Here is a 57,671-nt window from a genome sequence, read left to right as displayed (position 1 = left end):
GTGGAATATTTGAGTAATCACCCAAAAATTAAAACGGTTTATTACCCAGGTTTAGAAAATCATCCATTTCACGAAATTGCTAAGAAACAAATGAAAGCGTTTGGCGGAATGGTTTCTTTTGATTTTAAATCAGGTAAAAAAGAAGATTCAATTGCCTTTTTAGAAAAACTAAAAGTATTTACTTTGGCCGAGTCTTTAGGAGGAGTAGAATCTTTAGCGAATCATCCTGCTTTAATGACGCACGCTTCTATTCCTGCTGATAAAAGAGCTGAAGTTGGAATTACTGATGATTTAGTTCGATTGAGTGTTGGTATTGAAGATGCAGAAGATTTAATTGCAGATTTAGAACAGGCTTTAGCTTAAGAGAAATTCCAATAAAAAAATCCCAAATTCCAATTTTAAATCTTGGAATTTGGGATTTTTTATATTTTGTTTTTTAATTTTTAAAATTCTAAGTAATAGATATATCCGAAGTTAAACCAAACTTGCCAGTCATTATATTTGTTTTCTTTATAAAGATCTTTGTTTGGGTTTAAACCGTCAATCCAATCTGAGTTGTACATCTGAAAACGAGTTTCAAACATTAAATCACTCATTTTTGTTAGTTTATATTGAACACCAATACCAGCAGTTGCAGATAAAACAACGCCAGTTTCGGTAGAAAATCCGTGCGCACGACCATCAGAAGGTGTTAAGTATTTTCCTGGAGTAACATTCGGAAGCGTAATGTCTCCTAAATGCGACCCAACTTTTGCTGAATAATAGCTTACTTGAAAACCTAAACTCGCGTACGGACTAAAAGAGCCAACTGTATTTTCGAAATCGTGAATTTTAATCGGATGAAATATTAACTGTGAACCTATACCTACTAATGTAGAACTAGCATGCATTTTTTTTAACTGCTGTGCGAATAATCCATCTGGTTTTCTTTCGACCCATTCTCCAAAATGCTTTAAAGTTGTTCTGCTAAAAGTTAAGTCCGATCTAACTTTAAAGTGTTCTGAAAAGAAAGTTTCTCTATTGTTTGCAGAAGAAAAGTTGATGAAATGCATTACTCCTATACCGAAACCCGTGTTTCCAGCATTTGTATCGAAGTTATTTCTCTGGCCAAAATCCGACTGTAAAGTCACAGGTCCTGCATATATTCCTATCTCTTGAGCTAGGTCTGATTGAGCAGATACCACAGTTGATATACTTAAGATGGCAAATAATGTGATAAAGAGGTGTTTACGCATTTTATAGGGCTTACAAATCTTGGCAAATATATAAAAAACATATTCGATTCAAAATATTAAATGGCTCTATTAAAAAATAAGTAACAAAATACTTAATTTGCTAACATTTACGGAGTTATTTGCGTGTAAACCCCTACATGTAAAATGGATTTTTTTGTATTGTTTGAAAAATGTATAAATCGATTCAAAAAAGTGAAAAATATAACAATGAATCAGAATTTGATATATCTTTGCTTGTTGAAACGAAAACGTTTTCTTAAACGTTTATTTCTTAAAATTAAAAGCAAAATAAATCAACTTATCTGAATAATTTATTTCAAATATGGAACAAAAAATAAATGAATTTATGGCTCTTATTGAGTCAAAAAATCCAAACGAGCCAGAATTTCTTCAAGCTGTTAGAGAATTTGCAGAAACAGTTATTCCGTTTATTTCTGAGAAAAAAAAATACGACGGTAAAAATATACTTCTAAGAATCGCTGAACCAGAAAGATCAATCATTTTTAGAGTTCCGTGGGTAGATGATAAAGGAGAAATTATCGTAAACAGAGGTTTTAGAATTCAAATGAACTCTGCTATTGGACCTTATAAAGGAGGAATTAGATTTCACCATACAGTAAATTTATCTGTTTTGAAATTTTTGGCTTTCGAGCAAGTTTTCAAAAACAGTTTGACAACACTTCCAATGGGTGGTGGAAAAGGAGGTTCTGATTTTGATCCTGAAGGAAAATCTGATGGAGAAATTATGCGTTTCTGCCAATCATTTATGACAGAATTATGCCGTCATATTGGTCCAGATCTTGACGTTCCTGCTGGAGATATTGGTGTTGGAGCAAGAGAAATTGGTTATTTATTCGGACAATACAAGAGAATTAGAAATGAATTTACTGGAGTTTTGACTGGAAAAGGTTTGGCTTACGGAGGTTCATTAATTAGACCAGAAGCTACTGGATATGGAGTTGTATATTTCACAGACCAAATGCTTCGTACTATTGGTCAAGAAATTAAAGGTAAAAGAGTTGCTATTTCTGGATTTGGAAATGTGGCTTGGGGAGTTGCTTTAAAAGTAAATGAATTAGGCGGAAAAGTAGTTACCATTTCTGGTCCTGACGGTTACATTTATGATGAAGAAGGAATTTCTGGAGAAAAAATCGATCACATGTTAGAAATGAGAGCTACAGGTGATAATAGAGCGGAAAGATATTTAGAGAAATATCCAAATGCTGTTTTCCACAAAGGAAAAAGTCCATGGGAAGTAAAAGTCGATATTGCAATTCCATGTGCTACTCAAAATGAATTGAATGGAGAAGATGCTCAAAAACTTATTGATAACGGAGTTTTATGTGTAACTGAAGCGGCAAACATGCCTTCAACTTTAGATGCAATTAAACTTTTCTTAGACAATAAAGTTTTATTTGCTCCAGGAAAAGCGGCTAACGCTGGTGGAGTTGCTGCTTCTGGATTAGAAATGACTCAAAACTCTATTCGTTTAAATTGGACTAGTGAAGAGGTAGATTTGAGATTGAAAGAAATCATGATCGGAATTCACAATCAATGTAAAAAGTATGGTGTCGAAGAAGACGGATATGTAAACTACGTAAAAGGAGCAAACATTGCCGGATTTGTTAAAGTAGCAGATGCTATGTTGGCGCAAGGTGTGGTTTAAAACTCATCTTATTTAATATAGAAAGCCTCTATTTATCTTTTGAAGATAATTTAGAGGCTTTTTTATTTGTATCAAAAAGTAAATAATTCCGTTTGTAGTATATTTGTCTATCCGAATACTTTAAATGATGAAAAACAGCTTTTTCTACGTTTTATTTTTAATACTATTTCAATTTACTCAGGCGCAGAATAAATTGTCATGGCAGGGATATTTTTCGTTTAACGAAATAAAAGATATTTCAGAATCATCAACAACCGTTTTTGCTGCTTCGGAAAATGCTTTGTTTTCCAAAAGTATTGCAACCAATGTACTTAAAACAACTACAACCGTTGATGGTTTATCAGGACAGACCATTTCGGCGGTTTATTACAGTGAAACGTTTAAGAAAACAATAATTGGTTACGAAAACGGATTAATGATTTTGGTGAATGAAACAGACGGAAGTATTTTAAAAGTTGTTGATATTATCAATAAACAGCTTCCTTCAAACCTCAAAAAAATCAATCATTTTATGGAATATAACGGTTTGGTTTATGTTTCGTGCGATTTCGGAATTGTGCAGTTTAATTTGAATACTTCAAAATTTGGTGATACTTACTTTATTGGAGACAATGGAGCTGAAATTAGTGTAAAACAAACTGCAATTTTCAACGGATTTATATATGCAGCGACTTCAAGCGGAATAAGAAGAGCAGATATTAATAATGCTAATTTGATAGATTATAACCAATGGATAGTTGTAAATTCTGGAAATTGGTCTAGTGTCGAAACTTTAGACACAGAACTTCTGGCAATTAATGATTCAGGCTATCTTCATAGATTTAGTTCAAATACATTTGTGGGTTTTTCTCAATTACCGCAGGCTGCTGTAGATATGAGAGCAAAAAATCATAACCTATTTATAACAACTGCAAATACGGTATATGTTTATAACAATCAGTTGGTTTTAAATAGGCAAATATCAAATACTCAAGTTCTAGATAATACTTTAAATTTTACTTGTTCGACTGCTGTTGGAGATCAGCTTTTTATCGGAACAAAAGAAAAAGGATTATTTGTTTCGTCACTTAGTAATGCGTCAACTTTCGAAAATAGTACACCAGCGGGACCGTTGCGAAATAATATTTTTTCTTTAGATGCAACTCCAAATGTTTTGTGGGCTGTTTACGGGGATTATGATACTTCTTATGATCCGTACAATTTGGATAGTTACGGAATTAGTAAATACAATACTTCTGGCTGGTTAAATATTCCTTATTCTGAGGTTCTTGAGGCGAAATCCATTACCAGAATTATTGTTAATCCAACCAATGAAAAATTGGTTTATGCTAGTTCGTTTTTCTCAGGATTATTGAAAATAGAAAACGATGTTCCGACTTTATTATATAATGAAAAAAACAGCGGATTAGAATCGATTACCACAGAGGGGCCAAATTATATTGATGTTCGTATCAATGCAACTGCTTTTGATAAAACAGGAAATCTTTGGGTAACCAATAGTCGAATTAAAAATGGTTTGAAAGTTTTAAAAACAAACGGACAATGGGGAAGTTACGCTATGACCTCGATTCTGGATAATGCAGAAGCAGATAGTTACTCTAGTATAGTTGTTGACCGTAATAATGTAAAATGGATCGGAACCAATAGAGATGGTGTTGTTGCATTTAATGAAACTACCAACACTTTCAAAAAAATGACTTTTGGTACAGATGCTGGAAATTTGCCAGTTGCAGATGTGAGAAGTATTGCATTAGATACAAAAAACCAACTTTGGATTGGAACTATAAAAGGTTTAAGAGTTTTGTCTAATGTTGCAAATTTTCAAGGTGATAGCCAATTAAAGGCAAATCCGATAATTATAATGGAAGATAATCTGGCTCAAGAATTAATGTACGAACAATTTATTACTTCTATCGTAGTTGACGGTGCCAATAATAAATGGATCGGAACAGCAGATTCTGGTGTTTTTATGGTTTCTCCAAACGGTCAGGAAACGAAATATCATTTTACCATAAACAATTCGCCATTACCAAGTAACGTAATCAATGACATTAAGATAAATGGCAAAACAGGCGAAGTTTTTATCGCAACCAATAAAGGAATGATTTCGTTTAATGGAGTAGCAACTTCGGCAAATGACGATTTGAGTAACGCTTATGTGTATCCAAATCCGGTTCGTCCAAATTATTCGGGAACGGTAAAAGTTGCTGGTCTAATTGATAAAGCCAATGTTAAAATAACAGATATTGAAGGCAATCTCGTTTACGAAATAACTTCTTCGGGAGGAACTGTAGAATGGGATACGACTGCTTTTGGTAAATACAAAGTCGCTTCTGGAGTTTACATGGTTTTTATTTCCGCGCAAGACGGTGGCGAAACCAAAGTTAAAAAAGTAATGATAATCCGTTAGAAAAAAACAATCAAATCACGATATCTAAATCTATTTAATGCTTTTTAATTCGCTAAATTTTGCAATTTTTTTACCACTAGTTTTTATTTTTTATTGGTTTGTAGTAAATAAATCACTGAGATCTCAAAACATATTGCTGCTTTTAGCAAGTTATTTTTTTTATGCTTGTTGGGATTGGAGGTTTTTATTTCTATTAATATTTTCTACTGCTTTAGATTATTTTTCTGGAATTAAGATATTTGAATCTACTAATCAAAATATGCGAAAATTTTGGTTTTGGCTTAGTATATCTATAAATCTTGGCTTTCTTGGCATTTTTAAGTATTATAATTTTTTTGTTGAGTCTTTCGTAGCAGGTGTTGCCAATTTTGGTTTACAGATAAATCCTTTGACATTAGACGTTTTATTGCCTGTCGGTATTTCATTTTATACTTTTCACGGTTTGTCTTATGTAATTGATATTTATAAAGGAAGAATATCTGCCGAGAAGAATATCGTTGATTATTCTTTATTCGTTAGTTTTTTTCCTTTGCTTGTTGCAGGGCCTATAGAACGTGCTACGCATTTATTACCTCAAATTAAACAAAAGAGAGTTTTTGATTATGAAAAAGCAGTAGACGGTTTAAGGCAAATTTTGTGGGGATTGTTTAAAAAAATTGTAATTGCTGATCAATGTGCTCAATACGTTAATACAATTTTTAATGATTCTGCAGAACAATCTGGGAGTACACTCTTATTAGGAGCAATATTTTTTTCATTTCAAATTTATGGCGATTTTTCAGGATATTCAGATATTGCAATAGGAGCTGCACGTCTTTTGGGTATTGATTTGTTGAAAAATTTCGCTTTCCCTTACTTTTCAAGAGATATTGCAGAATTCTGGAGAAGATGGCATATTTCTCTTTCAACATGGTTTAGAGATTATCTATACATTCCATTAGGAGGAAGTAAAGGAAATGTATGGATGAAAATTAGAAATACCTTTATTATTTTTTTAGTAAGCGGATTTTGGCATGGAGCAAATTGGACTTTTATTGTTTGGGGCTTCTTGAATGCGCTTTATATTATGCCTTCTATTATTTTTAATACAAATCGAAAAAATTTAGATGTTGTCGCTCAAGGTAAATATTTGCCAAGTATTAAGGAAGTTTTTCAAATAGTTTTGACATTTAGTTTAACAGTTTTTGCATGGATATTTTTTAGAGCAAATAATTTAGAACATGCAATAGACTATATTTCACACATGTTTTCGAGTTCATTGTTTTCAATGCCAACAATTGCACCTGTAGTTCTGTTGGTTTTAATTTTATTATTTATTTTGATTGAATGGCAAGGAAGAGAGGAAGAGTTTGCCTTAGCTAAGCTGAGAGTAAGATGGAAATCACCACTTAGATATCTATTTTATTATATTATTATAGTTGCAATTTTTGTATTTAGTGGAGAGAAACAGCAATTTATTTACTTTCAGTTTTAATTTATGAAAAAAATTATTTTTAAAGCATCCTTTTTCATAGCTCCATTCGCATTTCTTTATGTAATTACGTTTCTCTTTTACAGTAGCGCCGAATCGCCAGATTTAATTCGTTTAGGATGTTTTCCGAATGTTTTTAAAGAATATAGAAATGTATTTCGTGATGAATTTAACCGTAAAATTTACTTTAATAAATATTCAGAAGGAAAAAACAGAAAGGAAAAAATTCTGATTATTGGAGATTCATTTTCTGAGCAGGATAATTATGGGTATAAAAATTATCTTGCAGAGCAAAATAGTGTTTTATACATTGATAGATTCCTTTCTGGAAATCAAATTCAAACCTTATACGAATTATCAAATGGAGATTTTTTTGAAAAGTATAATATTGAATATGTGATATTGGAAAATGTAGAAAGAAGTTTCACTTTAAGTGCAAAAAATATTGATACTTCGAAAATAAGAATGACATCTCAATTAGACAGTTTGGTTCGTAATCATAAACCTTCTGAAATAGATAATACAGATCCTTTTTTTTCAAAAAAAACAGTTCAATTTCCTTTTTCAATGGCTCGTTATTATTTTGATCAAAACTATTTGTCCAATAGATATGCTTATAATGTCGTTCTCAACAAAAATAATTTATTTAGTGTTAATGAAAATAATTTATTGTTTCTATTTAAAGATTTGTATTTTCTAAAAGAAAACAATGATTTGGTGGTAGTTCAAAAGCTAAATGATGTTTTAAATGATTTGTCGAATAAGTTGAAAAGTAAAAAAGTGAAGCTTATTGTTTTGCCAGCTCCCGATAAATACGATCTTTACTATGATTATATTGCTGATAAAACAAAGTTTCCGAGGCCATTATTTTTTAATCATCTAAGTGCTCTTAAAAAAGACTACATATATATTGATTCAAAAAAAGTTCTTTCTGCACATTTAGAAGTTGAAAAAGATATTTATTTTTATGATGACAGCCATTGGTCTCCAGTCGCTTCTAAAATTATTTCTAATGAAATAAAAAAAGCAATAAAGTAATAACTATTCTTTAGTTTTCAGTCACAGTCACAGTTTTCAGTCAGATTGGAAACTTGAAACCTGAAACCTGAAACAAAAAAACAAAAATTTGTGCTCGTAAAAACCAAAGCCATAGTAATTTCATCTTTAAAATTTCAAGAAAAAAGCTTGATTGTGAAATGCTTTACGCTTTCTAATGGGCTGAAATCTTATTTTGTGCGAGATGCTTTTTCGAGTAGGAAAGCAAGTCAGAAAATAGCCTATTTCCAGCCATTTTCTATTTTAGAAATAGAAGCTGTTCATAAAAATAAAGGTACTTTAGAAAATTTTAAAGAAATAAAAAGCGCAGTTCCTTTTCAGAGTATTCATACCGATATTGTGAAAAGTACAATGGTGATGTTTTTATCTGAAATGCTTCATTATTCGATTCAGGAAGAAGAAAAAAACGAACATCTTTTCTTGTTTTTAGAAACAGCGTTGACCTGGTTGGATCATCACGACGAAATTTCGAATTTTCATTTAATTTTACTTTTAGAAATTACAAAATACCTCGGTTTCTACCCAGATCTTTCTGATATTGATCTTCCTTTTTTTGAAATCAACGAAGGAATTTTTACGGCTTTCCACAATTCGAATGCACTTTCTGAACACGAAACCAATTTGTTAAAAAAACTTATTGATTTAAAGTTTGACAATAGTCAAAAAGTCTTTCATGTGATTGAAAGACAAATATTGTTAAAAGTTTTGATTGATTATTATTCTGCTCATTTAGAGGGTTTTAAGAAGCCAAAATCTTTAGATATTTTGAAAGAAATTTTTTCATAATCACATTTCTATTTTTATATATTTGCTCAGTATTTTTTTACTAAAAAGTCCCCCGTATTTTTGGTTTTGGAATGCAAATTCTCATTAATATCTAATACCAATAATTAAAAAAAATCTACCATGAAGAAAATTACGTTTTCGATTATTTTGCTTCTGTCGGTAACGGTTTCATCAATTGCCCAAAGAAAATATGATGAAATAGTGACAACAGAAAATGCTGTTCAAGATTTGGTTCAAAACGAAATCACAGGAGTTATTGTCTTTAAAGAAGGCGGAACAGTAAAGGGGTTAGATCCCGAAACAAAAAAAGTTATTTGGACTTTAACAAAAGAAGATTTTGGAACTCTTACTTCAAAAGATGTCTTAAGTGATCCTGATTTTGGAAATCTTTTTAAAGAAAAAAGAGATTTGTCTACAGTTCCAGGAAGCCCGTATGTTGAGGCATACATCAATTCAAAATATTTGATTATTAATACCGATTCAGGTAAAATTGTTTACAACTCTTCAAAAGAATCTTTTTGGGTTTTTCAATCAGATTTTATTCCTGAAACCAACGAATATCTTCTTACTCTTAAAAAAGACGGAGAAATGGCAGTTGCATTGCTAGATTTGACAACTGGTGAAATTAAATGGAATACAACGGTTGATAAAGCAAAATCGTTAATAAGCTTTTCAACTAAAGCTTCAAGTTTAACAAACAAAGCAAAGATTAATGGTAACACAGTTTATTATTTGCTTTATGGAAAACTGTACTCTTTTAATAAAGAAAACGGAAAATTAAACTGGAAAGCAGACGAAGATTACACAAGATTTTACGAAACACAAAATGATAAAAATATTGTCGTAGTTAATTCTGCTGGACTTCTTTCAACTAAAGAATATATTAATGTTTTGAGTACAGAAGACGGAAAAAGTATCTGGAAAGAATCTATTAAAACTAAATATGTTGTTTATTTAGAAGATTGGGGAACAAAATTATTAATTGCTCATGATAGCGGTTTCAACTTTTTTGACTTAAAAACAGGAGAAAAAATCTGGAAAAAAGATGCTCGTGGAGGCGGTTTGAAAAGAGTAATTCCAATTGGTCAAGATTTCTTATATGTTGCAGAAAATGAAATGATGTTGATCAACAAAGATGGAGAAAAGCTTTGGAAAAAATTCATCGAAATCTCTGATGATAAAGAAGATCCAATTTACTACTTAGGAAAAGTTGGTGAAAAGGTAATGTACCTTACAGGAACTTACGGAAATATGGTTGATTATAAGACTGGAGTTAAACTTTGGAAACGTAATATTAAGTTTGAAAAAAGCCGTCCAGTTTTACCAACTTATGACGAAGCTACAAATTCTTACTTAGTGTATAATGATGAGAAATTATACAAATTCGATCCAAGCATCGACGATAAACCAGAGCCGTTTGCTAAAGTAAATATCAAAAGAGAAAAAGAATTAAACAGTATCGAGCAGTTTCCTTGGGGAGTTGTGCTTTCAGGACCGCTTGAAGTAATGGGAGTTAATATGGATGGAACTGTAAAATACCATTTAACTTACAACCAACCAGGTGAAACAGGAAGACGTTTAATTAAAAGTGCTGCAATTGTTGGAAGTATTGGTTTAGGTGTTGGTTCTGCAGTAAGTTCTGTTAAAGGTGCTGATCTAACTATGACATATCGTGATTCTGAAGGTAACTTGAGAACTGCAGTTGCAAAAGGAGATCAAACAAATAAGGATCAAGCACAAGCTTATGCAGCAGGATCTGCAGCTTTAGGAATTGTAGCGGCTAAATTTAATTCTCGTTTTAATGCAATGAAACAAAACAGAGATTTCTCATATATTTTTGCAAAAGCAGATACAGGAGAAAAAGTTTTAGTGAAAGTTAGTAAAGCTGACGGAAAAGAGATTGATAAAATCATCTTCACTAACAATAAACCTCTTTATGAGATTGACCCGGCTACTCAGAATATTTTTTATGTTTCTGATAAGTCAATTCAGATCTTCAATAAGAAATAAGAATATAACAAAATCCAAGGCCATCAGGATCTGATTCTGATGGCTTTTTTTTGCCTATGAAAAAAATACTACTCTTAATAGCTTTGCTTGTATTGGGTTCAATTCAGGCACAAGAAAAAATAAGCTCCAAAAAAAAGAAGTTTTATGTTCCTGTAATTAAATATCCGGAATATGCTGCTCTTGATAATGTATTGACGCAAACCGCTTTTTATCAAATGGATAAATCATTGCAAGAGGAAGAAGCGTATTTGAAAAAGCATTTTTTTAATATTAATGGATTTATAAAAGATCCTGTAAACGGAAAACTTAAAATCTATTTAACCTTCGCGATGCCAAGATACACCAGTACGCAAATTGATAGTGTATACGACAAGAAAGAAAACAAGTGGACTTATGGCGCGCATTCTAATTACATTTCAAATGTAAAGTTGGATGTAAAGTTTGGAGATAAGATTATACTAACAAAGGATTTTGGAGGTTCAGAATCGTATTCAATGACTGTTGGTAATAGTTTAGGCGCTGCAAAAATTGCTGCTTCAGAACATGATAAAAAAGTACTGGCGGCAGTTAAAGATTCTGATTACAGTGATGTCGGACTCGGATTTGATAATGCTGTTTATAAAGCGGCAAGTAGAATTCAGGATTTTTTAAGTTATAAGTTTGGATATACCACAAGTGAATCTAAGGTGAGATTTGAATTTGTAACTTCTAAAGGGCATTCAGAATATGCTCAGATGCTGGCATTTGAAAATGAAATTACAGCACAAATGCAAAAAATAACACTTGAAAAAGGTTTGGACGAAAAATTGCTAGCGCCTCATTTGCAATATCTGGAAAGTTTATTGGTAAAATATCCGCCTTCGCCAGCAAACGTAAATATTCGATTTATTGTTACAAATAATTTAGCCGAAACCTATTTTTTGCTTGAGAATAAAGAGAAAGCATTGTTCTATGCCAATTTGCTGGTAGAAAATGATAAACTCGATTCACGCGGATCTTCAATTATTGAAAACGTTAATAAAGCCAATTTTGTTGATAAGAAAATAAGAAGTCATACAAATCGTTTTGCTGAGCTTAAGAAATTAGGACTTCAAATTGCAGAAGAAAAAGAAGAAAAAAGACTCGCGTTTTTTGAAAAAATCCAACAGCAAGAAGCAGAATGGGAAACTGAGAAATCAAATCGTGAAGCATATTTAGAAAAGATTAAAACGCAACGATATAATTTGCTTGATTCTATTCCGTATCAGCTAAATGCTAATCTTTTGGCAAAAGTGGTTGAAAATCTAGGCGGAAGCCAAGCTTTGAAAAAAGTGGAGAAAGCGCATTTGTTTTCTAAAATTTCGATAGAAGGAACTAATATTCCTCAAACTGAAGAAAAATGGGCAACAACTTCGCATTATCTTCTTAAGAAAAAAATGCCTGAAGCTTATTACGAAATCGTAAACGGAGCAGAAGCTTGGAGTCACGATGATCGTGAAACTGGTATAAATGCCAAATGGGCAAAATTAACAGCTTACGATTATGGTAATTTATCTAAGAATGTAGATTTGGTAAACTTTCTTACCGATTTAAGACTCGATTTATGGAATAATTTTGAGATTTTAGGTGATGAAATGTATGAAGGAAAATTGTGTTATCATTTAAATTACTTTGAAAAAACACTAAGTTCTGGAAACAGAACAATTCCAAAAACAGATTATCACGTTTTTATTGATAAAGAAAACTTCAATATTGTTTCAACAGAAAAAACAGAATTTGACAACGGCAATAAAAGTTTTTTCGAAAGAAAACTATTTGGAGATTATCGTCCTGTTGCAAGTTTAAATTCTGGAAAAATTCCGCATAAAATTAATTACGAAATTGAGGATTTTAACGGAGAAACTTTCTATCAGGAAATACGTGAGAAAGTGGATATAAATCCTGTTTTTGGAAATCGAATTTTCATGAAAGAAGTCTATTTCGGAGGATTTAAATAAGAGATAAAGCTTTTAGAAAGCTGTTTTTAGAATTGGTTATTTTTTGATTTATTAGCTCAAAAAAATGAGAATAATGTCAGAAAGTAACCAATTCTTCTGTTTTTGTACCCATTATCCCAACAAAAGTTTGTGAAATTTAAAGAAATTCGTGGTCAATAGTTCAAAATTTCTTACTTTCGCACCTCGTTTAAGAAAAGGATAAAATGAGTACAAAATTTACTGAATACAAAGGACTTGACTTGCCAACTGTAGCTTCTGAAGTTCTTGATTTTTGGAAGAAAGAAAATATATTTGAAAAGAGTGTAACAACTCGCGAAGGTGCTGAGCCTTACGTATTTTTTGAAGGTCCGCCTTCAGCAAACGGATTACCAGGGATTCACCACGTAATGGCGCGTGCGATTAAGGATATTTTTTGCAGATATAAAACTCAAAAAGGTTTTCAAGTAAAAAGAAAAGCTGGATGGGATACTCACGGTTTGCCTGTTGAATTAGGTACCGAAAAAGAATTAGGAATTACAAAAGAAGATATTGGTAAAACAATTTCTATCGAAGAATATAACGAAGCGTGTAAAAGAACCGTTATGCGTTATACGGACGTATGGAATGATTTGACCGAAAAAATGGGTTATTGGGTAGATATGGAAGATCCATATGTGACTTATAAACCAAAATATATGGAGTCTGTTTGGTGGCTTTTGAAACAAATCTATGATAAAGGTTTGTTGTACAAAGGATACACAATCCAGCCATACTCTCCAAAAGCAGGAACAGGATTGTCTTCTCACGAAGTAAATCAGCCGGGAGCTTACCGTGATGTTACAGATACTACAATAGTAGCGCAGTTTAAAACCTTACCAGAAACTTTACCAAGCTTTTTACAAGGATTTGGAGATATTCACATCTTAGCTTGGACGACAACTCCTTGGACACTTCCGTCAAATACAGCTTTGACAGTTGGTCCAAAAATCGATTATGTTTTAGTTAAAACTTTCAATCAATATACTTTTGAGCCAATCAATGTGATTTTGGCTAAAAATTTAGTTGGAAAACAATTCGGAAAAGGATATTTCGTAAGCGAAGATGACACTGATTTTGACAACGTTAAAAATGGCGACAAAAAACTTCCTTATAAAATCTTAACTGAAGCAAAAGGAGCAGATTTAGTAGAAATTCGTTACGAACAATTATTGCCTTACGTATTGCCATACCAAAATGCTGAAAATGCATTTAGAGTAATTTCTGGAGATTTCGTTACTACAGAAGACGGAACAGGAGTTGTGCACACAGCGCCGACTTTTGGTGCAGATGATGCTAAAGTTGCTAAAGAAGCAAAACCAGAAGTTCCGCCAATGTTGGTTTTGGATGCAGAAGGAAATGCAGTTCCGTTAGTAGATTTACAAGGGAAATTTACTTCTCATTTAGGTGATTTAGCTGGTAAATATGTTAAAAACGAATATTACGATGCAGGACAAGCTCCAGAGAAATCTGTAGATGTTGAAATTGCTATTCGTTTAAAAGAAGAAAACAAAGCATTTAAAGTTGAAAAATACGTGCACAGTTATCCACACAGTTGGAGAACAGACGAGCCGTTATTATATTATCCTCTAGATTCATGGTTCATCAAAGTAACCGATGTAAAAGATAGAATGTTCGACCTGAACGAAACTATCAATTGGAAACCTAAATCTACTGGTGAAGGACGTTTTGGAAATTGGCTGAAAAATGCTAATGATTGGAACTTATCTCGTTCTAGATATTGGGGAATTCCGTTGCCAATTTGGAGAACTGAAGATAAAAAAGAAGAAGTTCTTATTGGTTCTGTTGAAGAATTGTACAATGCGATTGAGAAATCTATCGAAGCAGGTTTTCAAAAAGAAAATCCGTTTAAAGGTTTTGAAATCGGAAACATGTCTGAATCAAATTATGATTTAATTGATTTGCACAAGAATGTTGTTGATGAAATTACTTTAGTTTCTGCTTCTGGAAAACCAATGAAGCGAGAAAGTGATCTAATCGACGTTTGGTTTGATTCTGGAGCAATGCCTTATGCGCAATGGCATTATCCTTTTGAAAACAAAGACAAAATTGATGAGAATAAAGATTTTCCAGCTAATTTCATTGCTGAAGGAGTAGATCAGACTCGTGGATGGTTTTATACCTTACACGCGATCGGAACTTTGGTTTTTGATAAAGTAGCTTACAAAAACGTAGTTTCAAACGGTTTGGTTTTAGATAAAAACGGACAGAAAATGTCTAAACGTCTAGGAAACGCAACAGATCCTTTTGAAACAATTGCAGAATACGGTCCAGACGCAACTCGTTGGTACATGATTTCAAACGCAAATCCTTGGGATAACTTGAAATTTGATATTGAAGGAATTGCTGAGGTACGCCGTAAGTTCTTCGGAACACTTTATAATACCTATTCATTCTTTTCATTATATGCGAATATTGATGGATTCAAATATGCAGAAGCTGAAATTCCATTAAACGAAAGACCAGAAATTGATCAATGGATTATTTCTGAACTTCATACTTTAATCAAATTTGTTGATGAATGTTATGAAGATTACGAACCAACAAAAGCGACAAGAGCTATTTCTGATTTCGTTCAGGAAAACTTAAGTAACTGGTACGTTCGTTTATGTCGTCGTCGTTTCTGGAAAGGAGAATATGCAAAAGATAAAATTGCAGCTTACCAAACGCTTTATACTTGCTTGCTTACAATCAGTAAATTAAGCGCTCCGGTAGCTCCATTTTTTATGGATAAATTGTACAGAGATTTGACATCTTCTACGGGAACCGAGGATTTTGCTAGTGTTCACTTGGCTGAATTCCCAAAATTTGTCGAAAACTTTGTTAATAAAACGTTGGAAAGCAAAATGCAGAAGGCGCAAACCATCTCATCTTTGGTGTTATCACTACGTAAAAAAGAGATGATTAAAGTTCGTCAACCTCTGCAAAAGGTAATGATTCCAGTACTTGACGAGAATCAGCGTGCTGAAATAGAAGCAATTTCTGACTTAGTAAAAGCGGAAGTAAACGTAAAAGAAGTAGAGCTTTTAGACGATGCTTCTGGTATTTTAGTGAAGCAAATTAAACCTAATTTTAAAGCATTAGGGCCACGTTTTGGAAAGGATATGGGGTTGATTTCTAAGGAGATACAAGCTTTTTCTTCAGAACAAATCAATCAGTTAGACAAGCAAGGAACGCTGGATATTGTTATTTCTGGAAATAATGTAACTTTATCATTAGAAGACGTCGAAATAACATCGCAAGATATCGAAGGTTGGCTAGTTGCAAATTCAAACGGAATAACAGTTGCACTTGACATCACAATATCTGAAGAATTAAAAAATGAAGGTATCGCGAGAGAATTAGTAAATAGAATTCAGAATATCCGTAAAGATTCAGGATTTGAGGTTACTGATAAGATTAAGGTACAAATAAAAAGAGACGGTATTTTAGAAAATGCTGTTTCAAAAAATGAGGACTATATCAAGTCTGAAACATTAACAGATGAACTGGTTTTTGTGGATGCTTTAGAAAACGGCACAGAAATTGAGTTTGATGACATTAAAACCATTATATTAATTTCAAAATAGTTAGAAAATGATAGATGAAATTACAAGATACTCTGATGCTGACTTAGCAGAGTTCAAAGAAATAATACAAGCAAAAATTAAAAAAGCACAAGAAGATCTTGATTTGATCAAAAGTGCCTATATGAACGATTTAAATAACGGAACAGACGATACATCTCCAACTTTCAAAGCTTTTGAAGAAGGAAGTGAAACAATGTCTAAAGAAGCAAACTCTCAATTGGCTATTAGACAAGAGAAGTTTATTCGTGACTTAAAAAACGCTTTATTCCGTGTTGAAAATAAAACATATGGTATTTGCAAAGTAACAGGTAAATTAATTAGCAAAGAAAGGCTTAAAATTGTTCCTCATGCAACAATGAGTATCGAAGCTAAAAACTTGCAAAGATAAATTCACAAAAGACATCTAATTAAAAAATGCACTCTAAAAAAGGGTGCATTTTTTTGTTTAATGTTTAACGGTTTTGGTTTGTATTGTTAGATTTTTTCTTTGAAAGAAATTATTTATAATAAATTAAAATAAGTATTCAATGTGGGTTAAATTTTTTGTAAGAAGCGAAATGATTGATTAGCTGTCGATTTGCCAATTATGCAAACAAAAAAAACCGCTTTTTAAAAGCGGTTTTTGTATTTAATGAAATTGAAAATATTATGCTAGATTTTTTTCAACGTCAGCTTTGTGTTTTCTTAAAATAGCTCTAGTCATACCTAAATTAGCTTTTGACGCATCAGCAGCTAGGTAGATCATAAACTTTTTATTTGGAGAAATATCAATAATGTGAATTTGATTAGAAAGTGTAATCAAAATATCCTCGATATCCTGATTTAATCCTAATGCTTTTACGGCATTTAGTTTTGCTTTTACAACTTCTAAGTTATAAGCTGCTGCAAGCTCTGGGTCAAAAGCAGGATCAATTGTTAGGTTTCCGAAGCTTAATCCAGATTCAATTTCTGTTACAGCAACAGCAATAAAGCCATTTACATTCGTTTTCATTTCATTTAAAAACACGTTTAAAAAGTCAGCGCTCATAGTTCGTTTGGGTTTAATTAGTTAATAGATTATGTTATTTCAGTAGGGAATTTTTGCTTAGCTCGGCAGATACTTCTTCTGTCGAACGCATTAATAAAGCTAGATTGCTTCCTTCTTTAGAAAAAGCAACGATAAAATTGGAACCGCTAATTTTGTTTCCAACGATAACGCCTTCGGCACTTTTAAGATATAATTGTTTAAGAGAGCCTTTTTCTAAGTCGATTAAGAATTTTTCGCTCATTGATAAAATCGCTGCGCTCATAGCGGCAATGCTGTCTCCATAATCTAAGTTTAAGGAAGTGATTAGCTTTCCTTTACCATTTAAAATTAAAGCAGCAGTTGATTTTGTGCTGACTAGAAAGTCGTTTAGTGTAGTAGTAATTTCATTCATGATTTTTGTAGGATTTTGGGGGAATTGTTAAATTCAGTTTGTTTTGGATTTGTTTTTGAAAATTAATATTGAATCAACCTAAACAAGTGTTAATTTTCGTTAACAAATATAAATTAAATTATGTATCATTGTAATACCAAATCATTAATAATTTAAATTATTTACTGTAAAAAACTTACATTATGGCTAAAGTACTGAAATTCAAAGAAGTAAACTCTGACGTAGAGCGTAGAATGAAAGATTTTGAAAAACTGCGCGTTAAGTTTAAAGCCGACGTTAAAAAGGGTGAAGCGAAAAAATTGGCTGCCGGAAAAGAAAGCAAGGGAATATTTAAATCTATTTCAGAATTTTTCTCCGACAGTCCAGCTAAAACTGCTGCAAAAGCTCCTGTGAAAAAATAAACTTTATCAGGTTTAGATTAGCGCTTAAACTTAGTTTAGTTTCATTAGAAAACAATTAACGCTCCATTAGGAGCGTTTTTTTTGTTTAAATTGTTATTTTTGCCCATCAAAAAATTATAAAATGTCATTACGAAAAGCGTATTTCCTTATATTTCTAGTTTTAATAGTCGATCAGCTTTCTAAAATTTATGTCAAAACCAACTTTGTTCTTGGAGAAGAAATAAAAGTGTTGGGGGCTGAATGGTTTAAAATTCATTTTATCGAAAATGAAGGAATGGCTTGGGGAACAAAAATTCCTGGAGAGTATGGGAAATTAATTTTGACGGTTTTCAGAATTTTTGCCGTATTCGGAATCGGATGGTGGCTTAATGATAGCGTTAAGAAGCTTCATTCAAATTATTTGATAGTGGCAATCGCTTTAATTTTTGCAGGCGCGGCAGGAAATATTATTGACTCTATTTTCTACGGAGTTATTTTTGATGACAGTACTAATAATTTAGCAACGCTTTTTTCTCCAGAACCTTATGGAACTTGGTTTCATGGTTTGGTTGTAGATATGTTTTATTTCCCTATTTGGGAAGGCGATCTTCCAACTTGGTTACCAATTTTTGGAGGAAAACATTTTGCTTTCTTCAATGCAATATTTAATGTTGCCGATGTAGCAATTTCTACTGGAGTTGGTATACTTTTGGTTTTCAATAAAAGAGCTTTTCCAAAGCACGAATAAATTTCAAAATTCTAAAATTTTCAAAATTCCAAATTCCAATATTTAAAGCATTCGCAACAAAAAGATATTGGAATTTGGAATTTTTCATTATTGGCGGTTGAATATTTTGTTTTATTTTTACGATACAAAAAATAAAAATTATGCAAAGTCCGTCTTTTTCTATTTATGATGCTTCTGCGGGATCAGGAAAGACGTATACTTTGGTTAAAGAATATTTAAAGATTATTCTTTCTTCTCCAAAAAATGATGCGTATCGAAATATCTTAGCGATAACTTTCACCAACAAAGCAGTTCATGAAATGAAAAGCCGTATTGTTGGAAATCTGTCTGAATTTGCAAAAGACGAACCGTCTTCAAAAGCCTACGATTTAATGGAAGATATTGCTCGTGATACGGGACTTTCGGTCATTAAAATCAAAACCAAATCACAGCAAATTATAAAGCACTTAATTCATAATTATGCAGCTTTTGATATTTCTACCATTGATAAATTTACGCATAAAGTTATTCGTGCTTTTGCGCATGATTTAAATCTTCCAATGACTTTTGAGGTTACTCTCGATACCGAAAATTTATTGGTCGAAGCGGTCGATGCTATTATTGCACAAGCTGGTGAAGACGAAACATTGACCAAACTTCTCATTGATTTTACAATGGAGAAAACCGATGATGATAAAAGCTGGGATGTCTCTCGCGAAATTTTAGATACCGGAAGATTGATTTTAAATGAAAACAATAGAAATGAAATTCTTCATTTTCAGGATAAAACAATCGGAGAATTTGTTGAGATTAAAACAAAAATGCAGTCGCTTTGCAAAGAACTAGAAAAAACTAATGAAGAGCTTGCCATTAAAGCAATTGACTTAATTGATAAAAATGGAATTGATTCTAAATCATTTTCTAGAGGAACTTTCCCTAATCATTTAGAAAGCATTAAAAACGGAAAATTCAATCCGAAAAATAAAACTTTTCATGAGTTTGATGATATTGCAATTAATAAAACGGCAAAAGACCGCGCTTTAATTGAAAATATAATTCCAGAATTACTTCAAATACTAAAAGAGGTTTATCAGAATTTTGAAAAAAGAGATTTTTATAAAGCTTTTTTAAAAAATATAACGCCACTTTCGTTATTGAATACTGTAAGTAATGAGCTTGCAAAAATTCAGTCTGAACAGAATGTACTATCGATTTCAGAATTTAATGCCATAATTCATCGCGAAATTCAGAATCAGCCAGCGCCATTTATTTACGAGCGCTTGGGAGAGCGTTACCGCAATTTTTTTATTGATGAATTTCAGGATACTTCAGAAATGCAATGGCAGAACTTGATTCCGTTAATTGATAATTCTCTTTCTGGTTTAGATGATTTAGGAAACAAAGGAACTTTAATGATCGTTGGCGATCCGAAACAATCTATTTATCGCTGGCGCGGAGGAAAAGCAGAACAATTTATTGAATTGAGTAAAGATGTAAATCCATTCAATAATCCAGACAAGCAGCTGAAACATTTAAATACCAATTACAGAAGTTATAGTGAGGTAATTGAATTTAATAATGCTTTTTTTAAATTGATTTCGGCTGAATTTTCAAACGAAGATTATAAAGATTTATATGAAAATCATAGTTTTCAAAATACCAATTCGAAGAAAGGCGGTTATGTAAATATTTCTTTTCTTCCAATAGTTGAAAAAACAGAATCTGCAGATGAAGATGAGGTTGTCGAAAAATCTGACTTATATGTTTTGGCAACTTTAAATACAATTCAGGAAGTTATAAAGCAAGGTTTTGAGTATAAGGATATTGTAATTCTTACTCGTAAAAGAGATCAAGGAATTGCAATTGCCAATTATTTGACCGAACAGGGAGTTCCGCTTTTGTCTTCAGAAACCTTAATGATTCAAAATGCGGCTGAAGTTCGTTTTATTGTCCATTTGCTTCGTTATTTAAACAATAGCGCCAATTTAGAATCCAAAGCTAATTTTTTATATTATTTGGCTTCAAATAAAGATTTGTCGATGCCGGTTCATGATTTTATAGCTTTGGGAATGAGCTATAAATCGGAAAAAGAATTTGAAAATTGGCTTTTGACTTTTGATGTTTCTTTTTCTTTTGAGGACGTTCGTAAAAAATCACTTTATGAGGCTGTAGAGATCATTATTTCTAAATTTATTTTTCCATCAGAAGGGAATGCTTATGTGCAGTTTTTTCTAGATATAGTTTTGGAAAGAGATATCAGAAATCAAGCTGGGGTTGCAGATTTTTTAGTGTTTTGGGATAAGAATGCAGAAAAATTCAGTATTCCGTCTCCAGAAGGAAATAATGCGGTTCGAATTATGACTATTCACAAATCTAAAGGGTTGGAATTTCCAGTCGTAATAATGCCGTTTGCAGATGAAGATTACAACCGAAAACCAAAAGATAAGTTGTGGCTTGATACGGAAGAAATTGATTTAGGATTTCCAAAAGCATTGGTTGATAATAGTAGTGCTGTTGAAAGTTTTGGCGAAAATGCATCGGCGGTTTTTAATCTGAAAAAACAAGAAGAACTTTTAGATAATATCAATGTTTTGTACGTGGCATTGACTCGTGCAGAAGAACAGTTATATGTTATTTCGCAGTCTCTTGAAGCAAGAAAAGATGGGGAATATCCAAATAATATGGCTTCTTTCTTTATTAAATTTTTAATTAATGAAGGAGTTTATGTTGAAGAAAAATTGAATTATGAATTTGGGAGTAAAAGTAGACTTTCAAAAATTTCAAAGATAGTAGATTTGGTGAAATCAATTCCTGTTGTAAAAGAAGTTTTGAATCCAAAAAACATAAAAATTGCGCAGCGAGAATCTTTAATGTGGGGAACACATCAGCAAGAGGCAATTTCTTATGGGAATATTGTTCATGAAATTTTAGCTTTCGTTAAAGATAAATCAGACATTGATTTGGCGGTTGCAAAGTCTTTAGAAAATGGTTTGATAACTTACGATCAAGTCGATAAAGTGATGCAAACCTTGAAAGAAATTGTAAATCATCCAGAGTTAACGATTTGCTTTAATGGGAATGATACTGTTTTAAATGAACAGACAATTGTTCAGAAAGAAGGTAGAATTTTAAAACCCGACAGAGTAGTTTTTTTAGAAAATAAAGAAGCTCTTTTGCTAGATTATAAAACAGGTGCTGTAAATGCCAAATATCAGCAGCAAATTCAAGAATATCAAGATGCTATTGAAGATTTGGGATACAAAGTGTTAAAAAAGGCTTTGGTGTATATAGGAGCGGAAATTGAAGTGGTAAATTTGTGAAAAAATTAATCAGATGTTAAAGAAATAACGAAGCTTAATTATTGTTAACTTGTTAATTTTTAACGTTTTAAATAAATTAAAAATGTACGGTAAAATAAAAGAACATCTGCAAAGTGAGCTGCAGACAATCGAAGAAAATGGAATTTTTAAAAAGGAGCGAATTATTACTTCTCCTCAAGGTGCAGAAATTACTATTTCAACAGGAGAAACGGTTTTGAATTTTTGTGCTAATAATTATTTAGGGCTTTCGTCGCATCCGGAAGTAGTGCAAGCTGCTAAAGACGCTATGGATACTCATGGCTTTGGGATGTCATCAGTACGTTTTATTTGCGGATCTCAAGATATTCATAAAACATTAGAAAAGAAGATTGCCGATTTCTATGGTACAGAAGATACTATATTGTACGCTGCGGCTTTTGATGCAAATGGAGGAGTGTTTGAACCGCTTCTTGGAGAAAACGATGCAATTATTTCTGATAGTTTGAATCACGCTTCGATTATTGACGGAGTTCGTCTTTGTAAAGCAGCGAGATATCGTTATGAGAATAATAATATGGAAGATTTGGAGCAGCAGTTAATAAAGGCGAATGAAGCTGGAGCTCGTTTCAAATTAATTGTTACTGATGGTGTTTTTTCTATGGATGGTTTAGTTGCGCCGTTAGATAAAATTTGTGATTTGGCTGACAAATACGATGCAATGGTTATGGTTGACGAATGTCACGCAGCAGGTTTTATTGGTGCCACAGGAAAAGGAACTCTTGAAGCAAAAGGCGTGATGGGGCGAGTTGATATTATAACTGGTACATTAGGAAAAGCTTTAGGAGGAGCAATGGGCGGATATACTACTGCAAAAAAAGAAATAATAGAATTATTGCGTCAAAGATCTAGACCATATTTGTTTTCAAATTCTTTAGCGCCTGCAATTGTAGGTGCTTCTATAAAAGTGTTTGAATTGCTTGAAAAAGACACAACACTTCGTGATAAATTGGAATGGAATACCAATTACTTTAAAGAGGGAATGAAAAAAGCAGGTTTTGATATTATTGATGGAGATTCTGCAATTGTACCAGTAATGCTTTACGATGCAAAATTGTCACAAACTATGGCAAACGAGCTTTTAAAACAAGGAATTTACGTTATTGGATTCTTCTTTCCTGTAGTGCCTAAAGATAAGGCTAGAATACGCGTACAGCTATCTTCAGCGCACGAAAAAGAGCACTTGGATAAGGCTATAAATGCCTTCACAGTTGTCGGTAAAATGTTAAAAGTTATATAATTACCACTTTGGTCAAATTTTTGTAGGTTTTTTTTAACATTTCATTTTGTATTTAAAAAATTTGGTGTTACTTTTGCTTGTAATTAACTAAATTGTAATTAAAAAAATTAAGTATGAAACATCTTAACAAACTTTTAGTTGCTGTATTGATGGCGATGGGTTTAAATGCTCACGCGCAAGACAGTAACAATCCATGGGCGATCTCTTTCGGGGTTAATGCTGTGGATACTAGAACAAGTTCGGGAGCTGGTAGTGGTTTCTTTGATCAACACTTCTCTCAGCCATTCGCTGTAAAAGACAACTGGAATATCCTTCCTTCTCTATCTTACATTGGTGTAAATAGATATGTTGGTAGTGGTTTCTCTGTTGGTTTGCAAGGTTCTGTAAACAAAATTGATAAATTTGTTACTTTTGACCCAAGTAATCCTGCTCACGATGGCAGAGGTAACGTGGTAAGTAATCCAGGAGATTTAATGTACTACGGAATTGATGCTACTATTAAATACAGCTTCCAAGAATTAATCAAATCTAAAGTGATTGATCCTTCGTTATCTGTTGGTGGTGGTTATACTTTCTTCGGAGATAGCAGCTATGGAACAGTTAACCCAGGTGCTGGTTTAACTTTCTGGTTTACTGATGCTATTGGTCTTGAATTGGCTACAAGATACAAATGGTCTGTTAGTGGTGATAGAGTTGACGCTTCTGGAACTCCAGATGCTCCATCTCACTTCCAACACACTGCAGGTTTAGTTTTCAAATTCGGAGGTAAAGATACTGACGGAGACGGAATCTATGACAAAGATGATGCTTGTCCAGATGTTGCTGGTTTAAAACAATTCAACGGATGTCCTGATACTGACGGAGATGGAATCGTTGATGCTTCTGACGCTTGTCCAGATGTATTTGGTTTAGCTGCATTAAACGGATGTCCTGATACAGACGGAGACGGAATTGCTGATAAAGATGACGCTTGTCCAGATGTTGCTGGTTTAGCTGCTTTAAAAGGTTGTCCTGATACTGACGGTGACGGAATCGCTGATAAAGACGATAAATGTCCTACAGTTGCTGGTCCTAAAGAAAACGGTGGTTGCCCATTCTTAGACGCTGATAAAGATGGTGTTGCTGATAAAGATGATGACTGTCCTACAGTTCCAGGTCCTGCAAGTAACAGAGGATGTCCAGAAGTAACTTCTGCTGCATTAGAAGATCTTAAAGTTCAAGCTAGAGCAATCTACTTCAACTCAGGAAAAGCTACTTTTAAAACTGGTGACAAAGAAACTCCAGCTAGATTAGATGCTATTAAAGAAATCCTTAAAAACTATCCAAACGCGAAATTCTCTATCGAAGGACATACAGATAGTACAGGTTCTGCTAAAATCAACGATAAACTTTCTCAAGATAGAGCTAACGCTGTATTGAATGCTTTAGTTGAAAGAGGTGTTAACCCAGAGAACTTAGAAGCTAAAGGATTTGGATCTTCTCAACCAGTTGCAAGTAACAAAACTGCTGCAGGTAAAGCTCAAAACAGAAGAACTGAAATTAGACACATTGGTTCTAAATACCAAGGAAAACTATAATTTAGTTCCTAAATAAATATGAAAAGCCATTCTTAATTGAATGGCTTTTTTTATTTTTATACTATGATAAATGATACTTTTCTTCAAAAAATTGCCAATGTTGTAATCCAGGATTATGCAGATAAACTTTCTGAAATAACTATAATTCTGCCGAATAAAAGAGCAAAAGTTTTTTTGATTGAAGCGCTCAAAAAAGAGATTAATAAAACAATTATTGCTCCCGAAATTACAAGTATTGAAGATTTCGTACAGGATATCGCATCAATTAGATCTATTGATTCTATTGAATTGTTGTTTGAATTTTATGAGGTTTATTTATCCATTACAGAAAAAAAGAATCAACAATCTTTTGAGTTATTTGCGAATTGGGCGAAAACTCTCCTGCAAGATTTTAATGAAATTGATCGGTATCTTTTAGACCCTTCTCATGTATTGTCTTATCTTAAGGATATTGAAGATATAAAAAGATGGGGACTAGAAATAGATCAAAAAACTAAACTTCTGGAAAACTATATTGATTTCTGGAAATTACTTCCTCTTTATTATGATTCTCTATACAATCATTTATTGTTTAAATCTATTGGTTATCAAGGATTAATTTATAGAGAAGCGGTTAATAATTTGAATCATTTTTCGAATACAATTGGTAATCGCACTTTTGTTTTTGCAGGATTCAATGCTTTAAATGCTGCAGAAGAAAAAATTGTGCAACATTTATTGGCTTTAGATCAAGCAAAAATTTATTGGGATTCAGATCAAACATTTTTAAATGATCCTTATCATGATGCTGGACTGTTTTTAAGACGTTTTAAAGAAAGTTGGAAATATTATAAAACAAATGATTTTGATTGGATTGTAGACGATTTTTCTCAATCAAAAAATATTCAAATTATAGGAACTCCAAAGACTATAGGACAGGCTAAGCTTGCGGGAGCTATTATCGAAAATTTAATTGAGCAAGATCCTTCAGCTTCTTTGGATAAGGTGGCAGTTGTGCTTGGTGAAGAAAATTTATTAGTTCCAGTGTTATATTCTCTACCTGCATCTGTTGGAGCTTTGAATATTACAATGGGATATTCGGGCAAGAATAATCCGTCGCAAATTTTTGTTGCTAAGTTGTTTAAAATGCATACTAATGCACTATCTCGAAAAGGTGCTAGCTATGTTTTTTACTACAAAGATGTTTTGGATATCTTAACGCATCCATTGGTTGAACCTTATGCGCATGCTGAAAAATTAGTGAAAATTATCAAAGAAAATAATTACACTTTCATTACACATCAGAAAATTTTAGAACTTCATCCAGAGTATTCTTCGTTTTTTAATTTGTTATTTGAAAAATGGGAAAACGGCTCTATTGCTGTTTTGAATAATATTTCTTCTCTACTAATTCTTATTAAACAGCATTTTAGTAATGACAACGAAGAAGAAAAAATAGCAAAAGCATTTGTTTATGGTGTTTTTAAAGTGGTCAATAAACTAATAAACTATTATTCTAAACACAATCATATTGATAATATTGATACGCTTCATGCTATTTATAAGCAGATTATAGATTTAGCAGAAGTTTCATTTGAAGGAGAGCCGTTAAGAGGTTTGCAAATAATGGGAGTTTTAGAAAGTCGTGTTCTTGATTTTGAAACGGTTATTATTACTTCGATGAATGAAGGGAAATTTCCTGCTGGGAAATCTCAAAATTCGTTTATTCCTTATGACGTAAAAAAAGAATTGGGTCTGCCGACTTTTAAGGAAAAAGATGCAATTTATACCTATCATTTTTATCATTTGTTGCAAAGAGCAAAAAATATTTATTTGATTTATAATACTGAAAATGATGGATTAGATGCTGGTGAGAGAAGTCGTTTTATCACGCAATTAGAAGTAGAAAAAAAAGCTAGTCATCATATTACACTTGATATTTATAATCCAGATCTTCCAAATACAGCTAACGAGCCTATTTCGGTTGCGAAATCTGAAGCAGTTATGCTTCGCTTGAAAGAAATAGCTGAAGCTGGTTTTTCTCCTTCTGCATTGACTTCATACATTAGAAATCCGATTGATTTTTATTTCCAAAAAATATTGAGAATTCGTGAAGTGGAAGAGGTTGAGGAAAATATCGCTTTAAATACTTTAGGGACCATTATTCATGAAACTTTAAAAGCTTTATATTTTCCTTTTATTGGAAAATTTATTTCGGAGAATGATATTTTAAATTGTTTTAAGTTATTGGATGATGAAGTCCTAAAACAATTTAAATTGGTTTACAAGGAGGGCGAAATTAAAAAAGGAAGAAACCTTTTGGCTTTTGAAGTTGCTAAACGTAATGTTTCTAATTTTTTAAGAATGGAGTTGGAGTCGATAAAAAATGACGAAGCGATAAGAATTATAGCCTTAGAGCAAACTTTTCAGAGAGAATTTATTCATCCGAAATTGCCTTTTCCAGTTTTAATTAAAGGAAATGTTGATAGAATTGAGCAACGAGATGGAAAAATTAGAATTATAGATTATAAGACAGGGAAAGTTGAGAAATCGAATGTAATATTGAAAACATGGAATGGATTGACTCAGGAGCTTAAAAACGATAAAATTATTCAAGTATTGGCTTATGCTTTTATGTTTGAAAAAGAAGCAGGAAATCTGCCAGTTGAAGTTGGAATTATTTCGTTTAAAAATCTAAAATCAGGATTTTTGCCTTTTGGTTATAAAGAAGAAAAAGAATTGAATACGACAGTAACGTCAGAAATTATGAATTCTTATTTAGATGAAATTGCTAATCTGTTGAGTGAAATATTTGATATTACTATTCCTTTCGAAGAAAAAAGTTAAAGTCTAAAATTATATATGTCTTTAAATATCAGTTAATTCGAAATAAATACCTTGCTTAGTTAGACATTTTTATTTGTTTATAGTTAAACAAAATGTTGTCTGAAAATAAAAAAAGCTGAACTTTTTTAGAAGGAATATTCTAAAGTTCAGCTTTTTTGTTAGAATGCTTTTAGCTAAATATTTTTTTAAAGAAACCTTTTTTAGAACTTCCTTCAGAACTGGTATTGTTGATAGGGCCGTTTTCAATACGATATCTTCTAAACTTTAGCAGTTTTACATTTAAGTCAAAGCGTAATTCGTCAACAGTTTTCATTTGTACAATTTTTTGCAAAGCTATAGAAAAAGTTTTTGTAAATGCAACATTCTGTAAATGTTAATTTTAGAAATGAGCTTTATGAAAAGAAAAGTTATGTTTTTAATATAATTTGTTTTTTATGTTAATTTTTATTGCAGATTTTTTGCAAAAAAATAGGTTTAGTTATGTGATGAATAAAAGTTACTCTGTAAGCTGGAATGTCTATTTTTTTAACAAGTGTTTAGCTGACAAATCTTGAGATTAAAAATATCTTTGACCCTTCCAAAAACATGACAAAATAATAGAATATGATTGATTTACAAACACTAGTAGAAGAAACTGGGGCAGAATCTGGCTTAAGTTTTAATATTGATGGAATCTTAAATGAGTCTGTTAATTTAGAATACGACGGAAATGTTGCTGCAATGATCGGAATGATCTTGAAAATGTGCTTAGAAATGTCTGAAGACGTAAACAATGGTGACCTTAAACAAGTTATGATTAAAAATAATGACGGCATTGTTGTGGCAACAAAAAATCAAGATGATAACTGCATTGCGCTACTTTCTAAAGATCTAAGTAAAATGGGGCTATTGCTTCGCAGAATGGACTCTGTTTTCAGTAATTAATTTTAAACCAATATTAAAATACACATGTCAGATTTTTTACAAAATTTCCAAAACGATTTAAAAGATAATGTAAACGGATTTATTGCAGTTTCAGTTACAGAAGTTGAGACAGGAATGTCTTATTGCTCATTGACTGTAAAACCTGATTTTGATCCAGAATTGGCTTCGGCTTACAATTTAGAAGTTGTAAAAGCTAAGCTGAATGCAATTAGAGCTTTAGGTCTAAATCAGAATATTAACGATATCTTGATTACATTAACAGATCAGATTCATATTATTGATCTGTCTGAAGATGGAAGATATTTTATTTATTTAGCAGTAGATTCTACAAAAGCAAATCTTGGTTTAACAAGAGCGACTTTGTCTAAATACAAAAAAGATATTACGTCTAAATTATAATAACATTTGCCCCCAAAAATGAGAAAAAGGCTATTTCAACTTCGGTTAGAAATGGCCTTTTTTGATTTTATATTTATTGGAAGAAATCTAATAAAATGGTTTTGAGTTCTTCTTTGTTTTCTATGTGACTCATGTGTCCGTCTTCAAAAGAAACAAGTTCAGCAGTTGTATCTTCAATTTGTGAAATGCTTTCTTCGTAATTTAGAACAGGATCTTTTTTCCCTAAAATTAATAAAACCGGAAATCTGTTTTCTTGTAAAAGCCATTCGCGGTCTTTGCGAATTTTCATTCCTTCCAAAGAAGCCACAATTCCTTGCAAAGGTGTTTTTAAAGCTTCAGTTTTTACTTTTTCAATTTCTTCAGCTAATCGTGTTCTGTTGTTTTCACTAAATAAATTTGCAATCGCAAGACTAACAAAACTTACATAATTCTGTTTTACAGCCTTTATAGCACGAGTTCTATTGGTCTTTTTTTCTGAACTGTCTTCTCTTGAAGTTGAATTCTGTAAAACTAATTTTTGAATTTTCTGAGGATATAATTCGGCGAAAGCCAAACCAACATAACCACCCATCGAATGCCCTAAAATTATTGCTTTTTCGATTTTCAGAAATTCCAAAACTTCGTTAACAACATTGGCATTTTCTTCCATTTCATGAACGTAGCCTAAAGGATCAGATTCGCCATGTCCTAATAAGTCAATAGTAATAACTCGATGCGTTTTCGAAAAAAAATCGGCATATTCTGTCCACATTTTTTTGTTTTCTAAGAAACCGTGAAGTAAAACTATTGCATTTCCTTTTCCGATATCGGTATAGGATATTTTTGTGTTTTTATAAAATATTTGATTCAAAATGGAAAATTTATATAGCAAAAATACGCTATTTTATTAGCCATATGAAATATAAGGTGAAATTTAGGAGAGAAGTATTTTGTGATTATCTTAAAGAAGCATAGGCTCTTTTCATTTGTGTTTTGACTGTATTTATAGAAATATTGTGGTCTTCTGCAATTTCTGCATAACTAAGTCCTTCAACAACATGCAGCATAAAGATTTCTCTTCTGGCTTGAGGAATTTTTTCTATTAAGGTTTGAATTTTTGGTTTTTTATTTTCGTCTGTATTTTCAAAAACAATTGGCTCTTCTGATTTAGGAATTGTGATTTTGTTTTGCTGAAGGCTAATTGTTTTGTTTTTTTCTAAATATTGCAGACTTAAATTTTTTATTGCCTTTGTTCCGTAAGCCTTAAATGTGCTAGTTACGTTAAGGGCTTCTTCTTTTTCCCATAAATAAGTAAAAAAATCCTGGACAATGTCTTTTGCTACGTCTTTGTCTTTAACGATGTTAAAAGACACTAGAGAGAAAAAGACAAAATGTTCTTTATATAAAGCTTCAAATATTTTAAAATCTTTATGATTTAACATTTAAAAATAGGATTTATTGTTTTGTAATGGATTACACAGTGTCAAATGTAAAATAAAAACTTAATTTTTTTTCACTATGTGTAAAAAAAATCAAAATTTTTTGATTTGTTGTCACCCTAAAAAACTTTTTTTCTAACATAATACAAACCACTATATAAAAAACAATGACTCCAAATTCTAAATTGATTAATGTCCTGAGGAAAATCACGTCTGAGGGAAATCTCGATGCTTCTAAAATGGCATCGCTAAGTTCTGAAGAACAGGAATTAATAGAAAATCTTAAAAGTAACGGAATGCTCGAAGAAGCATTATCGTATGCAGAATCTATAGATGTAGATGAAAGTTGGGAAGAGCTCAAACAGGAATTAAATACTAATAAAAAAACAATTGTTATCAATTGGAGAAAAATGCTTCAATATGCCGCAGTATTAATTTGTTTGCTGGGCTTGGTTTATGTTTTTCAATACAAAAATGTAAAAGAAACTACTATTGAAGTGCCTTCTGATGCAATTCAATTGGTTTTAGAAAACGGAGATATTCAAGTTTTAAATCCAAATGGAGAACAACAGATCATCAAAAAAAATGGAGAAGTGGTTGCTTCTCAAAAAGAAAATGAAATTAATTATCGTTCGGACAAGGCGATGAATAAACTGGTTTACAATGAAATAAAAATTCCGTACGGGAAAACTTTTAAAGTGATGCTTTCTGACGGAACTTCTGTAAACTTAAATGCAGGTTCGTCTTTAAAATATCCGGTTCAATTTATTAAAGGACATAATAGAGAAGTTGTTTTAGAGGGAGAAGCTTTTTTTGATGTGGAGAAAGACAAGATTCATCCATTTATTGTGAAGACTAGAGGCATTAATGTCAAAGTGTTAGGAACCAAATTTAATGTTAGTTCTTATAAAGAAGATTCGGATATCAATACCGTTTTGGTCGAAGGTTCGGTTAGTTTATCTGATGTTGAAAATGTCGATAAAAAAACAATGCTGGTACCGGGTGAAAAAGGATCTTGGAATAATAAAAATACAGCAATAACGGTAGATAAAGTTGATACTCGTTTTTATACAGAATGGATAAATGGAGAAATTGTTTTTAGAAAAACAGCCTTTAGAGATATTATCATAAAACTGGAGCGCACTTATGACGTCACTATTGAGAATCATAGAAATGATATTTTGGATAAAAAGTTTAATGCCAGTTTTAATAAGAATATCGAAAGTATTGACAAGGTTTTAGAAACAATGAGTAAAATTCAAGGCTTTACTTATAAAAAAGAAGGAAAGCACATAAAAATATACTAACTAATTTACTAACCAACCAAACAACCAATTTATGAAATGAGAGTCTTATTTTTTTGAAAAACACACGAAGAAAAAAATCGGAAAATACTACCAATATTTCCCGATTCAGTAATGTGTTTTTAAACGACGTTTCGAAATTAAATCATTTAAAATCAATCCAAAATTATGAAAAAAATAATTAAGAGGAATTGGCTTAGTCCTTATTTGCCTAAAATTAGTCTTAAAATGAAACTAACCACGATACTAGTGATGCTTTCTTTGATGAAAATTCAAGCAGGTGTCTATTCACAAAATACAAAATTGACATTAAATATAAATAATGCTCCAGTTGAAAAGCTATTTAATAAAGTTGAGTCTGTTTCAGAATTCAGATTTCTTTTTGAAAGCAGTGTAGTTGATCTGGATCGAAAGATTACTATTAATGTTAAGAAAAAAGGAATTGCTGAAATATTAGATGAAGTGTTTAAGAATACAGACATTTCATATAGTATAAATGATCGGCAGATTCTTTTGGTGAAAAAGAAACAACAGACAAATTTTCAAGAAAAAAATGTAGTCCAGAAAGCAATTTTTGAACAAGGTATTGAAATTACTGGAGTAGTAACCGACTCGAGAAATATGCCAATACCAGGAGCCAATGTTAATGAAAAAGGAAGTAAAAATGGAGTATCAACTGACTTAGACGGAAAGTTTACAATTCGTGTAAATGGAACAAATAGTGTTTTAGTTTTTTCTTTTATTGGATTTGAGAATAAAGAAGTAACAGTTGGTCAAAGTAAATCTTTGAGCGTAATTTTAAACGAACAAAATTCAGCATTAAATGAAGTTGTAATTGTTGGTTATGGAGCTGTCAAGAAAAAAGATTTAACAGGAGCCGTAGCAACAGTAAAATCAACGGATATTGTTTTAAGTCCAGTTTTAAGTCCAATGGAAGCGCTTCAAGGGAGAGTTTCGGGTTTGGATATACAACGTGGATCTGGACAAGCTGGAACTTCTCCAAAAGTTTTATTAAGAGGAAACAGATCTTTAACGGCTAGTCAAGATCCTTTGTATATTGTGGATGGAATTCCTTCAAGTATAGATAATCTGAATCCTAATGATATTGAAAGCATTGATGTTTTAAAAGATGCTTCATCAACTGCTATTTATGGTTCTTCAGGAGCCAATGGAGTTATTATTGTTACCACTAAAAAAGCAAAGGCAGGAAAAACTCAAATTGACTTTAATACTTATTTCGGATTAAATGGTTTCTCTTCGTTCCCTGCTCCACTTACAGGAGACAAATGGTTAAACTATAAACGCGATCGATTCTATTTAGATAATGGATATGAGGCTACAAACTTAACCGATTTAGGATTGAATGCGTCGGCAGTTGCTGCGATCGAAAAAGGTCAATATGTAAATTGGATTGATGAAACTTTACAGGTAGGAACTCAGCAAAACCACAATCTTTTTATGAGAGGCGGGTCTGAAAAAGTGCAAGGTTATTTTTCTTTAGGATATGTAGGCGAAGAAGGAATTTATCAAAATGATAAAGTAAACAGCTTTAATTCAAGAGGAGGAGCAGATATTAAATTCAGCGATAAATTTAAAACTGGTTTCCAGTTGATTATGAATTATCGAAAAAATAGCACTACAAATAGTAGAATTAATAAAGCATACAGTGTTTATCCGCTTGGAGTTCCGTTTGATGAAAATGGTGTTGTAAATCTTTATCCTATAGAAGGAGATCCTAATAACATTAGTATTTTGGCCAATAATTATCCGGGAGCTTTTGCCAACGAATCTTTAAGTTATAATGTTCAGTTTAATCCATATCTAGAATTTGAATTTGCTAAAAATTTTAAGTTAAGATCTAATTTAGGAACTAGATTTTCAGGAAGCAGAGCGGGAACTTTTCAAAACAAAAATTCATATAATTTGCTTACAGAAGGCAGAACGGCTAGTGAGGCAACTTATAATATGAATTTGGCTTACAGTTATATTTGGGAAAACATCTTAAATTATAATTTTAAGCTTGGTAAAGATCACGATTTTGGTTTGACAGGAATTACTTCATGGGCAGATAGCAGATCAGAAGGAACTTTATTAGGCGGAAATGGTATAGATTACGATGATTTCCAATTTTATAATATGGCATCTGTAAAAAATCTAACCACGAGAATGAATACTTACAGTCAGTTCAACAGAATGTCATTTGCTGGGCGTTTTAATTATAGTTTTAAAGGGAAGTATTTATTTCAATTAACGAATCGTTGGGATGGAGTTTCTCCATTAGCCGAAGGTAATAAATGGTCATCTTTTCCGTCAGCATCTGTGGCTTGGCGCATTAGTGATGAAAGTTTTATGCAGGGAACAAGTTCTTGGTTGAATAATTTAAAACTGAGATTAGGTTATGGTGTTTCTGGATCGGCAAATATTGATCCGTATTCTAGTTTAACGCGTACTTCAACCAAAACCAGCAGTCTTTCTCTTGGCGGAAGTACAGCTTTGCCAATGTATGTGCCAACTGAGCATATTTCAAATCCTGACTTAACTTGGGAGCGTTCTACAAATACTAACTTAGGTCTAGATGTTTCTGTCTTGAAAAATAGAATAGATCTTGTAGCCGAATATTACTGGACAAATACCGATGGTATTTTATGGGATCGTCGTCTTCCAACTAGTTCTGGAGGTTATGATGCTAAAACACCTTATAAAAAGACTTCGAACATTGCAACTTCGCAAAATAGAGGTTTTGAACTTTCTATAAATACGAGAAATATTGAGACTGAAAATTTCAAATGGAATACTTCATTTACTTACACACATGCTACAGAAAAGCTGACCAATATTGATTTAGGAAACTTAACTGTAAACGAATTAATTTCGGAAGGGCTTTTCATCGGGCAAACTCCAGCTTCAGGAGGTGTGTTTTATGATTATAAAAAAATAGGAATATGGCAGTTAGGCCAAGAAACAGAAGCTGCTTTGTACGGTGCAAAACCTGGAGATATCAAACTGCAGACCGTTCCGCAGGTAGATGCCAACGGGGTATCTGATAATGGAGTGCATGTTTATTCAACAAAAGATAGAATGATTGTAGGAAACAATGTTCCAGATTTTTTCTTTGGTTTACAAAATACATTCAAATACAAAAATTTTGATTTTACGGTATTTGTCAATGGTAGATATGGCGGTATGATGCGTGCTCAAGTTTTAGGTTATTGGAACAAAGAAGCGCAGCCGGAAACTTACAGTTATTGGACACAAGATAATCCAACAAACGATTTCCCAAGGCCAGGCGGTAGTTTTAATACACAATTTCAATCGGCATTAGAACTTGTTGATGCATCTTATATAAAAATCAAAAATATTACTCTTGGCTACTCCATGCCAGAAGATTTTCTTAAGAAAGCAGGTTTGAATAGTTTAAGACTTTATGCAACATCTTATAATCCTTTTGTTTTTAGTCGTAGCCATTTATTGAAAAATGTAGATCCAGAAAGCGGCGGATCAGATTCATTTCCATTATTTAAACAAGTTGTTTTTGGTATTAATTTATCATTATAGTATCATGAAAAAGTATATAAACTTACAATCAATAGTTGTCTTAATGTTTTTGATGATTGGTTTACAATCATGCAGTTTAGACGAAAAAAACCTTACCACTGTTTCTTTAGATAAATCTTATAGTGAAAGACCAGGATTTGAAGGATTAGTTAATAGTTGTTATGAAAATCTTTATTTCCTGCACGGAAAAGTAGATTACATAGCGCCAACAGAAGCTGGAACCGACTCGTGGGAAAACGTAAGTACGAGCGGAATTGGTTATGCCCAATATGCCAGCCAATTAAATCCAGACGATGGAAATATTAAAGTAATTTGGGGAACGGCATATACCACTATTAATCTTTGCAATACTGCTATTTATTATGCTAAAGATGTTAAGGGATATTCTTCTACAGAAGAATTAAATGCAAAATTAGCTGAAGTTTATTTTCTGAGAGCTTTCAGTAATTTTATACTCGTAGAGCAATTCGGAGGTGTTGTTTTAAGAACAAAATCTTCGATTATCGAAGGAGCTGATAATGCGCCAGTTCGTAGTTCTGAAAAAGAGTTCTACGACTTAATTATTGAAGATTTAAAATTTGCCTGTGCAAATCTTCCGTTGCAGCAAACTTTACAGGGAAGAGTTGCTAGAAAAGCGGCTTATGGGTTATTGGCAAAAGTATATCTGCAAAGAACTAGATTAGGAGAGGTTTCTGAATATGCCAGACTTGCCTTAGAAACTGCTGAAGAATTAATTAATAATGCTTCAAAATATAATACTGCCTTATATTTAAGTGACAATACCAATTCAGGGTTTAAGAAACTTTGGGACGGTAACAATAATAAGAAAAACACAGAATTTTTATTCACTCAAGGAATCGATCCAGGTGGTCTGAATCCGGAAGGATTTAATAGAGGAAGAACAAGACAGTATTATTTGCCTGATTTAGCAACGAGAGGAGCAGAATGGGGAGCAGGTGCAACCAGTATTCTTTACGGAAGAGCCAACAGCCGTATGTTAAAACCAAGTAAATATTTGTTGACTGAGATTTTTTCTCCAGTACAATCGCCAGCAGATACTCGTTTTGCAGAAACTTTTACTTTTAAATTTTATGCTGCAGCAAATAAAACGATTACACAAACAATGGCAACTGCTTACAAGAAAGATGCTTCTGTAGTAGGTTATACAATTAAAAATACTTTAGCTCAGGCGCTTCCAACAGTAAATTTTTATTCTCAAAGAATCGAAGAGCAAATTAATATGAATAATGATGAAGGTCTAGCTGTTTTTACTCCTAACTGGAATATCGATCCTACGGTTAAGAGCAAAATGCCAGTTTTGGTTGCAGATCCGAGCGATATTTTTGAACCTGGAACTAATAAATATAAAGATCCGACAATGTATCCAAACGATCCAAATCTTATCAATATTTTTCCAGCGATGCGAAAATTTTCTGCAGCATTGTATTGTCAAAGTAATCAATATTGGTTGGGAGATATTCCTATAATCCGTTTGGGAGAAGTGTATCTGATTGCGGCTGAAGCGGCAATTTTAAATAGTGATCAAACAAAAGCTTTAACTTATGTAAATACTTTAAGAAAAAGAGCCGCAATAACTTCTAGAGAAAATGAAATGTTAGTGTCAAGCGGACAAATGAATATTGATTTTATTTTAAAAGAAAGAGCAAGAGAATTATCTGGCGAACACACCAGATGGATTGACTTAAAACGTACTGGAAAATTGACTAAAACCTATTTAGAACAAACAAATCCAATTGCTGGAGCAAATTTTGTTGATGGTAAACATATTGTTAGGCCAATTCCGAGATCATTTTTAGATGCAATTTCAAATGCCAAAGAATTTGGTAATAATGGATATTAAGGACACTTTTGGTTAGGTGTTTTAGGGCAGGTCGAAAGATCTGCCCTTACTTTTTATAAAAAATGGCTTCCATTTCTGAAAGCCATTTTATCAATTAAAATCGATTATCTCCATCCAGAAGATTTCCTAGTCCGCCAAGAAGACTTCCTTCATCGCGGCTGTTTCCACCAGATCTTGGTGCCGATGCGATAATTCGGTCAGCCAATCTTGAGAATGGCAATGATTGTATATAAACTGTTCCAGGACCTTTTAAAGTAGCATAAAATAATCCTTCTCCACCAAATATTGAATTCTTGATTCCTCCAATAAATTCAATATCATAATCTACATCCTTGGTAAAACCAATGATACAGCCTGTATCTACTTTTAGAACTTCACCATGGCCTAATACTTTTTTAGCCATTGTTCCTCCAGAATGTACAAATGCCATTCCGTCTCCTTCGATTTTTTGCATTATAAAACCTTCACCGCCAAATAAGCCGCGTCCCAGTTTCTGAGAAAATTCTATTCCGACAGAAACACCTTTGGCTGCACATAAAAACGAACTTTTCTGGCAGATAAATTTCCCTTGAAATTCTGTTAAGTCAATCGGAAGTATTTTTCCTGGATAAGGCGATGCGAATGAAACTTTACTTTTACTGTTTCCTTGGTTTAAAAATGCTGTCATAAACAAGCTTTCGCCGGTAAGTACTCTTTTTCCAGCACTTAAAAGCTTGCCAAATAAGCCTGAACCTTGTTGTTGAGAACCATCTCCAAAAATGGTTTCCATTTGGATATTGTTTTCCATCATCATAAAACTGCCGGCTTCGGCAATTACAATTTCCTGCGGATCCAGTTCGATCTCCACATACTGCATTTCTTCTCCAAAAATCTGATAATCTATTTCGTGCGCTTGCATAATTTTTTAGTTATTTGTTTTCAGAATTAGACTAAAACTCCTTTAGAATGTTACAGTTTTTTGTGTGCTTCATTTATTTTTAAATAGATTAACAATTTTTGTTATTTTAAATTAGTCTTAATTATGTGTTTAATTACTTTAAATTATATATTTTTGCACCGTTATCATATTTTATTAGAATGTTAGTTAGTGATTTGACCACCAAAGTATTATTTGAAACCGAAAAAGGATACAGTTATCAATGTGATTTGACCAATAGTATTATTATCAATTTTGTTGATACTGTGTCAAGTTATAAGATTCACGATTTTTTGATTTTTCAAAGAAAGGTGAACAGCGTTGACATTTTGAATATGCTTTATGACTTATCTGACCAATCAGACGCACAGCTGATCGAAACTACAAAAAGAAATTTTTCGAGAAATCTGACCATCTGCGAAATAGTGCAGTTGAGAGATTTACTAAACGGAACTAAATTTACTCTTAATCTGCATTCTATGCTTTGCAATATGGTAAACGTAGAGCTTATTTAGATTCTTACTTAGATTAAATCCAAATTTTCAGGCAGTTAGGGCTGTCTCCTTTAATTTTAGTAATTTTACACCTATAAAAATTAAAGGTTATGAAAGATTTACTTAGAACACGTACTTCATTAGTTGAAGGTGTAGAAAATATATTGAACTTACAAGCAAAATTAGAAAGCGATGCTTCTAACAAATATTTAGCTATGGCTGCATGGTTAGATAGAAATGGTTATGCTAATACAGCTTCTTACTTATACAAACAAGCTGAAGAAGAAAGAGAGCATTTTCTAAAAGTTTTCAAATATATTACAGATATGGGAGGGATTGCAGTAACGCCATCTATTCCAGAAGTACAGCAAGAATTTGCTTCTCTAAGAGAAGTTTTCGAAATTGCTTTGCAAAATGAAATTGCAGTTACACAAGCGGTTAATAAAGTAATCGCAAAATGTAGAGCTGAAAACGATTATGCTACAGAAGATTTTATGATGTGGTATGTTGCTGAGCAAAGAGAAGAAGAGAAAAATGCTAGAAGAGCTTTAGAACTTTTCGACTTAATAGATGAAAACGAAGCAGCTGGTAAATTCCAATTAGACGTACAAATCTCAAAAATCGGATAATAACCGATTTATAAAATAAAAAAAAGCCCTTAATAATTTATTAAGGGCTTTTTTTTAATGTCTATCATTTATCAGCTTAGGCTTCGGAGAAGCCATATATTTATAGAAATCTATTTATTATAAGTGATAAAGCTCCAGCGGAGCGACATATGTTTTTGACCATGCTATTATATTTCGCTCCGCTGGAGCTTTTGTATCTGCATGATTGAATTTCTATAAATATTTAGCCCCGCTGGGGCTTAATAAAAAACAAAAGGCTGTCCGAAAATTAGCGGACAGCCTTTATTTATTATTCATTCATTAAAGTTTCAATCTCGTCAGCTTCAACTGGAATGTTTCTCATTAAGTTGAAAGGTTCTCCTTTTTCCTGAACCACAACGTTATCTTCTAAACGAATTCCGAATTTTTCTGCTGGAATATAAATTCCTGGTTCAACCGTAAAAACCATATTCGCTTTCATTGGTTCGTGAAGCAATCCGTAATCGTGCGTGTCCAATCCCATGTGGTGAGAAGTTCCGTGCATGAAATATTTTTTGTATGCTGGCCATTCTGGATTTTCGTTCTGAACATCAGCTTTGTCTAATAAACCTAAACCAAGTAATTCAGAAGTCATGATTTTACCTACTTCAACATGATATTGTTTCCAAAGCGTTCCTGGTGTCAACATTTTTGTAGCTTCATTTTTAACTCTTAAAACGGCATTGTAAACCGCTTTCTGACGATCTGTAAAACGTCCTGAAACTGGAATTGTTCTTGTCATGTCGCTTGAATAATTTGCATATTCTGCTGCAACGTCCAATAATAATAAATCCCCTTCTTTACATTGCTGATTGTTTTCGATATAATGCAAAACATTCGCATTGTTTCCAGAAGCGATAATTGGTGTATAAGCAAAACCTTTAGAACGGTTACGGATAAATTCGTGAGCCAATTCAGCTTCAACTTCGTATTCAGTAACATTTGGTTTTACGAATCCTAATAATCTTCGGAAACCTTTTTCTGTAATATCACAAGCATGCTGAATCAAATCGATTTCTTCGCTTTCTTTCACAGAACGCAATCTTTGTAAAATTGGGTTGCTTTTTGCAACATTATGAGCTGGGTAACGCTCTTTCCACCATTTTACAAAACGAGCTTCACGAGTTTCTGTTTCAACTGTAGCACGGTAATGTTCGTTGGTGTTGATGTACATCGTATCAGCGTACGTCATCATTTCGTTCAAAACTTTATGAAAATCTTGCAACCAATAAACCGTTCTAATTCCTGAAACCTGAAAAGCACGTTCTTTAGTCAGTTTTTCACCTTCCCAAACGGCAATATGATCGTTGGTTTCTCTTAAAAAGAGAATTTCTCTTTGGTGCTCATAAGGAGCATCTGGAAACAAAAGCAAAACACTTTCTTCTTGATCTACACCGCTCAGATAAAAAATATCTCTGTGTTGTGCAAACGGTAAAGTACTGTCGGCACTAATTGGGTAAATGTCATTTGAATTGAACACGGCAACTGAATTTGGTTTCATTTCTGCCATGAATTTTTTGCGGTTTTTTACAAAAAGTGCGCTGTTTATTTGATGATATTTCATAATAACTTGTTTTTTGAACTTCGAATTTCAAAATTAATGATTTTTGAAGAAGTGGCGTATAATAGATTTATTAAAGTTTTCTTATTTGTTTTGGTTCTAATTGCGATGTGTTTTTTTAACCGCAAAGAGCGCTAAGATTTACGCAAAGCACGCAATAGATTTTGCTGGCAAAGACGCAAAGTTTGTATCCTGTTTTGTCTTCCTGAGCGAAGTCGAAGGATCGCAAGTAACTCGACAAAGATTGAAAACCCCACCAACTTACCATTTCAGAATCAGAATAGTATTATTTTAATTCTTATTTTCGATTTAGAAAAAAATAAAGAAAAATAAATGTCAAAGTATAAATGGACAATTAATTTGAGTATTGCGACTCCAATGATTTTAATTGGCTCAATAATTATTTCGGGTGGTGGTCACGGATTTACAGATCAATTGATTGTTCTGTTTCCTTGGGCATCTGTTTTTTTGTCACTAGATGTTGAGTTTCTTTTTTGTTTTTTTGCTCTAATACAATTTCCAATTTATGGACTCTTGTATGATAAAGCTTTTAATAAAATTAAAACATTGTTGGTGATTTCTATAATTCATTTTTTAATAGCAGGATTGATTTTGTTTCTAAAATATAGATAGAATTATGAGCTCAAAAATCAAAATCAGAAAAATCCAAATCCAAGACTTGGACTTCGTTTACAAATCAATCTGCGAACTAGAAAACGAAGTTTTAGATTTTGAAGTTTTCGAAATAATATTCAATGAAAATATTTCAAACCTTAAAAATCTGTATCTAATTGCCGAAAACGAAACAGAAGGTTTAGGTTTTATTAGCTTTCATACTCAAAATCTTTTACATCATTGTGGAGCAGTTGGAGAAATCCAAGAGTTTTTTATCCATCAAAAATATCGCGGGCAAGGCGTTGGAAGATTATTGATAAATGAGATTTTGACTTTCGCTGAGAAAAATGCTCTAAAAAGTATCGAAGTAACAACAAATAAAAAGCGAGTAGAGAATGTGGCGATTTATGAGAATTTGGGTTTTACTTTGAGCCATAATAAGTTTACGATTTATAAATAATAAAATTTTAGGAAGTAAATTATGAATACAAAACAACGTTGCCTTATCGGATTAGTATTTTTCCTAATCAGTTATTTATTCTTTTCTAAACTATTGCCGAGTTTAAGCGAATCGATAGATTTTGCGCATTGGTTTAATTTAATTGGCGCTTGTTTTTTATTGTCTTTTAATGATGCATTTCCTAAAACAAAGATTAATAAAGTGGGTTCTGTTTTGACAACTTTAGGCGTTATTGCGCATATCGGACTTTGTACAATCGATTTTATAATGTCAAGTTATGGAAATAACGAAATTGAAAAAGCCGAATTAAGTCAGCATATTAGTAATTCGCCATTGCTTTTTTATCCGTTTGTGGCCGTTGGTCCGTCGTTGCTTTTTCTTGGTTTGGCGGTTCATGCCTTTACTTTTATAAAAACAGAAACTGTAAAATCTTTAATGGTAATTCTTGGGGCAGTTGCTGTTGGGATTTCCTTTTTTGCTTTGAAAAATGGAATTTTGATGGTTTTAAGTTGTGCGGTTTTTGTTTTAGGATTGGGATTGCTGATTTGTAAGAATGATATTAAAAAAGTGAAATGAAATCTATATATTTGAATGGACTTTATAATTTTAAGCAATCAAATTTAAGTATGAAAAAGATTTTTACTTTACTTGTTTTAGTTTGTGTATCTCAGGTTTTTGCGCAAGACAAAATTCAGTTTGATAAAAAATTTGTTCAAAGCGAAGATAAATGGGTGGCATTTTCAGCAGATAGTACAGGTTCTCATCCATACGGATTTATCTATATCGATTCGCAAGCAGGATTGACTTTTGATTATGAAGGAACATTTAAAATAGATCCAACAGGAAAGTTTATTCCAAAAAGAAGAGAGATTGATGGACAGATGAAATATCGCTTGCAACCTAATAATGTATTAGTGGCATTTATTCCAGACTCAAAATTTTCAGAATTAAATATTCCAAAAGTACCGGAGTGGCTGAAAAGTTATAAAACTGATGAAGGTTCTGTAGATAGGCTTTACAGATGGGGTTTTATGTACAATGGCTGGAACGAATGCGAAAAAGCGCTCGAGTATCTGGAAAAAGCTCAGGAAATTGACCCTGAATATAAAGGCCTTCGTGTAGAATTGGCTTATTCTTATAATTGCCTAAAACAATATCAGAAAGCAGTTGATATTTTGAAAATTGCATTAAAAAAAGAACCTTTAGATGCTTATATAAATAAGGAATTAATTTATGCAGAAACAAAAAATGGCAATCTGAAAGAAGCAGAAGATATATGTCGTAAAGTTTTTAAGGAGGTTTCAGATAAAACGTATAATGCTGAAAATGCATATAATATTTTGCAGGCTTATTATATTAAAAAAGATATCAAAAACTTCAATAATTGGTTTTCGGAAGCGAATTCTTATTTGATGAGCAATCAGCAAATCAAGCCTTTGGCTGAACAAATGAACGCCGAGCTAAAACAATAAATCAAAAGATTGAAAAAACATATAAAATATATAATCGCACTCTTTCTGACTTTCGTCGTGATCGCGAGCGATGGTACTTTATATTCTCAGTCAAAATCAGCTGAATATTACGAATCTTCATTTGTAATTTTAAGAAGAGAATCGAATCTTAAAAGTTATCGTTTATATAAATTCGGACAAGTTGTTTCTTTTGAAAAAATAAGATTTTCGATTGTTTTGGATTTTCTTAAAACCGAAAACGTCTTTACTTTTCAAATTAAAAAGCTTTTTAAACTACAAAATCACCTTTATCAAAATTTAACCTCATTTATAAATCAGTCGGTTTTTATAAATGAAATAATCATTTCAAATCATTTCCGTAAAAGTTTATACAGCGCTTAAGAAAATTTACCTCTGAGCATAGATGATCAATAATGTCTAATCATTTATCATTTTCAAAATGTATAAACAAACTAAAAATTCTCGTTTGGAGCAATCTAAACGACCACTTCTTCATTGGATAAAAAGAAAATTTATAATTATAATAACAGCTTTTATGCTAGGAATGGCAAACGGAATGCACACCGAAGACAACCGAATTAAAGGAAATCAAAATTATACGGAACAGCATAAGAAGGATTGAGTTTTTTAATTAGATAATGTGTCAATTTGATAATTGGATAATTTTTTCCTTGTCTTGTGACCTTTGTCAAAGTTTTAAACTCTGACAAAGGTTTTGAATAAAATGTTGAAAATTAAAAATCACTTTTAGCAATATTTTTCGAGTTAAATTTTTTTTAATAGTTTTGAGCAAATTCCTACACGCACTATTATATTTCATATGAATAAAAAAACTAAGTTTTTTAAAAACGTTTTACTGCTTCAATTTATTCCTATTCTTCTATTAGGTATTTTAATCATATCAAATTACAGAGAACAAAAAACACTTAGAATTAGACAGCTTCATCCGTATGAATTTAATTATGGATATGCGATTCCGCTGCTAATTTTTGGTATTGGTTTGTTTCTTGCGCTTTTCAGTTTGTTTTCTAAACAAGAAGATATTCTGCATGATGATGCAGAGGTTTTGAAAATAAAACGAAAGCAGAATTTCTGGAAGTTTGCATTTTACAGTAATGTTTTTTTTATTGTTGCAATTGTCGTTTTTTCTGTTGTAATTTCTGGTGAAGATTCGATTATTATAGATCAACCGGTACTTTTTTATGGTTCGATAGTTTTAAGAGCTTTCCTTGTTGTTGTGATAAGTTTAGTAACTGCTTCGTTTTTTTTAACGGCAGGAATCAATTGGAAAACTAATAAAACACTTAGTGCTGTCATTTTAATCTTCGGTTTTTTAATCTTGGGTGGTTCAATTGCAGGTGACGTTCTTTTTATGGAAAAATTTACTGAGGCATCTGAAAGTTATAAAGTAGCTAAGAATGAAAGAAAAGTACCAAGAGAAAGTGAAGAGGAAGTTGGAGATTATGATGGATATGATAATTATGAAGAAAGTGAAGAAAATGATGAAAAAAGTAAAGAACTTGAAGAACCTATAGAAATAGATAAAACTAGACTTGAAGATTCATGGAATGCAATAGCAGAAAATTTATTTGGTGGCAAAACAGGTTGGGGCGATGAATTTTCAAGCGTAAGGAGTTTCGTGTCTAATGAAATGGATCCAAATACAGATGCACCAGACACTTATTTTTATCTGCTCAATTATATCGAAAATTTAAAAGATCGTCCTAAAGAACTTTATTCAGTATTTGAAAACTATAAATCAATTTTTTATGATGTCCTTTCTGAGGAAACTTACCACAGCAAACATTTGGATGAAATTGTAGATGGATTATTAATGGCTTATGATGATGTAGGTACAGATAGTGAAAAACTGAATGAAATTTATAGAGTTATGGAGATTGATCCAGCAGATTCTAGCGAAACAAACATTGGAGGATACTTGCCTGGGTTAAAGAAATATTGCTCTTCTTATGCACTTAGAGAACTTAAACGAAATAAAATTTATTGCTCTAACAGTTCGGATATTGTTTGGTTTTACAGTTTTTGGGCAAGAAGAAATAAAGATGGAAGTGTAAAAGAAGCTGCACAAATATTAAAGGAAATTAAAGCACATTACAAATAAATGTCTTAAGAGAAAATGATAAAATCGTACAAAATAATTTCAATAGTTCAGTTTTTCGTATTAATTGCAGTTGCTTTTTTATTCTATACTATTCAGGGTGGAATTGATTTTAAGGTAATTTCAAAAATTTCTTCACTGCTCATTGGTTTTTCTCTTTTTTTTGTATTGGGAATTTCAATAGTCATTCAAAGATTAATAGTAGTGGTTATTAATTCTGATTCTGATGATAACGCTGAAAAGAACGAAGATAAATTCTGGCGTAATTCTTTTTTGATAAATGTAGTTTTCAGTTCGATTGTACTTCTTTGTTCTCTTGTTAGCGTAGTTTTAAGTTTAAAAATCGGAATAAAAGGATATGAGGATTTCGGAATACGTTTTTCTGTTTTTTTAGGAATTGTATTTGCTGCAAGTCTCTTTGTTGCTATTTTTCTTAAAATAAAAGATTCTGTAAATGAGGTGAGTCCAATTCTTTCCGTTTTAATGATCTTTCTTTCGGTGCTTGTTTTTGGAGGTTCATTATTTATCGGATTCGATAATCTATTGACACTTCAGTATTCTAAAAATGAAGTAGTAGACAATTTAGAAACAATTCCTGAAGTAGATGAGACGACAGTAATGAGAACCGATACTGCCTATGCTGTTATAGACAGTTTTGAAATAGATAGTTTGACTATTCGTCGAGAACTTGATAAAGTCAGAGATTATGAAGGTGATTATTATGGAATTAAAGATTTTAGTTACCCTGAAATAGAGAAGGAAGTTTATTCTAAAGGGATATTTGAGAATTACAATTGGTATCAAACACAAGATTTTCTTAGGATTTTCTTGTCGGATTTTTTGAAGCTGAAAAAAGACCAGTCTTTTATGGAAATTAGAAGGTCAATTCAGGTGGGACTTCGAGTAAATAATATTCCTAAAATTCTTGATGCAATCAAAATGGTTCGGTATAATTCAAAAGATCTTGAAGGCACATTCCAAAATTACCGTCCTTTAATTTATGCTTTCCTATCTAATAAAGTTTATTACGACTCCAATTTAAATTTATTAGTAGATGCCCTTATTAAAAGTTGCGATGATATTGATCAATTAGATCCAGACATGAATGCTTTAGAAAATATTTACGATAGTATGATTCCTTCCGGGAAACATCCTATGGTTTACTATAGAAAGATTAAGCCTTATGTTTCACCAGCAGTTTTAAAGCTAATTAAAGAAAATGCTGATCGAAATGGAGAAAGCTTATATAGTACTCAATTAACTACAGTATGGATTTATGGTTTTTGGGCAAGAAGAAACAAGGAAAGAAATATTTGGGCCACATATAGAATCTTGCTTGAAATAAAAGAGCATTACGACGTAAAAGAAAACGATTAAATAAAAAACCGAAGTTTTAAGCTTCGGTTTTTTATTTGGAATTTGGAATTTCAAAAGTTGGAATTTAATCTATCCATTTATAATAACGCGCTCCAATCAAAACAGGAATTTCTTTTTCGATTCTGTCTAAAACCCATTCGTTTTTCGGAGTTCTTACGCTTTGTTTTTGTTCTTTTTTATGAAGACTTTCGTAAGTGTTAAAATCAATTTCTACGCTTTCTGCTAAATTTTCGAAAAGTTTTACATTCTCCAGAGCCGATTTCCATTCTGGCTGAATTGTTCCCTCAAAAACTTTCGATTTCGATCCGCTTCCGTAAGCTAAGAAACCAAATTTAGTTCCTGAAACTTCTTTGTTTGTATCGTAAAAATGAGCCAAAGTCGATAACAATCCCATGAAAATAGAGCCTGTATAAAGGTTTCCAATTAAAGAAGAAGCCAATTCAGCAGGTTGTAATTTCTCGGTTACAAAACTTCTGTAATCATCTGATTTTGCCACTTCTTTAATTTTTGTCTGATAATCTGCAGGTGCAATATCATCAGCAATAATTTTTTCAGCACTGTCTAAAGCGTATATTTCAGATAACATTCTTCTTCCTTGGAAAGAATATGGCAAGTGCATCACGATACTGTGCCAAGTGTTGTATAACGTTTCGGTTGTGTTTTTCAATTTTTTGAATGAAAAGTAAGCATTGCGCGTACGATCCATATAACATTGATTTGAATATTGTCCGTCAAAAACTGGCTGGTCTTTATGGATTTCGATTTCGGCTTCTAAATTATCAAACCAAGAATCGTTGTTTGGGTTTTTAGTGATTTCTTCTTTAGAAATAGTTCTGTATGGTTTAAAGAAGTCGAAAACGCCTTTTGTGCTCGTTGCCCAATTATCATCAAAAGCAATAATTTTCGGGTTTGCAGAAATTAACATTGCAACTGCTCCGGCTCCTTGCGTATATTCTCCACCAGAATTCAAATCGTATTTTGCAAAATCAGAAGTAACTACGATTGCTTTTTTGGTTGGATTTAATTTTACAAAATCAAGACAGTTTTGCATTGCGTCAACACCGCCAATACAAGCGAATGTAAAGTCAACAACATCGCATTCTGCCAATGAATCTTCACCAAATTTTTGCTCCATTAAACTAATTAAATAAGAAGCAATTGGTTTAGAACTGTCAACACCACTTTCGGTACCAACATAGATTCTACTGATTTCTTTTAGGTCAATTTTATTATCAATTATAAGCTTGGTTAAAGCATTTGCTCCAAAAACAACAGCATCCTGATGTACATCCGGGAAAGTCATTTTCAATAAACCAAGACCTTTTTCTAGTTTTTCGGGTTCAATATTTCTGGCAACAGCCAAAGTTTTTATGGGTAAATGTATGTTTGCTACGTCAAATGATATAGCATCAATTCCTGTTTTCATTCTTATTTTTTTGAGCGGCTAAAGGTAAAACTATGTTGTGGAATGACAATTTTTTACTTTGATAAAATTTATGCGGAGGAACACTTTTGAAGAAAACAAATCAAATCTTCGAATAAAATAACAATATCATAAAAATTTCCTAATCTACTTAGTGTGTAATTTTTTCTTTAAGGCTTAAAAAGCAGGTTTTTAAAATTTCTATAGTGAATTATTTTTAAGCAGCTTCAAATTTGTACGTAAAAATACGTAGAATCGTGCTATTTTAAAATCATTATAAATAACAGCGAAATGGTTGTAGTTCTTTTGTAATTGAATTATTTTTGTCTAATTTTTTAAAACAAACTACTTAACACTTATGGCACAATCTGCACAGTTGAATGCTTCCATCTTAAAGAAAGTAGCAATGGCTCTTTCGGGAATATTCTTAATCACGTTTTTAGCGCTGCATGTTACCTTAAATTTTATTTCCGTTCTTAGTGAAGACGTTTTCAACGAAGCTTCTCACTTTATGGGATACAATCCGCTGATTCAGTATGTAATGCAGCCAGTTTTGGCATTTGGAGTAATTTTCCACTTCGTAATGGGATTTGTACTTACAGCACAAAACAGCGCAGCAAGACCAATTGCATACGCTAAATACAACGGAGCTGCAAACGCTTCTTGGAGTTCTAGAAATATGATTATTTCTGGATTGGTTATTTTGGCTTTCTTAGGATTGCATTTTTACGATTTCTGGTTTCCTGAAGTTAGCTATAAATATATAGCTGGAACAGCGCCAGATGCTACAAGGTATTATGGTGAGTTAGTTCACAAATTTCACAGCCCAGTTCGTACAGGATTGTACTGTGTTTCTTTTATCCTTTTAGGATTTCACTTATGGCACGGGTTTGCATCTTCTCTTCAATCAGTGGGAATGCACAACAAGTACTCTAGATTTTTAAGTAAAGTAGGTTTATGGTTTGCCGTTGTGGTGCCAGCTGCTTTCGTAATTATCGCTTTATTTCATCATTTCAATAATTAATATAAATTATAATGGCATTAGATTCAAAAATTCCAAATGGTCCTATAGCGGACAAATGGACAAATTATAAAGATCATATTAATTTAGTAAACCCTGCTAACAAACGTAATTTAGATATTATCGTTGTTGGTACAGGTTTGGCTGGAGGTTCGGCTGCGGCTACTTTGGCTGAGTTAGGATATAACGTAAAAGCATTCTGCTTCCAAGATTCTCCACGTCGTGCACACTCTATTGCGGCACAAGGAGGTATCAACGCTGCAAAAAATTATAAAGGTGACGGTGACTCAGTTTACAGATTGTTCTACGATACTGTAAAAGGAGGTGACTACCGTGCACGTGAGGCAAATGTTCACCGTTTGGCTGAGGTTTCTGCTAATATTATTGACCAATGTGTGGCTCAAGGGGTGCCATTGGCTCGTGAATATGGCGGACTTTTAGATAACCGTTCTTTCGGAGGAACTTTGGTTTCTCGTACATTCTACGCACAAGGACAAACTGGACAACAGTTATTGTTAGGAGCTTATTCTGCAATGAACCGTCAGATTGGTCGTGGAAAAATCAAAATGTACAACCGTCACGAAATGCTTGACATTGTAATCGTGAACGGAAAAGCGAGAGGTATTATCGCTCGTGACTTAATCACAGGAAAAATAGAAAGACATTCTGCTCACGCGGTAGTAATTGGTTCTGGAGGATACGGAAACGTATTTTTCCTTTCAACAAATGCTATGGGAAGTAACGCAACAGCAGCTTGGAAAATTCATAAAAAAGGAGCGTTTTTCGCAAATCCTTGTTATACACAAATTCACCCAACATGTATTCCGGTTTCTGGAGATCATCAGTCTAAATTGACTTTGATGTCTGAGTCTTTACGTAATGATGGTCGTATTTGGGTACCAAAAAACCTTGAGGATGCAAAAGCAATCCGTGAAGGAAAGAAAAAAGCGATTGATTTATCTGAAGAAGAAAGAGATTATTTCTTAGAAAGAAGATATCCTGCTTTTGGAAACTTAGTTCCTCGTGACGTTGCGTCTCGTGCAGCTAAAGAAAGATGTGATGCTGGTTTTGGAGTTAACAAAACTGGTGAAGCAGTTTATTTAGATTTCGCAGCCGCTATCGAACGTTACGGAAAAGAAGCTGCTCACGTAAAAGGATTGAATGAAAATGACAAAGCTTTAGTTACTAAATTAGGAACTGATATAGTGAAAAGTAAATACGGAAACTTATTCCAAATGTACTTGAAAATTGTTGACGAAGATCCTTATGTAACACCAATGATGATTTACCCAGCGGTTCACTACACAATGGGTGGAACTTGGGTTGATTACAACTTAATGACTACAATTCCTGGATGTTTCTCAATTGGAGAATCTAACTTCTCTGATCACGGAGCAAACAGACTTGGAGCTTCTGCTTTGATGCAAGGTTTAGCTGATGGATATTTCGTATTACCTTATACTATCGGAGATTATTTAGCTCCAGATATTAAAATGGGACCAATTTCTACTGACTTGCCAGAATTCGTTGAGGCTGAAAAAGCAGTTGTAGATCAAATCGATAAATTCATCAACAACAACGGTAAACATTCTGTAGATTATTTCCACAAAAAACTTGGGAAAATCATGTGGAATAAAGTAGGTATGGCTCGTAACGCTAAAGGTTTAACTGAGGCTATCGAAGAAATTGCTGCTTTACGTGAAGAGTTTTATAAAGATGTAAAAGTTCCTGGAAGTGCTTTTGAATTTAATCAGGAATTAGAAAAAGCGACTCGTGTTGCCGATTTCTTAGAATTAGGAGAATTGTTCGCAAAAGATGCTTTACACCGTAACGAATCTTGTGGAGGTCACTTCCGTGAGGAATATCAAACAGAAGAAGGAGAAGCACTTCGTGACGACGATAACTTTGCATACGTTGCAGCTTGGGAATACAAAGGAAAACCAAGTGATGCCGTATTACACAAAGAACCTCTTAATTACGAAAACATTAAATTAGTTCAAAGAAGTTATAAATAAGAATTTGGTCGAAAGCCAAAGTCTTAAAGTCAAAAGGCAAAATGTGCCAAGCGACTTTCGACTTTCGACTTTATGACTTTCAAACGAAAAAGGTATGAAACTTACATTAAAAATATGGCGTCAAAAAAACGCTCAAGATAAAGGAGGGATTGTAGAATATCCTATCGATGGAATCGAACCAGACATGTCTTTCCTTGAAATGTTAGACGTTCTTAACGAAGGTTTAATCAACAAAGGAGAAGAGCCTGTAGCATTTGACCACGATTGTCGCGAGGGAATCTGCGGAATGTGTTCTTTATTCATCAACGGAGAAGCGCACGGACCAGACAGAGGTGTTACAACTTGTCAGTTACACATGCGTATGTTTAAAGATGGTGACACGATTTTTATCGAGCCATTTAGAGCAAAAGCTTTCCCTGTAATTAAAGATTTAGTTGTTGACAGAAGTTCTTTTGACAGAATTCAGCATGCAGGAGGATTTATCTCTGTAAACACTTCAGGAAATACAATCGACGCGAATACTATTCCAATTAACAAAGACGATGCAGATAAATCATTTGATGCGGCTGCTTGTATTGGTTGTGGAGCTTGTGTTGCAACTTGTAAAAACTCTTCAGCAATGTTATTCGTTTCTGCAAAAGTTTCTCAATATGCATTATTGCCACAAGGTAAAGTTGAAGCAGTTGACCGTGTATTAAACATGGTTCACCAAATGGATTTAGAAGGTTTCGGTAACTGTACAAACACAGGAGCTTGTGAAATCGAGTGTCCAAAAGGAATTTCGCTTGAAAATATCGCACGTATGAACCGTGAGTATTTAGCAGCAAGTTTAAAAGGTTAATTAGACCGAATTATTATATTAAAAAACGCTTCCATTTTTGGAAGCGTTTTTTATTTTCTATTCGTAATATAATTGTGAAGCATTAATTTCTTCTTTCTTCTGACCTTCTTTCTGAATAAAACAGTTTAAAATTGTGCCGCCAGTTAGATCAAAATAACTGATGTTGATTTTATGAAAACCTTTTTCCAATTTAACAGCGCCGTAAGCTTCATTCATCCAATGAATACCATCGTTATCTACAATTAATTCATCATCTATAAAAAGCTTTGATCCGTCGTCAGAAAGCGTTGAAAAAGTGTAATTTCCTGTTTCAGGAATAAAGATATATCCATTGAATTTTAAACCAATATAACGCTCTAATTTCGTTTTCCATTTTTCAGCGCTGATTTTACCTTCTAAAACTCCAGAATTAACAGGTTTTGAAAGTTCTAAATCCTGAACCTGCTTAAATGTTCCTGTGAAATATTCGAATTTTAGTCCATTTTTTTTGGGTTGAATTGCAAGAGCAGGTTTTAAATCCGGATTACGGACAATGATTTTATTGATAGAACTTCTTTTACCGCTTTCGCTGATTTGAATCGTTTTTATAATTCTAAATTCTCCTTTTGGAATATTTATCATTACTGGATCTTGATATAATTCTGCCGTTTCATCAGGATTATAACCATCAATGGTATAAAAGATCTTTCCGTTTTTTATCGTTGGTTTTAGATCTAAAAGATATTTTGATGCAATTAAAGCTGTTTCATCTGCACCAAAAGGCGTTGGGACTTTATAAACCCTTTTTTCTGCTTCTAACTTTTCTAAATGATACGGTAATTGGTTTTGAATAAAATGATTGTAATTTTTATTTGGAGTTTCTGTCCATGCAATTTCAGCCAAAGCAAAAAATCTAGGATAAAGCATATAATTCAATTTTGCCGGACTCGTTAAATATTCCGACCATAAATTGGCCTGAACTCCAATAATATATTTTTGTTCTTCAACTGATAAACTGTCAACGGGAGTTGGGTTATAATTGTAAACTTTATCCAAAGTACTTAATCTGCCAACTGTAAGCGGTTCGTTTGGAGAATATCCTTGATTATAATCAAAATAAACGGTGCTTTCAGGAGTCATTACAACAGGATGTTTCAGTTTTGCAGCGTGAATTCCACCTGATTCTCCTCGCCAGGACATTACAGCGGCATTTGGCGCAAGACCGCCTTCGAGAATTTCATCCCAGCCAAAAACCTGTCTTCCGTTAGCATTCAAGAATTTTTCGATTCTTTTGATGAAATAACTTTGTAATTCGTGCTCGTCTTTTAAACCTAAATCTTTGATTCGTTTTTGGCAATTCGGACAAACTTTCCATCTGGTTTTTGGACATTCGTCTCCGCCAACATGAATGTTTTTACTTGGAAACAATGCCATCACTTCTGTCAAAACATCTTCCAGAAAAGTAAAAGTTTCTTCTTTTCCAGCGCAGAAAACATCTTCAAAAACACCCCATGATTCTACCACTTTATAATTTCGATCCGGAAAACAAGCCAGATTTGGATAGGCAGTTACGGCTGCGGAAGCATGACCCGGCATTTCAATTTCTGGAATTACATTGACATAATGAGCTTCGGCAAATTTTATAATATCCTTAATTTCTTCCTGAGTATAAAATCCGCCGTATGGATTTCCGTCAAAAAAGAAGGGTGATCTTTCAAATTTATTGCCCACTAAAGTCTGTGCTCTTTTTGATCCGATTTCGGTTAGTTTTGGATATTTTTTAATCTCAATTCTCCATCCCTGATCGTCTGTTAAGTGCCAGTGAAAGTTGTTTAGCTTATAGCTGGACATTTGTGTGATAAAATCTTTTATAACATTAACAGTAAAGAAATGACGGCAGACGTCTAAATGCAAGCCTCGGTAGGAATAACGGGGTTGATCCTCGATAATTACGCACGGCAATTTAATTTCGCCAGAAATTTTGTTGGGAAGAAGCTGTAATAAAGTTTGAACAGCATAAAAAAGTCCTTCTTCTTTTCCTGAAATTGAAATTTTATTTGAAGTTATTTCAATTTTATAGCCTTCTTTTGATTTGAAATTTACATCCGAATTAAATTCAATTTTCAGATTTGATTTTTTTGAAGAAGCCTGAACATTTAATGCCAATTCTAAAATTTTTGCCGATTTGGATTCCTTTTCGCTAAAATTTTTATTTATAAAATTCACCTGAACTTTCCCATTAATTCGAATACTGTCTCCAGTCAATTTGTAAAAGTTTGGAGCAGGAATTATAGAAATGTTCTGCTGTGAATTTTGAGCATTTCCATTTAAAAAAGAAAGAGTGAAAAAGAGAAAAAGGAATTTTTTCATAATAGAAAAACTTTAGATTGTATTAAAATGGTGTTTTAAAGATAGGTAAAGGATTTTAAAACTGGTTTTTGAATGATTTTATTGATAATACCGCTTTTGGTTTCGATGAAATATTTACTGAAATGTTTATTTTTGTAATTAGAAAAAAACAATCGGCATGAGCACTGAAAATGAAGTTTTAAATTACAGTAAAGAAGAACGTAAAAATCATATTCTAAAAGAGATTAACCTGCACACGCGTGTGAGTTTTGAAACTCTTTCGGCTAAACTTGGTGTTTCCGAAGATACTGTTCGTCGTGATATTAATGAATTGGACGCTGACGCACTTTTGATTAAAGTAAAAGGCGGCGCCATGACCAAAGGATATCACTATTCTTCTTCTAACCAGACTTATGCTGTCGAAGCCAAACAAGTTATCGCTCAAAAAGCGGTTGGTCTTCTTCATGACGGAATGGTTTTAATTGTTGACGGAGGAACTACAATTCGTGAATTCATCCGATTAATTCCAAACGACCTTAATCTGACTGTTTTTACTATTACAGCTTTAACGGCTGTTCAGCTTTTGGACAAACCGAATATCAAAACCATCATGATTGGCGGAAGCATTTCTTCATACAGTCAAATGTGCGTGAGCGGCGAAGCTTTTCATCAATTGGCTAATATCAAAGCCGATCTTTTGGTTTTGGGAACAAACGCTCTTGACATCGACGGCGGATATTCTGATTCTGACTGGGAAACGGTTCAGGTTAAAAAAGCAATGATTCAGGCTTCTAAGAAAACAGCGGTTTTAACCATTACAGAAAAACTAAATACCGTTCTTAAGATGAAAATCGCTAGTGTATCTGAGGTAAATTATGTTATTACCGAAGAAGAACCAACTAGCACAAAACTAAAACCATACAAAGAAAGCTTTCCAAGTCTGACGGTAATTTAATCCCAATTTTTTACCAGAAAATCAATCCAGTTTTGATGAAAGATTTTTTTGAGATCTTCATCGGAATAACCATGGTTTTTAAATATTAAAACTAATTTCTGCAAATCGGCAATGGTGTCTAAATCGTATGGGCATTGTTCTGTTCCAAAAGCGCCGTCCAAATCAGAACCAATTCCGATATGATTGGCATTTCCGGCAAGCTGGCAAATATGATCCATATGTCTAAAACCTGTTTCTAAACTACAATTCATTTCTTTTGGCTGAGAAATACCTCTCTGCCAATTTGGAACCATCATCCAGGCATCAAAAGCGCCACCGATAACAGCTCCTCTCGAAATTAAAGCTTTAATCATTTCATCACTATATTGACGATTATGATCTACTAATGCTCTGCAATTGTTATGACTTGCCCAAACCGCGCCATTAAAATGATCGAAAGCCTGCCAAAATGCGTCGTCGCATAAATGAGTAGCGTCCAGAATAATATTTAGACGTTCCATTTCTTTCAATAAATCAATTCCGTTCTGATTCATTTTTCCGGTTGCGTCCGTTCCGTTGGCGTATCTTCCCGGGCCGTAATGCGCGGGGCCGATAGCTCGCAATCCGTAATTATAGGCTTTTTCCAAATAAGAAATATCAACGATTGAGTCTGCGCCTTCTAAACTCAAAATATATCCGATAGGTTTTTTATCATTCGGAGTTCCGTCATTCCATAAATCATAATGTTTTAGGAGTGATTTTTTATCTGTAATCTGCGTCATTTCTCCAGCTTCTTCCATGGATTTGTACCAAGTCAGCTGTCCTTGAGTTTGTGCCCAGGCTTGTTCTGGTGAATTCCATCCTGGAATAATACTGCCTGGTTTTACAAATCTTGCGATTTGAGTTGCAACGACAATTCCGATATTACCGCGTCTAAGATCAGGAAAAGAAACCGTTGCGCGTTCGCGATCGGGTTTGTCGGTCATTCCTTTTTCTAAATGACGTAAAGTTGGGACATCGTTTCTCAGATCTCGATTCCATTCCATTGCATTCATGCTGAGATCCAAATGAGCGTCTAGTATAAACATAATTAAAATTTAAATAGTGTTTTTTCGGCCTCTTGCGCCAACTGGCCATTGCGCATAAATTTGATGTTTTGTGTTTACCGCCTGAAGATTATCATATAAAGCAACAGTCGGACAAACATGATACGGTTCGGCATAAATAATATCTCCGATTTCATATTCATTCTGCCCTCGATTTTCTACAATCAAATGTTCTTCAGAATGAGCAGTCGGAATAAGATTTTCATCATTCAAAACCACTAATCTTTTATCCATTGGATTTTCAGATGAAACCGCTTTATAACCAATATCGACACAAAAAGTATTCTTTGTAGGTTTTGAAATGATAGTTCCAACGATTATTAATGCAGGTTTAAAATCTTGTTCAGGCAAGTTATTATGATAATTAGAATCCCAAAAAACAAAAGTTCCCGGACTGCATTCTACATTTTCCTGCTTGGCATAAAATGGAAATGTGTTTGAACCGCCTGCTACAATTTTTAAATCATAATTAATGGTTGAAATTTGATTGATAATTTGGTCGAATGCTTTCGAAGCTTCTAAATTTCGTTCTTCCAAACTTCCTTTTATATGTCCGTCATAAATATGAATTCCCTTGAAATGAAGATTTTTCAATTTTAGAATTTCCTCAATTAATGCTTTCCAATCTTCAGAAATAGAAAATCCAGTTCGATTCATTCCCGTATTTAAATCTAAATAAACCGAAAGAATTAGATTGTTTATTTTAGCAATTTCATTTAAATCTAAAGCTGTTTTCAGATTGTCTACAATAGTTGAAAAATGAATTTCAGGGAATTTTTTAATTAATGTAATCCATCGTTCGGCTTTTAAACCAATTGGCTGATACGCTAAAAGAATGTCTTCTATGCTTTGATTGGCGGCAAGTTCAGCTTCAGCAATTGTAGCGCATTTTATTTTTTTGATATTATATATTTTGAAAAGCTCTAAAATCTCGGCATTTTTATGTGTTTTAATATGCGGACGCAATCGTTGCGTATCGCCTTTGACATAAGAAATAAGCCGTTCAATATTTTGCCTTACACGATCTTCGTAAACTGCTAAAAACGGAGTATCGATAAGTGTTTCGGAATTGATTTTCCACCAGTTCTTTTGCATGGTTCTTAGTTTTTAGCTAATTGTAATTACGTTGAACATAATTTTTT

The 57,671-nt window shown here is 32.8% G+C and carries 46 protein-coding genes (1 of these 46 cut by a window edge); 34 read left to right on the top strand and 12 right to left on the bottom strand.

Annotated elements, in window-relative coordinates:
* Positions 1 to 363 carry the end of a cystathionine gamma-synthase gene (locus HNP35_RS01025; RefSeq protein WP_184159309.1) on the top strand. The gene continues 780 nt to the left of window position 1, outside the view, so 363 of the gene's 1,143 nt are visible here — the last part of the coding sequence; its start codon lies beyond the left edge, outside the window; its stop codon occupies positions 361 to 363.
* An 80-nt stretch (positions 364 to 443) separates the two neighbouring features.
* Here the strand turns inward: HNP35_RS01025 and HNP35_RS01020 are convergent, their stop codons facing one another.
* Complete coding sequence (locus HNP35_RS01020; protein WP_184159311.1) at positions 444 to 1,235, bottom strand: THC0290_0291 family protein; 792 nt, start codon at positions 1,233 to 1,235, stop codon at positions 444 to 446.
* A gap of 322 nt (positions 1,236 to 1,557) precedes the next feature.
* Here HNP35_RS01020 and gdhA point away from each other — a divergent pair, with 322 nt between their 5' ends.
* The 9 genes from gdhA (at position 1,558) to HNP35_RS00975 (ending at position 16,603) form a co-directional block, all read left to right on the top strand.
* Positions 1,558 to 2,901, top strand: a complete 1,344-nt coding sequence (gene gdhA / locus HNP35_RS01015) for an NADP-specific glutamate dehydrogenase (protein WP_184159313.1) — start codon at positions 1,558 to 1,560, stop codon at positions 2,899 to 2,901.
* A gap of 127 nt (positions 2,902 to 3,028) precedes the next feature.
* Positions 3,029 to 5,311 (top strand): T9SS type A sorting domain-containing protein, encoded by a 2,283-nt coding sequence (locus tag HNP35_RS01010; RefSeq protein ID WP_184159739.1) that lies wholly within the window; start codon positions 3,029 to 3,031, stop codon positions 5,309 to 5,311.
* 37 nt (positions 5,312 to 5,348) lie between these two features.
* Positions 5,349 to 6,785: an MBOAT family O-acyltransferase gene (locus tag HNP35_RS01005; protein WP_184159315.1), complete on the top strand. Its 1,437-nt coding sequence runs from the start codon at positions 5,349 to 5,351 to the stop codon at positions 6,783 to 6,785.
* Between the two features lie 3 nt (positions 6,786 to 6,788).
* Positions 6,789 to 7,820, top strand: coding sequence for an alginate O-acetyltransferase AlgX-related protein (locus HNP35_RS01000; protein ID WP_184159317.1), 1,032 nt, complete (start codon positions 6,789 to 6,791; stop codon positions 7,818 to 7,820).
* A gap of 90 nt (positions 7,821 to 7,910) precedes the next feature.
* Complete coding sequence (gene recO, locus HNP35_RS00995) at positions 7,911 to 8,624, top strand: DNA repair protein RecO (RefSeq protein ID WP_184159319.1); 714 nt, start codon at positions 7,911 to 7,913, stop codon at positions 8,622 to 8,624.
* 120 nt (positions 8,625 to 8,744) lie between these two features.
* A complete protein-coding gene (locus HNP35_RS00990; RefSeq protein ID WP_184159321.1) occupies positions 8,745 to 10,634 on the top strand; it encodes a PQQ-binding-like beta-propeller repeat protein in 1,890 nt (629 codons plus the stop codon).
* Positions 10,635 to 10,690: 56 nt separating this feature from the next.
* On the top strand, positions 10,691 to 12,610 hold the full coding sequence (locus tag HNP35_RS00985) for a hypothetical protein (RefSeq protein WP_184159323.1): 1,920 nt from the start codon (positions 10,691 to 10,693) through the stop codon (positions 12,608 to 12,610).
* 203 nt (positions 12,611 to 12,813) lie between these two features.
* Positions 12,814 to 16,215 carry an isoleucine--tRNA ligase gene (ileS, locus tag HNP35_RS00980; RefSeq protein WP_184159325.1) on the top strand — a complete coding sequence of 1,134 codons (3,402 nt, stop codon included), beginning with the start codon at positions 12,814 to 12,816 and terminating at the stop codon, positions 16,213 to 16,215.
* 7 nt (positions 16,216 to 16,222) lie between these two features.
* Positions 16,223 to 16,603, top strand: coding sequence for a TraR/DksA family transcriptional regulator (locus tag HNP35_RS00975; RefSeq protein ID WP_012022792.1), 381 nt, complete (start codon positions 16,223 to 16,225; stop codon positions 16,601 to 16,603).
* Positions 16,604 to 16,861: 258 nt separating this feature from the next.
* Here HNP35_RS00975 and HNP35_RS00970 read toward each other — a convergent pair whose 3' ends face one another.
* Positions 16,862 to 17,242 carry a hypothetical protein gene (locus HNP35_RS00970; protein WP_184159327.1) on the bottom strand — a complete coding sequence of 127 codons (381 nt, stop codon included), beginning with the start codon at positions 17,240 to 17,242 and terminating at the stop codon, positions 16,862 to 16,864.
* Positions 17,243 to 17,276: 34 nt separating this feature from the next.
* Positions 17,277 to 17,633 carry a roadblock/LC7 domain-containing protein gene (locus HNP35_RS00965; protein ID WP_091494460.1) on the bottom strand — a complete coding sequence of 119 codons (357 nt, stop codon included), beginning with the start codon at positions 17,631 to 17,633 and terminating at the stop codon, positions 17,277 to 17,279.
* Between the two features lie 182 nt (positions 17,634 to 17,815).
* On the opposite strand from HNP35_RS00965, the gene HNP35_RS00960 reads away from it, so the two are divergent.
* The 6 genes from HNP35_RS00960 (at position 17,816) to HNP35_RS00935 (ending at position 27,739) form a co-directional block, all read left to right on the top strand.
* Entirely contained in the window at positions 17,816 to 18,034 is a 219-nt protein-coding gene (locus HNP35_RS00960) for a hypothetical protein (RefSeq protein ID WP_184159329.1), read from the top strand.
* Positions 18,035 to 18,155: 121 nt separating this feature from the next.
* Positions 18,156 to 18,761 (top strand): lipoprotein signal peptidase, encoded by a 606-nt coding sequence (locus HNP35_RS00955; RefSeq protein WP_184159331.1) that lies wholly within the window; start codon positions 18,156 to 18,158, stop codon positions 18,759 to 18,761.
* Between the two features lie 140 nt (positions 18,762 to 18,901).
* Positions 18,902 to 22,060 carry a UvrD-helicase domain-containing protein gene (locus HNP35_RS00950; protein ID WP_184159333.1) on the top strand — a complete coding sequence of 1,053 codons (3,159 nt, stop codon included), beginning with the start codon at positions 18,902 to 18,904 and terminating at the stop codon, positions 22,058 to 22,060.
* A gap of 82 nt (positions 22,061 to 22,142) precedes the next feature.
* Entirely contained in the window at positions 22,143 to 23,336 is a 1,194-nt protein-coding gene (gene kbl, locus HNP35_RS00945; protein WP_184159336.1) for a glycine C-acetyltransferase, read from the top strand.
* A 113-nt stretch (positions 23,337 to 23,449) separates the two neighbouring features.
* Positions 23,450 to 24,913 (top strand): OmpA family protein, encoded by a 1,464-nt coding sequence (locus HNP35_RS00940; protein ID WP_184159338.1) that lies wholly within the window; start codon positions 23,450 to 23,452, stop codon positions 24,911 to 24,913.
* Positions 24,914 to 24,976: 63 nt separating this feature from the next.
* Entirely contained in the window at positions 24,977 to 27,739 is a 2,763-nt protein-coding gene (locus tag HNP35_RS00935) for a PD-(D/E)XK nuclease family protein (protein ID WP_184159340.1), read from the top strand.
* Positions 27,740 to 27,908: 169 nt separating this feature from the next.
* Here HNP35_RS00935 and HNP35_RS00930 read toward each other — a convergent pair whose 3' ends face one another.
* Positions 27,909 to 28,052 (bottom strand): hypothetical protein, encoded by a 144-nt coding sequence (locus tag HNP35_RS00930; RefSeq protein ID WP_184159342.1) that lies wholly within the window; start codon positions 28,050 to 28,052, stop codon positions 27,909 to 27,911.
* Between the two features lie 290 nt (positions 28,053 to 28,342).
* Here HNP35_RS00930 and HNP35_RS00925 point away from each other — a divergent pair, with 290 nt between their 5' ends.
* Both HNP35_RS00925 and HNP35_RS00920 read left to right on the top strand, forming a co-directional pair.
* Entirely contained in the window at positions 28,343 to 28,663 is a 321-nt protein-coding gene (locus HNP35_RS00925; protein WP_184159344.1) for a hypothetical protein, read from the top strand.
* Positions 28,664 to 28,687: 24 nt separating this feature from the next.
* A complete protein-coding gene (locus HNP35_RS00920) occupies positions 28,688 to 29,062 on the top strand; it encodes a hypothetical protein (RefSeq protein WP_184159345.1) in 375 nt (124 codons plus the stop codon).
* A 73-nt stretch (positions 29,063 to 29,135) separates the two neighbouring features.
* On the opposite strand, the gene HNP35_RS00915 is transcribed toward HNP35_RS00920, so the two are convergent.
* Both HNP35_RS00915 and HNP35_RS00910 read right to left on the bottom strand, forming a co-directional pair.
* Positions 29,136 to 29,912, bottom strand: coding sequence for an alpha/beta fold hydrolase (locus HNP35_RS00915; RefSeq protein ID WP_184159347.1), 777 nt, complete (start codon positions 29,910 to 29,912; stop codon positions 29,136 to 29,138).
* Between the two features lie 85 nt (positions 29,913 to 29,997).
* Positions 29,998 to 30,483 (bottom strand): RNA polymerase sigma factor, encoded by a 486-nt coding sequence (locus HNP35_RS00910; protein WP_184159349.1) that lies wholly within the window; start codon positions 30,481 to 30,483, stop codon positions 29,998 to 30,000.
* Between the two features lie 164 nt (positions 30,484 to 30,647).
* Between HNP35_RS00910 and HNP35_RS00905 the strand changes: the two genes are divergently transcribed.
* From HNP35_RS00905 to HNP35_RS00895, 3 genes are all read left to right on the top strand, one after another.
* Positions 30,648 to 31,787, top strand: a complete 1,140-nt coding sequence (locus HNP35_RS00905) for a FecR family protein (RefSeq protein ID WP_184159351.1) — start codon at positions 30,648 to 30,650, stop codon at positions 31,785 to 31,787.
* Between the two features lie 225 nt (positions 31,788 to 32,012).
* Positions 32,013 to 35,339: a TonB-dependent receptor gene (locus HNP35_RS00900; RefSeq protein ID WP_184159353.1), complete on the top strand. Its 3,327-nt coding sequence runs from the start codon at positions 32,013 to 32,015 to the stop codon at positions 35,337 to 35,339.
* A gap of 4 nt (positions 35,340 to 35,343) precedes the next feature.
* Complete coding sequence (locus HNP35_RS00895) at positions 35,344 to 37,200, top strand: RagB/SusD family nutrient uptake outer membrane protein (protein WP_184159355.1); 1,857 nt, start codon at positions 35,344 to 35,346, stop codon at positions 37,198 to 37,200.
* Positions 37,201 to 37,294: 94 nt separating this feature from the next.
* Here HNP35_RS00895 and HNP35_RS00890 read toward each other — a convergent pair whose 3' ends face one another.
* A complete protein-coding gene (locus HNP35_RS00890) occupies positions 37,295 to 38,098 on the bottom strand; it encodes a TIGR00266 family protein (protein ID WP_184159357.1) in 804 nt (267 codons plus the stop codon).
* A 179-nt stretch (positions 38,099 to 38,277) separates the two neighbouring features.
* Here HNP35_RS00890 and HNP35_RS00885 point away from each other — a divergent pair, with 179 nt between their 5' ends.
* The gene (locus HNP35_RS00885; RefSeq protein WP_184159359.1) at positions 38,278 to 38,631 is read left to right on the top strand and encodes a hypothetical protein; all 354 of its coding nucleotides are present in this window, start codon (positions 38,278 to 38,280) and stop codon (positions 38,629 to 38,631) included.
* An 89-nt stretch (positions 38,632 to 38,720) separates the two neighbouring features.
* Positions 38,721 to 39,239, top strand: coding sequence for a ferritin (locus HNP35_RS00880; protein ID WP_184159361.1), 519 nt, complete (start codon positions 38,721 to 38,723; stop codon positions 39,237 to 39,239).
* 289 nt (positions 39,240 to 39,528) lie between these two features.
* Here HNP35_RS00880 and HNP35_RS00875 read toward each other — a convergent pair whose 3' ends face one another.
* The gene (locus HNP35_RS00875) at positions 39,529 to 40,821 is read right to left on the bottom strand and encodes an aminopeptidase P family protein (protein ID WP_184159363.1); all 1,293 of its coding nucleotides are present in this window, start codon (positions 40,819 to 40,821) and stop codon (positions 39,529 to 39,531) included.
* 330 nt (positions 40,822 to 41,151) lie between these two features.
* Between HNP35_RS00875 and HNP35_RS00870 the strand changes: the two genes are divergently transcribed.
* From HNP35_RS00870 to HNP35_RS00840, 7 genes are all read left to right on the top strand, one after another.
* Complete coding sequence (locus HNP35_RS00870; RefSeq protein ID WP_184159365.1) at positions 41,152 to 41,451, top strand: hypothetical protein; 300 nt, start codon at positions 41,152 to 41,154, stop codon at positions 41,449 to 41,451.
* A gap of 4 nt (positions 41,452 to 41,455) precedes the next feature.
* Complete coding sequence (locus HNP35_RS00865) at positions 41,456 to 41,893, top strand: GNAT family N-acetyltransferase (protein WP_184159367.1); 438 nt, start codon at positions 41,456 to 41,458, stop codon at positions 41,891 to 41,893.
* Positions 41,894 to 41,914: 21 nt separating this feature from the next.
* Positions 41,915 to 42,469 (top strand): hypothetical protein, encoded by a 555-nt coding sequence (locus HNP35_RS00860; RefSeq protein ID WP_184159369.1) that lies wholly within the window; start codon positions 41,915 to 41,917, stop codon positions 42,467 to 42,469.
* Positions 42,466 to 43,365, top strand: a complete 900-nt coding sequence (locus HNP35_RS00855) for a tetratricopeptide repeat protein (RefSeq protein WP_184159371.1) — start codon at positions 42,466 to 42,468, stop codon at positions 43,363 to 43,365. The genes HNP35_RS00860 and HNP35_RS00855 overlap by 4 nt, the downstream gene beginning before the upstream one ends.
* Positions 43,366 to 43,804: 439 nt before the next feature.
* Entirely contained in the window at positions 43,805 to 43,987 is a 183-nt protein-coding gene (locus tag HNP35_RS00850; RefSeq protein ID WP_184159373.1) for a hypothetical protein, read from the top strand.
* A 198-nt stretch (positions 43,988 to 44,185) separates the two neighbouring features.
* Positions 44,186 to 45,487 (top strand): hypothetical protein, encoded by a 1,302-nt coding sequence (locus HNP35_RS00845; protein ID WP_184159375.1) that lies wholly within the window; start codon positions 44,186 to 44,188, stop codon positions 45,485 to 45,487.
* Between the two features lie 15 nt (positions 45,488 to 45,502).
* Entirely contained in the window at positions 45,503 to 46,861 is a 1,359-nt protein-coding gene (locus HNP35_RS00840) for a hypothetical protein (RefSeq protein WP_184159377.1), read from the top strand.
* 64 nt (positions 46,862 to 46,925) lie between these two features.
* On the opposite strand, the gene HNP35_RS00835 is transcribed toward HNP35_RS00840, so the two are convergent.
* Positions 46,926 to 48,287 (bottom strand): hydroxymethylglutaryl-CoA synthase family protein, encoded by a 1,362-nt coding sequence (locus HNP35_RS00835; protein ID WP_184159379.1) that lies wholly within the window; start codon positions 48,285 to 48,287, stop codon positions 46,926 to 46,928.
* A 355-nt stretch (positions 48,288 to 48,642) separates the two neighbouring features.
* On the opposite strand from HNP35_RS00835, the gene HNP35_RS00830 reads away from it, so the two are divergent.
* The 3 genes from HNP35_RS00830 to HNP35_RS00820 all read left to right on the top strand — a co-directional run bounded on the left by HNP35_RS00830 (position 48,643) and on the right by HNP35_RS00820 (position 52,161).
* Entirely contained in the window at positions 48,643 to 49,308 is a 666-nt protein-coding gene (locus HNP35_RS00830; RefSeq protein WP_184159381.1) for a succinate dehydrogenase cytochrome b subunit, read from the top strand.
* An 11-nt stretch (positions 49,309 to 49,319) separates the two neighbouring features.
* On the top strand, positions 49,320 to 51,320 hold the full coding sequence (locus HNP35_RS00825) for a fumarate reductase/succinate dehydrogenase flavoprotein subunit (protein ID WP_184159384.1): 2,001 nt from the start codon (positions 49,320 to 49,322) through the stop codon (positions 51,318 to 51,320).
* A 94-nt stretch (positions 51,321 to 51,414) separates the two neighbouring features.
* Positions 51,415 to 52,161: a succinate dehydrogenase/fumarate reductase iron-sulfur subunit gene (locus HNP35_RS00820; RefSeq protein WP_091494507.1), complete on the top strand. Its 747-nt coding sequence runs from the start codon at positions 51,415 to 51,417 to the stop codon at positions 52,159 to 52,161.
* A 57-nt stretch (positions 52,162 to 52,218) separates the two neighbouring features.
* Here the strand turns inward: HNP35_RS00820 and HNP35_RS00815 are convergent, their stop codons facing one another.
* Positions 52,219 to 54,510, bottom strand: coding sequence for a family 20 glycosylhydrolase (locus HNP35_RS00815; protein WP_184159386.1), 2,292 nt, complete (start codon positions 54,508 to 54,510; stop codon positions 52,219 to 52,221).
* 157 nt (positions 54,511 to 54,667) lie between these two features.
* Between HNP35_RS00815 and HNP35_RS00810 the strand changes: the two genes are divergently transcribed.
* Positions 54,668 to 55,444 carry a DeoR/GlpR family DNA-binding transcription regulator gene (locus HNP35_RS00810; protein WP_184159388.1) on the top strand — a complete coding sequence of 259 codons (777 nt, stop codon included), beginning with the start codon at positions 54,668 to 54,670 and terminating at the stop codon, positions 55,442 to 55,444.
* On the opposite strand, the gene HNP35_RS00805 is transcribed toward HNP35_RS00810, so the two are convergent.
* The gene (locus HNP35_RS00805; protein ID WP_184159390.1) at positions 55,441 to 56,511 is read right to left on the bottom strand and encodes a dipeptidase; all 1,071 of its coding nucleotides are present in this window, start codon (positions 56,509 to 56,511) and stop codon (positions 55,441 to 55,443) included. The two genes, HNP35_RS00810 and HNP35_RS00805, sit on opposite strands and share 4 nt — an antisense overlap.
* 9 nt (positions 56,512 to 56,520) lie before the next feature.
* Positions 56,521 to 57,624, bottom strand: coding sequence for a D-TA family PLP-dependent enzyme (locus tag HNP35_RS00800; protein WP_184159392.1), 1,104 nt, complete (start codon positions 57,622 to 57,624; stop codon positions 56,521 to 56,523).
* Positions 57,625 to 57,671 lie beyond the last annotated feature (47 nt).

Origin of the sequence: Flavobacterium notoginsengisoli (assembly GCF_014207905.1) — a bacterium.
Classification (GTDB): Bacteria; Bacteroidota; Bacteroidia; order Flavobacteriales; family Flavobacteriaceae; genus Flavobacterium; species Flavobacterium notoginsengisoli_A.
The sequence above is the reverse complement of the archived record's forward strand: the minus strand, read 5'-3'. Positions and strand labels throughout refer to the sequence as shown.

What these genes read in the sequence shown, in the direction of transcription:
- HNP35_RS00890 (WP_184159357.1), bottom strand. Translation starts at nt 38,098, where the DNA reads ATGCAAGCGCACGAAATAGATTATCAGATTTTTGGAGAAGAAATGCAG.
- HNP35_RS01005 (WP_184159315.1), top strand. Translation starts at nt 5,349, where the DNA reads ATGCTTTTTAATTCGCTAAATTTTGCAATTTTTTTACCACTAGTTTTT.
- HNP35_RS00805 (WP_184159390.1), bottom strand. Translation starts at nt 56,511, where the DNA reads ATGTTTATACTAGACGCTCATTTGGATCTCAGCATGAATGCAATGGAA.
- HNP35_RS00975 (WP_012022792.1), top strand. Translation starts at nt 16,223, where the DNA reads ATGATAGATGAAATTACAAGATACTCTGATGCTGACTTAGCAGAGTTC.
- HNP35_RS00985 (WP_184159323.1), top strand. Translation starts at nt 10,691, where the DNA reads ATGAAAAAAATACTACTCTTAATAGCTTTGCTTGTATTGGGTTCAATT.
- HNP35_RS00850 (WP_184159373.1), top strand. Translation starts at nt 43,805, where the DNA reads ATGTATAAACAAACTAAAAATTCTCGTTTGGAGCAATCTAAACGACCA.
- HNP35_RS00825 (WP_184159384.1), top strand. Translation starts at nt 49,320, where the DNA reads ATGGCATTAGATTCAAAAATTCCAAATGGTCCTATAGCGGACAAATGG.
- HNP35_RS00865 (WP_184159367.1), top strand. Translation starts at nt 41,456, where the DNA reads ATGAGCTCAAAAATCAAAATCAGAAAAATCCAAATCCAAGACTTGGAC.
- HNP35_RS00875 (WP_184159363.1), bottom strand. Translation starts at nt 40,821, where the DNA reads ATGAAATATCATCAAATAAACAGCGCACTTTTTGTAAAAAACCGCAAA.
- HNP35_RS00840 (WP_184159377.1), top strand. Translation starts at nt 45,503, where the DNA reads ATGATAAAATCGTACAAAATAATTTCAATAGTTCAGTTTTTCGTATTA.
- HNP35_RS00925 (WP_184159344.1), top strand. Translation starts at nt 28,343, where the DNA reads ATGATTGATTTACAAACACTAGTAGAAGAAACTGGGGCAGAATCTGGC.
- HNP35_RS00965 (WP_091494460.1), bottom strand. Translation starts at nt 17,633, where the DNA reads ATGAATGAAATTACTACTACACTAAACGACTTTCTAGTCAGCACAAAA.
- ileS (WP_184159325.1), top strand. Translation starts at nt 12,814, where the DNA reads ATGAGTACAAAATTTACTGAATACAAAGGACTTGACTTGCCAACTGTA.
- HNP35_RS00845 (WP_184159375.1), top strand. Translation starts at nt 44,186, where the DNA reads ATGAATAAAAAAACTAAGTTTTTTAAAAACGTTTTACTGCTTCAATTT.
- HNP35_RS00870 (WP_184159365.1), top strand. Translation starts at nt 41,152, where the DNA reads ATGTCAAAGTATAAATGGACAATTAATTTGAGTATTGCGACTCCAATG.
- HNP35_RS00815 (WP_184159386.1), bottom strand. Translation starts at nt 54,510, where the DNA reads ATGAAAAAATTCCTTTTTCTCTTTTTCACTCTTTCTTTTTTAAATGGA.
- HNP35_RS00810 (WP_184159388.1), top strand. Translation starts at nt 54,668, where the DNA reads ATGAGCACTGAAAATGAAGTTTTAAATTACAGTAAAGAAGAACGTAAA.
- HNP35_RS00830 (WP_184159381.1), top strand. Translation starts at nt 48,643, where the DNA reads ATGGCACAATCTGCACAGTTGAATGCTTCCATCTTAAAGAAAGTAGCA.
- HNP35_RS01020 (WP_184159311.1), bottom strand. Translation starts at nt 1,235, where the DNA reads ATGCGTAAACACCTCTTTATCACATTATTTGCCATCTTAAGTATATCA.
- HNP35_RS00970 (WP_184159327.1), bottom strand. Translation starts at nt 17,242, where the DNA reads ATGAGCGCTGACTTTTTAAACGTGTTTTTAAATGAAATGAAAACGAAT.
- HNP35_RS00940 (WP_184159338.1), top strand. Translation starts at nt 23,450, where the DNA reads ATGAAACATCTTAACAAACTTTTAGTTGCTGTATTGATGGCGATGGGT.
- HNP35_RS00860 (WP_184159369.1), top strand. Translation starts at nt 41,915, where the DNA reads ATGAATACAAAACAACGTTGCCTTATCGGATTAGTATTTTTCCTAATC.
- HNP35_RS00800 (WP_184159392.1), bottom strand. Translation starts at nt 57,624, where the DNA reads ATGCAAAAGAACTGGTGGAAAATCAATTCCGAAACACTTATCGATACT.
- HNP35_RS00930 (WP_184159342.1), bottom strand. Translation starts at nt 28,052, where the DNA reads ATGAAAACTGTTGACGAATTACGCTTTGACTTAAATGTAAAACTGCTA.
- HNP35_RS00885 (WP_184159359.1), top strand. Translation starts at nt 38,278, where the DNA reads ATGTTAGTTAGTGATTTGACCACCAAAGTATTATTTGAAACCGAAAAA.
- HNP35_RS00880 (WP_184159361.1), top strand. Translation starts at nt 38,721, where the DNA reads ATGAAAGATTTACTTAGAACACGTACTTCATTAGTTGAAGGTGTAGAA.
- HNP35_RS00900 (WP_184159353.1), top strand. Translation starts at nt 32,013, where the DNA reads ATGAAACTAACCACGATACTAGTGATGCTTTCTTTGATGAAAATTCAA.
- HNP35_RS00895 (WP_184159355.1), top strand. Translation starts at nt 35,344, where the DNA reads ATGAAAAAGTATATAAACTTACAATCAATAGTTGTCTTAATGTTTTTG.
- HNP35_RS00920 (WP_184159345.1), top strand. Translation starts at nt 28,688, where the DNA reads ATGTCAGATTTTTTACAAAATTTCCAAAACGATTTAAAAGATAATGTA.
- HNP35_RS00835 (WP_184159379.1), bottom strand. Translation starts at nt 48,287, where the DNA reads ATGAAAACAGGAATTGATGCTATATCATTTGACGTAGCAAACATACAT.
- HNP35_RS00855 (WP_184159371.1), top strand. Translation starts at nt 42,466, where the DNA reads ATGAAATCTATATATTTGAATGGACTTTATAATTTTAAGCAATCAAAT.
- kbl (WP_184159336.1), top strand. Translation starts at nt 22,143, where the DNA reads ATGTACGGTAAAATAAAAGAACATCTGCAAAGTGAGCTGCAGACAATC.
- gdhA (WP_184159313.1), top strand. Translation starts at nt 1,558, where the DNA reads ATGGAACAAAAAATAAATGAATTTATGGCTCTTATTGAGTCAAAAAAT.
- HNP35_RS00990 (WP_184159321.1), top strand. Translation starts at nt 8,745, where the DNA reads ATGAAGAAAATTACGTTTTCGATTATTTTGCTTCTGTCGGTAACGGTT.
- HNP35_RS01010 (WP_184159739.1), top strand. Translation starts at nt 3,029, where the DNA reads ATGAAAAACAGCTTTTTCTACGTTTTATTTTTAATACTATTTCAATTT.
- HNP35_RS00905 (WP_184159351.1), top strand. Translation starts at nt 30,648, where the DNA reads ATGACTCCAAATTCTAAATTGATTAATGTCCTGAGGAAAATCACGTCT.
- HNP35_RS00820 (WP_091494507.1), top strand. Translation starts at nt 51,415, where the DNA reads ATGAAACTTACATTAAAAATATGGCGTCAAAAAAACGCTCAAGATAAA.
- HNP35_RS00960 (WP_184159329.1), top strand. Translation starts at nt 17,816, where the DNA reads ATGGCTAAAGTACTGAAATTCAAAGAAGTAAACTCTGACGTAGAGCGT.
- HNP35_RS00910 (WP_184159349.1), bottom strand. Translation starts at nt 30,483, where the DNA reads ATGTTAAATCATAAAGATTTTAAAATATTTGAAGCTTTATATAAAGAA.
- HNP35_RS00955 (WP_184159331.1), top strand. Translation starts at nt 18,156, where the DNA reads ATGTCATTACGAAAAGCGTATTTCCTTATATTTCTAGTTTTAATAGTC.
- HNP35_RS01000 (WP_184159317.1), top strand. Translation starts at nt 6,789, where the DNA reads ATGAAAAAAATTATTTTTAAAGCATCCTTTTTCATAGCTCCATTCGCA.
- HNP35_RS00950 (WP_184159333.1), top strand. Translation starts at nt 18,902, where the DNA reads ATGCAAAGTCCGTCTTTTTCTATTTATGATGCTTCTGCGGGATCAGGA.
- HNP35_RS00935 (WP_184159340.1), top strand. Translation starts at nt 24,977, where the DNA reads ATGATAAATGATACTTTTCTTCAAAAAATTGCCAATGTTGTAATCCAG.